60 protein-coding genes and 2 tRNA genes (1 of these 62 cut by a window edge) are annotated in these 56,581 nt (G+C 52.3%); 28 read left to right on the top strand and 34 right to left on the bottom strand.

Annotation, left to right across the window (positions count from 1 at the left end):
* The 3 genes in view from PMIT1303_RS05545 to yidD are tightly spaced (at most 28 nt apart) and all read right to left on the bottom strand, a layout consistent with a single transcriptional unit that may run on beyond the window.
* Positions 1-1,209, bottom strand: partial view of a UDP-N-acetylmuramoyl-L-alanyl-D-glutamate--2,6-diaminopimelate ligase gene (locus PMIT1303_RS05545; RefSeq protein ID WP_063397858.1) — the 5' portion only. Its footprint begins 315 nt before the window's first position; the window shows 1,209 of its 1,524 coding nt (coding positions 1-1,209); it begins with the start codon at positions 1,207-1,209; its stop codon lies off the left edge, out of view.
* Positions 1,210-1,237: 28 nt separating this feature from the next.
* Entirely contained in the window at positions 1,238-1,549 is a 312-nt protein-coding gene (locus tag PMIT1303_RS05540; RefSeq protein WP_011826725.1) for a glutaredoxin family protein, read from the bottom strand.
* Positions 1,549-1,815 carry a membrane protein insertion efficiency factor YidD gene (gene yidD, locus PMIT1303_RS05535; protein WP_011129607.1) on the bottom strand — a complete coding sequence of 89 codons (267 nt, stop codon included), beginning with the start codon at positions 1,813-1,815 and terminating at the stop codon, positions 1,549-1,551. Before yidD ends, PMIT1303_RS05540 begins: the two co-directional genes overlap by 1 nt.
* 79 nt (positions 1,816-1,894) lie before the next feature.
* Here yidD and rpsD point away from each other — a divergent pair, with 79 nt between their 5' ends.
* The 4 genes from rpsD to cysK all read left to right on the top strand — a co-directional run bounded on the left by rpsD (position 1,895) and on the right by cysK (position 6,314).
* Positions 1,895-2,503, top strand: a complete 609-nt coding sequence (rpsD, locus tag PMIT1303_RS05530) for a 30S ribosomal protein S4 (RefSeq protein ID WP_011129606.1) — start codon at positions 1,895-1,897, stop codon at positions 2,501-2,503.
* Between the two features lie 92 nt (positions 2,504-2,595).
* The gene (locus tag PMIT1303_RS05525) at positions 2,596-3,762 is read left to right on the top strand and encodes a PLP-dependent aspartate aminotransferase family protein (protein WP_063397857.1); all 1,167 of its coding nucleotides are present in this window, start codon (positions 2,596-2,598) and stop codon (positions 3,760-3,762) included.
* Entirely contained in the window at positions 3,762-5,231 is a 1,470-nt protein-coding gene (locus PMIT1303_RS05520) for a PLP-dependent transferase (protein WP_063397856.1), read from the top strand. The genes PMIT1303_RS05525 and PMIT1303_RS05520 overlap by 1 nt, the downstream gene beginning before the upstream one ends.
* A 96-nt stretch (positions 5,232-5,327) precedes the next feature.
* Positions 5,328-6,314: a cysteine synthase A gene (gene cysK / locus PMIT1303_RS05515; protein WP_011129603.1), complete on the top strand. Its 987-nt coding sequence runs from the start codon at positions 5,328-5,330 to the stop codon at positions 6,312-6,314.
* A gap of 21 nt (positions 6,315-6,335) precedes the next feature.
* On the opposite strand, the gene queA is transcribed toward cysK, so the two are convergent.
* The 5 genes from queA to PMIT1303_RS05490 form a co-directional block, all read right to left on the bottom strand.
* On the bottom strand, positions 6,336-7,451 hold the full coding sequence (gene queA / locus PMIT1303_RS05510) for a tRNA preQ1(34) S-adenosylmethionine ribosyltransferase-isomerase QueA (protein WP_063397855.1): 1,116 nt from the start codon (positions 7,449-7,451) through the stop codon (positions 6,336-6,338).
* A 555-nt stretch (positions 7,452-8,006) separates the two neighbouring features.
* Positions 8,007-8,480, bottom strand: a complete 474-nt coding sequence (locus PMIT1303_RS05505; RefSeq protein ID WP_063397854.1) for a hypothetical protein — start codon at positions 8,478-8,480, stop codon at positions 8,007-8,009.
* Between the two features lie 90 nt (positions 8,481-8,570).
* The gene (locus PMIT1303_RS13300) at positions 8,571-9,017 is read right to left on the bottom strand and encodes a hypothetical protein (protein ID WP_156486912.1); all 447 of its coding nucleotides are present in this window, start codon (positions 9,015-9,017) and stop codon (positions 8,571-8,573) included.
* Positions 9,018-9,781: 764 nt separating this feature from the next.
* Positions 9,782-10,012, bottom strand: a complete 231-nt coding sequence (locus tag PMIT1303_RS05495) for a hypothetical protein (protein ID WP_063397852.1) — start codon at positions 10,010-10,012, stop codon at positions 9,782-9,784.
* 639 nt (positions 10,013-10,651) lie between these two features.
* Entirely contained in the window at positions 10,652-12,499 is a 1,848-nt protein-coding gene (locus PMIT1303_RS05490; RefSeq protein WP_063397851.1) for an APC family permease, read from the bottom strand.
* A 142-nt stretch (positions 12,500-12,641) separates the two neighbouring features.
* Between PMIT1303_RS05490 and PMIT1303_RS05485 the strand changes: the two genes are divergently transcribed.
* A complete protein-coding gene (locus PMIT1303_RS05485; RefSeq protein WP_063397850.1) occupies positions 12,642-14,642 on the top strand; it encodes a hypothetical protein in 2,001 nt (666 codons plus the stop codon).
* Between the two features lie 69 nt (positions 14,643-14,711).
* On the opposite strand, the gene PMIT1303_RS05480 is transcribed toward PMIT1303_RS05485, so the two are convergent.
* Positions 14,712-16,031, bottom strand: coding sequence for a dihydrolipoamide acetyltransferase family protein (locus PMIT1303_RS05480; protein WP_063397849.1), 1,320 nt, complete (start codon positions 16,029-16,031; stop codon positions 14,712-14,714).
* Positions 16,032-16,248: 217 nt separating this feature from the next.
* On the opposite strand from PMIT1303_RS05480, the gene PMIT1303_RS05475 reads away from it, so the two are divergent.
* Both PMIT1303_RS05475 and PMIT1303_RS05470 read left to right on the top strand, forming a co-directional pair.
* Positions 16,249-16,632: a hypothetical protein gene (locus PMIT1303_RS05475; protein WP_231901349.1), complete on the top strand. Its 384-nt coding sequence runs from the start codon at positions 16,249-16,251 to the stop codon at positions 16,630-16,632.
* An 860-nt stretch (positions 16,633-17,492) separates the two neighbouring features.
* Positions 17,493-18,515 carry a hypothetical protein gene (locus PMIT1303_RS05470; RefSeq protein ID WP_231901348.1) on the top strand — a complete coding sequence of 341 codons (1,023 nt, stop codon included), beginning with the start codon at positions 17,493-17,495 and terminating at the stop codon, positions 18,513-18,515.
* A 13-nt stretch (positions 18,516-18,528) separates the two neighbouring features.
* Here the strand turns inward: PMIT1303_RS05470 and PMIT1303_RS05465 are convergent, their stop codons facing one another.
* The 4 genes from PMIT1303_RS05465 to lipB all read right to left on the bottom strand — a co-directional run bounded on the left by PMIT1303_RS05465 (position 18,529) and on the right by lipB (position 23,913).
* On the bottom strand, positions 18,529-19,698 hold the full coding sequence (locus PMIT1303_RS05465) for an ABC transporter substrate-binding protein (protein WP_197459775.1): 1,170 nt from the start codon (positions 19,696-19,698) through the stop codon (positions 18,529-18,531).
* Positions 19,699-20,647: 949 nt separating this feature from the next.
* The gene (locus tag PMIT1303_RS05460; RefSeq protein ID WP_063397846.1) at positions 20,648-21,091 is read right to left on the bottom strand and encodes a YlqD family protein; all 444 of its coding nucleotides are present in this window, start codon (positions 21,089-21,091) and stop codon (positions 20,648-20,650) included.
* A gap of 69 nt (positions 21,092-21,160) precedes the next feature.
* The gene (locus tag PMIT1303_RS05455; protein WP_369818710.1) at positions 21,161-23,026 is read right to left on the bottom strand and encodes an AMP-binding protein; all 1,866 of its coding nucleotides are present in this window, start codon (positions 23,024-23,026) and stop codon (positions 21,161-21,163) included.
* 155 nt (positions 23,027-23,181) lie between these two features.
* Positions 23,182-23,913 (bottom strand): lipoyl(octanoyl) transferase LipB, encoded by a 732-nt coding sequence (gene lipB, locus PMIT1303_RS05450; protein ID WP_063397844.1) that lies wholly within the window; start codon positions 23,911-23,913, stop codon positions 23,182-23,184.
* Positions 23,914-23,925: 12 nt separating this feature from the next.
* On the opposite strand from lipB, the gene hpf reads away from it, so the two are divergent.
* Genes hpf through PMIT1303_RS05425 form a run of 5 tightly spaced genes read left to right on the top strand, consistent with a single transcriptional unit; the run spans position 23,926 to position 28,623 of the window.
* A complete protein-coding gene (gene hpf, locus PMIT1303_RS05445) occupies positions 23,926-24,513 on the top strand; it encodes a ribosome hibernation-promoting factor, HPF/YfiA family (protein ID WP_011826750.1) in 588 nt (195 codons plus the stop codon).
* Positions 24,514-24,528: 15 nt separating this feature from the next.
* On the top strand, positions 24,529-25,212 hold the full coding sequence (deoC, locus tag PMIT1303_RS05440; RefSeq protein ID WP_063397843.1) for a deoxyribose-phosphate aldolase: 684 nt from the start codon (positions 24,529-24,531) through the stop codon (positions 25,210-25,212).
* Positions 25,209-26,012, top strand: coding sequence for a DNA repair protein RecO (gene recO / locus PMIT1303_RS05435; protein ID WP_063397842.1), 804 nt, complete (start codon positions 25,209-25,211; stop codon positions 26,010-26,012). Before deoC ends, recO begins: the two co-directional genes overlap by 4 nt.
* Positions 25,999-27,414, top strand: coding sequence for an MFS transporter (locus tag PMIT1303_RS05430; protein ID WP_063397841.1), 1,416 nt, complete (start codon positions 25,999-26,001; stop codon positions 27,412-27,414). Before recO ends, PMIT1303_RS05430 begins: the two co-directional genes overlap by 14 nt.
* A gap of 30 nt (positions 27,415-27,444) precedes the next feature.
* Entirely contained in the window at positions 27,445-28,623 is a 1,179-nt protein-coding gene (locus PMIT1303_RS05425; protein WP_063397905.1) for a glycosyltransferase family 4 protein, read from the top strand.
* A 1-nt stretch (position 28,624) separates the two neighbouring features.
* Here PMIT1303_RS05425 and proC read toward each other — a convergent pair whose 3' ends face one another.
* From proC to PMIT1303_RS05375, 10 genes are all read right to left on the bottom strand, one after another.
* Positions 28,625-29,449, bottom strand: a complete 825-nt coding sequence (gene proC / locus PMIT1303_RS05420) for a pyrroline-5-carboxylate reductase (RefSeq protein ID WP_231901347.1) — start codon at positions 29,447-29,449, stop codon at positions 28,625-28,627.
* 7 nt (positions 29,450-29,456) lie between these two features.
* On the bottom strand, positions 29,457-30,041 hold the full coding sequence (locus PMIT1303_RS05415) for a cell division protein SepF (protein WP_063397839.1): 585 nt from the start codon (positions 30,039-30,041) through the stop codon (positions 29,457-29,459).
* A 127-nt stretch (positions 30,042-30,168) separates the two neighbouring features.
* Positions 30,169-30,846: a YggS family pyridoxal phosphate-dependent enzyme gene (locus tag PMIT1303_RS05410; RefSeq protein WP_063397904.1), complete on the bottom strand. Its 678-nt coding sequence runs from the start codon at positions 30,844-30,846 to the stop codon at positions 30,169-30,171.
* A 7-nt stretch (positions 30,847-30,853) separates the two neighbouring features.
* Positions 30,854-31,120, bottom strand: a complete 267-nt coding sequence (locus tag PMIT1303_RS05405; RefSeq protein ID WP_011129584.1) for a PipX family protein — start codon at positions 31,118-31,120, stop codon at positions 30,854-30,856.
* A gap of 17 nt (positions 31,121-31,137) precedes the next feature.
* Positions 31,138-32,052, bottom strand: coding sequence for an energy-coupling factor transporter transmembrane protein EcfT (locus PMIT1303_RS05400; protein WP_063397838.1), 915 nt, complete (start codon positions 32,050-32,052; stop codon positions 31,138-31,140).
* A 3-nt stretch (positions 32,053-32,055) separates the two neighbouring features.
* A complete protein-coding gene (gene der, locus PMIT1303_RS05395; protein ID WP_063397903.1) occupies positions 32,056-33,423 on the bottom strand; it encodes a ribosome biogenesis GTPase Der in 1,368 nt (455 codons plus the stop codon).
* Positions 33,424-33,503: 80 nt separating this feature from the next.
* The gene (locus PMIT1303_RS05390; RefSeq protein ID WP_156486909.1) at positions 33,504-33,974 is read right to left on the bottom strand and encodes a DUF1823 family protein; all 471 of its coding nucleotides are present in this window, start codon (positions 33,972-33,974) and stop codon (positions 33,504-33,506) included.
* A gap of 95 nt (positions 33,975-34,069) precedes the next feature.
* Entirely contained in the window at positions 34,070-36,244 is a 2,175-nt protein-coding gene (locus tag PMIT1303_RS13055) for a leucine-rich repeat protein (protein WP_255359758.1), read from the bottom strand.
* Positions 36,245-36,297: 53 nt separating this feature from the next.
* Positions 36,298-36,504, bottom strand: a complete 207-nt coding sequence (locus tag PMIT1303_RS05380) for a hypothetical protein (protein WP_063397836.1) — start codon at positions 36,502-36,504, stop codon at positions 36,298-36,300.
* 136 nt (positions 36,505-36,640) lie between these two features.
* Complete coding sequence (locus PMIT1303_RS05375; RefSeq protein ID WP_063397835.1) at positions 36,641-36,961, bottom strand: hypothetical protein; 321 nt, start codon at positions 36,959-36,961, stop codon at positions 36,641-36,643.
* 403 nt (positions 36,962-37,364) lie between these two features.
* Here PMIT1303_RS05375 and PMIT1303_RS05370 point away from each other — a divergent pair, with 403 nt between their 5' ends.
* Entirely contained in the window at positions 37,365-37,595 is a 231-nt protein-coding gene (locus PMIT1303_RS05370) for a Nif11-like leader peptide family natural product precursor (protein WP_063397834.1), read from the top strand.
* Positions 37,596-37,899: 304 nt separating this feature from the next.
* Here the strand turns inward: PMIT1303_RS05370 and PMIT1303_RS05365 are convergent, their stop codons facing one another.
* Entirely contained in the window at positions 37,900-38,304 is a 405-nt protein-coding gene (locus PMIT1303_RS05365) for a DUF1824 family protein (RefSeq protein ID WP_063397833.1), read from the bottom strand.
* 302 nt (positions 38,305-38,606) lie between these two features.
* Here PMIT1303_RS05365 and dusB point away from each other — a divergent pair, with 302 nt between their 5' ends.
* Positions 38,607-39,617, top strand: a complete 1,011-nt coding sequence (gene dusB / locus PMIT1303_RS05360) for a tRNA dihydrouridine synthase DusB (protein WP_063397832.1) — start codon at positions 38,607-38,609, stop codon at positions 39,615-39,617.
* A gap of 120 nt (positions 39,618-39,737) precedes the next feature.
* Here dusB and PMIT1303_RS05355 read toward each other — a convergent pair whose 3' ends face one another.
* Both PMIT1303_RS05355 and cobI read right to left on the bottom strand, forming a co-directional pair.
* Positions 39,738-40,388 carry a DUF4079 domain-containing protein gene (locus PMIT1303_RS05355; RefSeq protein WP_063397831.1) on the bottom strand — a complete coding sequence of 217 codons (651 nt, stop codon included), beginning with the start codon at positions 40,386-40,388 and terminating at the stop codon, positions 39,738-39,740.
* Positions 40,388-41,152 (bottom strand): precorrin-2 C(20)-methyltransferase, encoded by a 765-nt coding sequence (gene cobI, locus PMIT1303_RS05350; RefSeq protein ID WP_063397830.1) that lies wholly within the window; start codon positions 41,150-41,152, stop codon positions 40,388-40,390. Before cobI ends, PMIT1303_RS05355 begins: the two co-directional genes overlap by 1 nt.
* Positions 41,153-41,214: 62 nt before the next feature.
* Here cobI and PMIT1303_RS05345 point away from each other — a divergent pair, with 62 nt between their 5' ends.
* Entirely contained in the window at positions 41,215-41,772 is a 558-nt protein-coding gene (locus PMIT1303_RS05345; protein WP_063397829.1) for an acireductone dioxygenase, read from the top strand.
* A 14-nt stretch (positions 41,773-41,786) separates the two neighbouring features.
* Here the strand turns inward: PMIT1303_RS05345 and PMIT1303_RS05340 are convergent, their stop codons facing one another.
* Both PMIT1303_RS05340 and aroQ read right to left on the bottom strand, forming a co-directional pair.
* A complete protein-coding gene (locus PMIT1303_RS05340; RefSeq protein ID WP_063397828.1) occupies positions 41,787-42,401 on the bottom strand; it encodes a tRNA-(ms[2]io[6]A)-hydroxylase in 615 nt (204 codons plus the stop codon).
* Complete coding sequence (aroQ, locus tag PMIT1303_RS05335) at positions 42,398-42,847, bottom strand: type II 3-dehydroquinate dehydratase (RefSeq protein ID WP_036910749.1); 450 nt, start codon at positions 42,845-42,847, stop codon at positions 42,398-42,400. The genes PMIT1303_RS05340 and aroQ overlap by 4 nt, the downstream gene beginning before the upstream one ends.
* Positions 42,848-42,871: 24 nt before the next feature.
* Here aroQ and PMIT1303_RS14220 point away from each other — a divergent pair, with 24 nt between their 5' ends.
* From PMIT1303_RS14220 to PMIT1303_RS05325, 3 genes are all read left to right on the top strand, one after another.
* Positions 42,872-42,994: a hypothetical protein gene (locus PMIT1303_RS14220; protein ID WP_255327626.1), complete on the top strand. Its 123-nt coding sequence runs from the start codon at positions 42,872-42,874 to the stop codon at positions 42,992-42,994.
* Positions 42,957-43,038: transfer RNA gene (locus PMIT1303_RS05330), tRNA-Tyr, on the top strand. The genes PMIT1303_RS14220 and PMIT1303_RS05330 overlap by 38 nt, the downstream gene beginning before the upstream one ends.
* A 10-nt stretch (positions 43,039-43,048) precedes the next feature.
* Positions 43,049-43,120 (top strand) — tRNA-Thr (locus PMIT1303_RS05325).
* A 169-nt stretch (positions 43,121-43,289) separates the two neighbouring features.
* Here PMIT1303_RS05325 and PMIT1303_RS05320 read toward each other — a convergent pair.
* The 3 genes from PMIT1303_RS05320 to PMIT1303_RS05310 form a co-directional block, all read right to left on the bottom strand.
* A complete protein-coding gene (locus PMIT1303_RS05320) occupies positions 43,290-43,649 on the bottom strand; it encodes a DUF1651 domain-containing protein (RefSeq protein ID WP_369818708.1) in 360 nt (119 codons plus the stop codon).
* A complete protein-coding gene (locus PMIT1303_RS13975) occupies positions 43,609-43,941 on the bottom strand; it encodes a hypothetical protein (protein WP_231901346.1) in 333 nt (110 codons plus the stop codon). The genes PMIT1303_RS05320 and PMIT1303_RS13975 overlap by 41 nt, the downstream gene beginning before the upstream one ends.
* Before the next feature lie 130 nt (positions 43,942-44,071).
* Positions 44,072-44,299, bottom strand: coding sequence for a hypothetical protein (locus tag PMIT1303_RS05310; RefSeq protein ID WP_011826774.1), 228 nt, complete (start codon positions 44,297-44,299; stop codon positions 44,072-44,074).
* Between the two features lie 325 nt (positions 44,300-44,624).
* On the opposite strand from PMIT1303_RS05310, the gene PMIT1303_RS05305 reads away from it, so the two are divergent.
* From PMIT1303_RS05305 to PMIT1303_RS05295, 3 genes are all read left to right on the top strand, one after another.
* The gene (locus PMIT1303_RS05305) at positions 44,625-44,912 is read left to right on the top strand and encodes a hypothetical protein (RefSeq protein WP_156486908.1); all 288 of its coding nucleotides are present in this window, start codon (positions 44,625-44,627) and stop codon (positions 44,910-44,912) included.
* Complete coding sequence (locus PMIT1303_RS05300; protein ID WP_063397826.1) at positions 44,891-45,205, top strand: hypothetical protein; 315 nt, start codon at positions 44,891-44,893, stop codon at positions 45,203-45,205. Before PMIT1303_RS05305 ends, PMIT1303_RS05300 begins: the two co-directional genes overlap by 22 nt.
* Before the next feature lie 102 nt (positions 45,206-45,307).
* Positions 45,308-46,702, top strand: coding sequence for a sodium:alanine symporter family protein (locus PMIT1303_RS05295; protein ID WP_063397900.1), 1,395 nt, complete (start codon positions 45,308-45,310; stop codon positions 46,700-46,702).
* A gap of 18 nt (positions 46,703-46,720) precedes the next feature.
* On the opposite strand, the gene PMIT1303_RS05290 is transcribed toward PMIT1303_RS05295, so the two are convergent.
* Positions 46,721-48,172 carry a glycoside hydrolase family 13 protein gene (locus PMIT1303_RS05290; protein ID WP_074159204.1) on the bottom strand — a complete coding sequence of 484 codons (1,452 nt, stop codon included), beginning with the start codon at positions 48,170-48,172 and terminating at the stop codon, positions 46,721-46,723.
* 40 nt (positions 48,173-48,212) lie between these two features.
* On the opposite strand from PMIT1303_RS05290, the gene PMIT1303_RS13295 reads away from it, so the two are divergent.
* The 3 genes from PMIT1303_RS13295 (at position 48,213) to PMIT1303_RS05280 (ending at position 51,292) form a co-directional block, all read left to right on the top strand.
* Entirely contained in the window at positions 48,213-48,353 is a 141-nt protein-coding gene (locus PMIT1303_RS13295) for a hypothetical protein (protein ID WP_197459774.1), read from the top strand.
* 25 nt (positions 48,354-48,378) lie between these two features.
* Positions 48,379-49,758 carry an aldehyde dehydrogenase family protein gene (locus PMIT1303_RS05285; protein WP_063397825.1) on the top strand — a complete coding sequence of 460 codons (1,380 nt, stop codon included), beginning with the start codon at positions 48,379-48,381 and terminating at the stop codon, positions 49,756-49,758.
* Between the two features lie 100 nt (positions 49,759-49,858).
* A complete protein-coding gene (locus PMIT1303_RS05280) occupies positions 49,859-51,292 on the top strand; it encodes a LysM peptidoglycan-binding domain-containing protein (protein ID WP_063397824.1) in 1,434 nt (477 codons plus the stop codon).
* An 18-nt stretch (positions 51,293-51,310) separates the two neighbouring features.
* On the opposite strand, the gene PMIT1303_RS05275 is transcribed toward PMIT1303_RS05280, so the two are convergent.
* Together PMIT1303_RS05275 and PMIT1303_RS05270 are read right to left on the bottom strand one after the other, a co-directional pair.
* The gene (locus tag PMIT1303_RS05275; protein WP_063397823.1) at positions 51,311-52,804 is read right to left on the bottom strand and encodes an ATP-dependent DNA helicase RecQ; all 1,494 of its coding nucleotides are present in this window, start codon (positions 52,802-52,804) and stop codon (positions 51,311-51,313) included.
* Positions 52,805-52,866: 62 nt separating this feature from the next.
* A complete protein-coding gene (locus PMIT1303_RS05270) occupies positions 52,867-53,907 on the bottom strand; it encodes a hypothetical protein (RefSeq protein ID WP_011129567.1) in 1,041 nt (346 codons plus the stop codon).
* 130 nt (positions 53,908-54,037) lie between these two features.
* On the opposite strand from PMIT1303_RS05270, the gene PMIT1303_RS05265 reads away from it, so the two are divergent.
* Genes PMIT1303_RS05265 through mtnC form a run of 4 tightly spaced genes read left to right on the top strand, consistent with a single transcriptional unit; the run spans position 54,038 to position 56,495 of the window.
* The gene (locus PMIT1303_RS05265; protein ID WP_011129566.1) at positions 54,038-54,244 is read left to right on the top strand and encodes a photosystem I reaction center subunit IV; all 207 of its coding nucleotides are present in this window, start codon (positions 54,038-54,040) and stop codon (positions 54,242-54,244) included.
* Positions 54,245-54,249: 5 nt separating this feature from the next.
* The gene (locus PMIT1303_RS05260) at positions 54,250-55,125 is read left to right on the top strand and encodes a DNA-formamidopyrimidine glycosylase (RefSeq protein ID WP_063397822.1); all 876 of its coding nucleotides are present in this window, start codon (positions 54,250-54,252) and stop codon (positions 55,123-55,125) included.
* Positions 55,126-55,137: 12 nt separating this feature from the next.
* A complete protein-coding gene (gene mtnB / locus PMIT1303_RS05255) occupies positions 55,138-55,761 on the top strand; it encodes a methylthioribulose 1-phosphate dehydratase (RefSeq protein ID WP_063397821.1) in 624 nt (207 codons plus the stop codon).
* A complete protein-coding gene (mtnC, locus tag PMIT1303_RS05250) occupies positions 55,758-56,495 on the top strand; it encodes an acireductone synthase (protein ID WP_063397820.1) in 738 nt (245 codons plus the stop codon). The genes mtnB and mtnC overlap by 4 nt, the downstream gene beginning before the upstream one ends.
* The last annotated feature ends 86 nt before the right edge of the window (positions 56,496-56,581 follow it).

The raw sequence follows: 56,581 nt of genomic DNA, 5'->3' as shown, positions 1-56,581 counted from the left end.
GCCACGGTCTCGGTCTCCTCCACAACCAAACACGCAACACAAGTTTTTACTGGTGAACGGCCTGGAAGCCGTCAAGGCATTCTCCAAACCATCAGGGGTGTGGGCGTAATCCACCAACACAGTGGGCACTTGACTGGCATCAGCTGCAGGGATCAACACGCGCTCCATCCGCCCAGGTACGCCGCGGAAGTCTGCGATCGCTTTCAACAACAACGGCAAGGGCAAGCCCTGTTGCAACAACACCCCAACCGCCTGAAGCAGGTTCATCAAGTTGAAGCGACCCAGTAATGGAGAGTCAAACCAGCCCTCACCACAAGGGCTGATCAGGCGACCTTGAACCCCAGCGGAGCTCATCGTCAGCTCCGTCATTGTCAGTTCAGCGTCAGCTCGCTGCAAAACACCCTCGGCAAGAGAACTGCGCCAACAGGTATCGCCGAGACGCTGCGCCAATCTTGCGCCCCAGGGGCCATCAATATTCACCACCGCCTTGGCTGATCCAAATTCCAGCAACGGTGGTGCAAACAGCTGCGCCTTGGCCTCGAAGTAAGCCTCCATCGAAGAGTGATAGTCAAGATGATCTTGAGTGAGGTTGGTAAACACGGCACCAGCAAAACGACATCCCGCCACCCTTTGTTGTTCAAGGGCATGAGAGCTCACCTCCATCGCTCCCAACTCAGCACCGGCCTCAACCGCTTGCGCTAACTGAGCCTGAAGGCGATCAGCAAAGGCCGTGGTATGCGTTGCGGGAACGCTGTAGTTAGGCCAGCGATTCACGAGGGTGCCAAACAAGGCAGTTGATCTGCCCACAGCCACACTGAGATGCTCAATCAGATGGGTGGTGGTGGTTTTGCCATTCGTCCCCGTTACCCCGATCAGAGCAAGTCTCGAGGAGGGCTGCTGCCAAAAGGCCGCTGCCAGCTGTCCAACCCATGCTGCAACCGGCTCGGGTACCACCACTACCGCATCTGTAGGCCCAGGCGGCTGCAAGGCTGCTGCTGCCGGACCAATCACCGCCGCCTCTGCACCAGCGGCCAAAGCCTGACGCCAAAAGCTGCCGCCATCAACCTGTTCACCAGGTAAGCCCAGGAATAAACAGCCTCGAGCAACCGCACGGGAATCACAGCTAACCATTGCAAGACAGGGATTCCCCAATCCCTCCGGCACAGGTAGTCCTACAGCCCGCAACAATGAATGGAGCATCTGGGTCATTCCAGGCCCGCCCATGAATGGAGCCGTTCTAGTCCGATCCAAGCGCCTTGGTGCAGGCCTGTTGCAACCAGCGGAACAGTCCTTCCCCCCCAAGCCGCGGCGACACCCGCGGCAGCTCTAGCGAAAACTGTTGCTCCAGTTCAACCAACACCAAAACAGGAACCTGCAAGTCGTAATGGTCGCGGATACTGGCGGGTGTCGCACCATCATCGATATCGATCACACACAGCGTTAAAGGTGGCTGGAGTTGATCCAAAGCCAGCTCACGCAGGCGTTGTTCAAGCCCCTCACAGAGACAACAACCATTGCGGCTGTAAAGCAACAACCTCAAGGCCTGCATTAATCAGGCACCGGGTCGCAACCACAGGGGGTAAAAGGATGGCAACGAGACAGGCGCCGCAGGGTGAGCCAACCACCTCGCCATGGTCCATGACGCTGGATCGCTTCAAGCCCGTATGCACTGCAACTTGGGATGAAGCGGCAATGGGGCCCAAGTAAAGGGGAAAGCCAGGTTCGATAAAAGCCAATCAAGGCAAGCAGCACTGAACCAATGGCTCGATTGAGCAGTGCAAAGATGCCGCCGGATAGAGTATTGGATTCGCGCATAGCGAGCCGAAGGCTGGGCCTTGAGGTCCAGCATGACGTATCGGGAGCGCGAACTATTCTATCCAACCTGCCTTAACCCATGTCTCGATACCGCGGCCCTCGACTGAGGATCACGCGGCGCTTGGGAGATCTACCAGGTCTCACCCGGAAGGCCGCTAAGCGGTCCCATCCCCCCGGTCAGCACGGCCAAGCCCGTCGCAAGCGCTCCGAATACGCGATCCGCCTCGAAGAAAAACAGAAGCTACGCTTCAACTACGGAATTTCCGAACGGCAGCTTGTGCGCTACGTGAAGAAAGCCCGTGCCCAAGATGGCTCTACAGGAACCAACCTGCTCAAGCTGTTGGAAAACAGACTCGATAACGTCTGCTTCCGCCTCGGTTTTGGGCCCACAGTTCCAGGTGCTCGTCAACTGGTGAACCATGGCCATGTGACCGTGAACGGCCGTGTTCTCGACATTGCTAGTTACCAATGCAAAGCCGGTGATGTGGTTGCCATTAGAGAGCGCAAAGGCAGCAAAAAGCTGGCCGAAGCGAACCTAGAGTTCCCCGGATTGGCAAATGTTCCGCCACACATCGAGCTCGATAAAGCAAAAATGAGCGCCAAGATCATTAGCAAGTGCGAACGTGAATGGGTCGCACTTGAGATCAACGAACTGCTGGTGGTGGAGTACTACTCCAGAAAGGTTTGAATCAAAATCAGCCAAGCGTTCTTCAACAGGCCCCTGCTTTGCAGGGGTTTTTTGTTGCTGTTGCCTACCCTGCACAAAGCCCTCTCTAGATCGTGGCCCCAGCTCAAAGCGATCAACAGCAGGTTGCAGGGATCAGTACCCGCGCCATCCACCACGGCGAGAGCTTTGCAGCAGAGACCGGCGCCGTGATGCCACCGATCTTTACCAGTTCAACCTTTGCCCACGGCAATCCTCAAGGCTTCGACTACACCCGTTCAGGCAATCCCAATTTCCGCATCCTCGAATCAGTGTTGGCAGCCGTGGAAAGCTGTCAATTCGCCACTGTCTTCGCTTCAGGGGTGAGCGCCATCACAGCCATCGCCTCAACACTGCAAGCCGGAGATCTGGTGCTCTGTGAGGAAAATCTTTACGGCTGCACCGTGCGCTTATTCGAGCAGGTTTTTAGTCGTTTTGGTGTACAAACAGCCTGGCTGGATTTCACCAATCCATCAGCTCTTGATGCCATTGCAGTTCAAAAACCCGCAATGATCTGGCTGGAAAGTCCAACCAATCCCCTGCTCAAAGTGATCGATCTAGCAGCCGTGTGTGATGCCGCTGCAGCAGAAAAAATCCCAGTCGTCGTCGACAACACGTTTGCCACAGCCCTACTACAACGACCACTGCAGCTAGGCGCCACCCTCTCACTGACCAGCACCACCAAATACATCAACGGCCATTCCGATGCCCTTGGCGGTGTGGTCTGCAGCGACGACCCGCACTGGCAGCAAAAGATGGTGTTCGCACAAAAGGCCTTGGGATTACAACCCTCCCCATTTGACGCCTGGTTGATTACTCGCGGCATCAAAACCCTGCCACTCAGGCTCGAACGCCAAATCGCTAATGCTGCCGCCATCGCCGATCAACTGGCCAGCCATCCGCGCATGCACTGGGTGCGCTATCCATTCCGTTCAGACCACCCCCAGCAGGCTGTAGCCCGCAAGCAGATGAGTGGTGGTGGTGCAATTGTCACGGCCAGTCTCAACGCTGACCAAAGCCAGACTTACGCCTTCTGCAAAAGCCTGAGCTATTTCACCATGGCCGAAAGCCTGGGCGGTGTTGAAAGCCTCGTTTGTCATCCCGCCACCATGACCCATGCCTCAGTCGATCCAGATGTCAAGCGAAAACTTGGCATCGATGATGGTCTGGTGCGCTTCTCCGTGGGCTGCGAAGACCTCGCTGATCTCAGCGCCGACTTAAATCAGGCCCTCAAACAGCTGTAGTGAGCCCACGCGACCTACTGCAGGATCCCTGCTGGCACGCTGATGACCTCGGCAAAGCTCTACCAGATAGTCCCCATGCTGTTTCGGTAGCCCTACCCCGCTGGCAAGACGTGGTCGCCTATGAGGAGAAAGACCCTGCTTGTCTCAAGGCCCTACAGGCCATCTACCCCCGCTTCGGCTTCCATCCACTGGTAGCAGAGATCGCCCAAAAAGCACGAGAAGAGCATGGCTGTGCAGATGGCAGTGCCTGGCCCTATCCCACTGCTGCAGCCGCTGAACGAGCCAGGTTTCATTGCCAGCGCAGTGAGCCGATGGCAAAAACAACCATCAAAACCATACTGGGCCTGCCATGTTTGCTCACCGACGCAAAAGGCTGCAGCGCTGCCAAGGCCTTCTGGCAACACAGCGGCCTTGGTGCATCCTCACGTCAGGCTGCTAGCGCACTTGGGCACGAACCATTCCCCTCACTGCAAGCCAGCGCGGACGCCCAGACGTTGCTAAGACGACGACTCGCAGAGATCTATGGCTGCGACCCAGAGCTCGTGCAGCTGCATCCCTCCGGGATGGCTGCTCTCACCAAAGCCCTGCAAGCGATTACGGCTCTACGCCCAGGCAAACCCTGCTTGCAGCTTGGCTTCCCCTATGTGGATGTGCTCAAGCTGCCTGAGGTGGTGTTTGAAGGTTGCGACCTTCTACTGACAACAGAGCTGAACCGATTGGCCCTGGAGTTCGATCGCAGACAACCAGCCGCTGTGATCGTTGAGCTACCCAGCAACCCCATGCTGCAGTGTGTCGACCTGCCAGCGGTAGCCCGCCTAGCACAGGCTCGTGGTATCCCCGTGATCGCTGATGACACCATCGGCTCACCACTCAATCTTGATGCCCTGCCCCATGCAGACCTGGTGTTTAGCTCCCTCACCAAAAGCTTCGCCGGCCGTGGTGACATCCTGGCGGGTTCTCTCGTCGTAAGCCCCAACTCCCGCTGGCGAGAGGAGCTGTCCGGAGAGCTCTCGACTGCCCTTGCTCCCCTCGGGGATGCTGATGCCATCGCCCTAGAACAAGCCAGCCGAGATGTGGCCCAGCGGCTGCCGCAGCTCAACAACGCCTGTCAATATTTGGCAGGCAAACTGGCAAGCCATCCTGCCGTTACTCGCGTCCACCATCCAGGCCAATGCGCCAACTTCCAAGCCCTGATGCGCCCTGGCGCCGGCCACGGCTGCCTGCTCTCGTTTGAGCTATGGGGGGGGATAGAGCAAGCCAAGCGGGTGTATGACGCCCTGCAGGTCTGCAAAGGTCCAAGCCTCGGCACAAGCTTCACGCTGGTGTGCCCTTATGTACTGCTCGCCCATTACAACGAACTGAGCTGGGCAGAATCCTGTGGAGTACCCAGCCATCTGCTGCGCGTATCCGTAGGGCTTGAAGATCCCGATAATCTTTGGCGCCGCTTTGAGATGGCCTTCAAGGCCTAACCGTAAGCAACCCATCACATGGTCGTCACAACAGATCATCGTCCTCACCAATAGAGCCAAATTCCAGCTAATGATGTGGTCGATTCATATGCACGCATGTCCCGCATTTACGAAGACAACAGCCAGGCAATCGGCAACACTCCACTGGTCAAACTGCACGCCGTCAGCAAAAACGCCAAGGCAACTGTTCTCGCAAAGATTGAAGGCCGCAATCCCGCCTACAGCGTGAAATGCCGCATTGGCGCCAACATGATCTGGGATGCCGAAAAGCGCGGTTTACTGAGCAAAGAGCGCACGATCATTGAGCCCACCTCTGGTAACACCGGCATCGCTCTGGCCTACACAGCAGCAGCCCGCGGCTACAAACTGATCCTCACCATGCCCGAATCAATGTCGCTAGAACGGCGGCGGGTGATGGCAGTGCTTGGTGCAGAACTCATTCTCACAGAAGCCGCCAAGGGAATGCCAGGCGCCATTGCCAAGGCAAAAGAGATCGCCGAAAGCGATCCCCAGAAATACTTCATGCCCGGTCAGTTTGAGAATCCGGCCAATCCCGACATCCACAGCAAAACAACCGGTCCAGAAATCTGGAACGACTGTGATGGCGCCATTGATGTGCTCGTGTCTGGCGTAGGCACCGGCGGCACGATCACAGGTGTCTCCCGTTACATCAAGCAGGAGAAAGGCAAAGCCATCATTTCTGTAGCCGTCGAACCAACCCATAGCCCGGTCATCAGCCAAACCCTCAACGGGGAAGAGGTCAAACCTGGTCCTCACAAAATCCAGGGCATTGGAGCCGGCTTCATTCCCAAAAACCTCGATCTTTCTTTAGTGGATCGTGTGGAGCAGGTCAGCAATGATGAATCCATCGCCATGGCCCTGCGCTTGGCAAATGAAGAAGGTCTACTGGTGGGCATCTCCAGTGGTGCGGCAGTTGCAGCGGCTATTCGTCTGGCAGAACAACCCGAATTTGCGGGCAAAACCATCGTGGTAGTGCTGCCAGACATGGCCGAGCGTTATCTCTCCTCAGTGATGTTTGAGAGTGTGCCCACAGGCATCATTCAGGCCCCTGTAGCTGCCTAAATCGCATCCAGCTAGAACTAATCAAGAGGGGCGGGCCGCTGGCAACACCGCCCCTGGATCAATCCACATCGCATCGCCATAAGAGAAAAAGCGATATTGGTGCTCAATGGCCTCGGCATAGAGCGCCAGCAGTCGTTCACGACCAACCATGGCACTCACCAAAAGCAATAGAGAGCTTTTGGGCAAATGGAAGTTGGTGAGCAGTCCATCCACCACGGCAAAGCGGTAACCCGGCTGAATCACCAAATCCACTGATCCACAAAACGACTGCAGGAATCCGCCACCTGCCAAAGCAGCACCTTCAAGGGCCCTGACACTGGTGGTTCCCACAGCAATCACCCGGCCTGCTCGTGCGCGACAAGCCATCACCGCCTCAACAACTTCGTCGCGCACCTCCACCCACTCGCTGTGAAGCTGCAAATGCCTCAGATCCTCAGTTTCAACAGGTCGAAAGGTGCCTAAGCCCACATGCAAGGTGACACTGGTCAGCATCACTCCCCGCTGCTTGAGAGCCTCCAATAACTCATCACTGAGATGAAGCCCCGCCGTTGGCGCCGCAACGGCGCCGGGGCGAGATGCATAACGGGTCTGATAACGCTCGCTATCACTTGGATCATGACGTTGGATATAAGGCGGCAATGGCACTTCGCCGTAGCGCTCAAGCAGCAACTCAAGCTGCTCGGCATTGGCGTAATGGCTCGGGAACTGCACAACCCGTCCGCCACTAGCGCTGTCTTTGCTAATCACCTGCAAAGCAATGGACTCCTCTCCTAGAGCCTCGAGCCAAAGCTGATCACCTGGGCGCAAACGTTTAGCAGGCCGGCCCAAACACAGCCAGCGACCCTCACCACGCGGCTCAAGCACCAACAACTCAGCCAATCCACCAGCTGATCGCCGCACCCGCAGCCGAGCCTTAAGAACGCGAGTGTCATTGATGACAAGCAGATCACCAGCGCGCAATTCATCCTGCCAATCCCAAACCTCGGCATGTCGAGCGATGGGAGGCTTCATCCCCAATGGCTGCACAATCAAAAGCCGCGCCGCATGCCTTGGCTCCACCGGCAGCTGAGCTATGCGCTCAGGAGCAAGCGGATAGTCATAAGAACTGAGCAGAGAATCTCTTGGGTCTAGAACCATTCGTGAAGTCTTGCTTTATGAGTGACGTTCAAAAAACCGTTCAAAAAGTTCTGGGTTCACAAACCACCAATTTTTTGGTCCGCTGGTCATTCATATCCATTTTAATGCTCTAGCAGGGAAGAGCATCCACCAGAGCAGAGCGTCAGTTCAGCAGCCCTTACAAAAGAGGTCAGAGCAAACCAAAGCAAATCTCCTGGAAATCACTACAGGTTTTCAATCTTCTCTGCTGAGGGCGCTCAGCATCATCCTCATCGCACATTGCGGCACCATGCACTTGATTCTGTTCAGATTAAAGTGAATAGGGCCAAAACTATTGATTTAAAGCTCGAAGCTTTCTCTCACAAAAATCATGCAAAAGCCTGCTTCTGTTGCGATTAAGTAAAAACCTGTATGACCCAAGATGCAATTCATGGGTGTATTCAACTATTCCTGGAGGATTACATCTGAATATCAATTCAAAATCATGATCTTGATGGAACTGATCTCTACCTATCACTCTTAGAAGAAACAATATCTTGTCATCTCTTGCATCAGATCGCTTGTAGAAACAAACCGTCAAGTTGAATACTGTGCACTCGACTCTTTCCCATCTACGCTCACTATTGATAGGTAATACAACTGTGGGCGGCAATACAGGGTTAAAAAGGTTGTATAGGAATGGGAATTAAAAGGATCAATTTCAAGTGCCATATTCAAGCCATTACGTGTATCTAAAAAACTTTCAAGGCTTGGATTTTGCCGAAGCAGAAATATTTCATGTTTGGCAAGTCCACGCTTAGTGTAGGCATTGACATACTGCTGATTAATCTCTATTTCCTTGTTATAATCAGCAATTGCTCCTTGGCAATCTTTTAGATCACTCTTGGTATTGCCGCGCTTAAGATAATCATCAACACTTTGAGCATGTGCTGCCTGGGCTGAAAACACAACATCTACCGCCATTACCGTAGCAAGCGATCCCTGTAGCAATGGCTGCCCTAGTGGCAGCAGAGATAGAACAGCAGCAAGGGCAATATTTCGGCGAGACATCAGTTGAACGCTTCTGATTTCAGAGTGGTCAGCAGATCTTATGAGACCTGGCGGCGAAAGTCCTTGACTTGAAGTCTTAAGAGATTTAATTCAGGGATCTATTTCTGGAACCCATCCTTCATGAGTGCATACACCATAACCATAACTGTATCCCTGCACATTAATCATATTTGGGATAATGGAATGAGCGCATGCATATCGATCCCCGACCTTGATAATTCCAGGAGAAATGTTCTTTACCTTAATTCCAGTATCTAGATAGCACCCACTCTCAAGACGAAAAGTGCATATGGCACCACGAGCATTTGTAAACTCAAAGTATCTTCCACTTGAATCATATGTACCAGAGTCAGAGAATGGGGGTCTCCTAAATGTATATACCTCAAGTGATTTTAAATTTGCATCCTTGAAAGATGCTTCACCATCACCCCTTGCAAGCAAATCACTGCATGAAATTAGTAGTAGTCCAAGTGCTACCAAGAATAATGCGATAGCACCATTACGACTTTGAGTCATCAAAGGTTGCTCCACTGACATCACAGACTAGGTATCGCAGTCAGATCCACCATTAGGGCAGCACCTTCAAGGCATTAAGAAGGGCACCCGCGTTGGATGCCCTCAAATCCAGGACAGGTTTTCAGGGTTTCTACGTCCTCGGACTCCTGATTGAGGTCTAACGAGGGAGATTGACAGGGGCATGAGTAGGAATACTGTTTCTGCTTGTATACCGAGTCGTTAGATATAAGGCATCAAGAAAATGGGCCCAGAAGCCATACCCTTATGAGAATGACAATCCCAATGAATCAACCGATCCTTCAGTAGCAGATGAAAGCGTGAGACACATACCACTACTAGTAATGCTTCTGGTCGGTTCACCTCTCATGGCAGAACCAGAAACCCCATCAAATGAGTTGCGTTGTCGCAAATGGGCAGATCAAAAGGTCCCTCATTCCAAAATCCAATGCCGAGACCGTATGGGTAAGGTCACCGAGGGGGTCTGCATTAGTTGCACTTGGGTTCAGGCATATGAGAAATGTCTTCATTGGGGAGTTGAGAAATGAAGGTGTTGATCCAATATCAAGATCAATTCGCTAATTGTCACTCTTAACAGACCAAAAACAATGAATAAGATATTTACAAAACTGCCAAGAACAAAGCAATGAGCAAAAGCCTCTTCGCCTACTCAATCGAAATAGAAACGTCTTGGAGTTGATTGACTCCCAACTGATTAAAGAAGCCGCGACAGCGATCCCTCTGCCGTTGATCAAGAGGTCTCTGAGCAAAGGATCACTAAGGCCAACCTAAACACTTCTAGAAGCCCATGCAAGATTGCAGAGCCTTTCTCTAAATAGAAATCCATCTGCCTTTTCGTTGAAGGCAGCAAGAAACATATCGACAAAAGTGAGAATTACTTCAATGAGAATCAATTGCAACGCCTGAGCAATTGCTCCTGCTAATCCATTATTCTTTAATAGCAGACAATTAAAAATGACCAGAGACATGAATTTCTTCACTGCTTGCTTCCTTTTCATTCTCGCGACATCCTTCCCTCAATCAATTAAATCACAGACAATCAAGGGTATCACCAATGACTATGATTCTTACTCTCCATGGAGTCCTGGGGATACTGGGGTTTATGTTGACAAGGATGGCTATGTCTTTGATCCCTGCATGTCAAGATTTCCAGAAGATTGCGAAAAGGAACCCTATAAGAATCTTGGCAAGTGGCAACGGATAAGTGATGAAGTCATGCAAACTCCAAAGGGAACTTATTTCTGCAGGAATGAAGCTCTTAAGAGAGGCACATCAACCAATGAGCTATTCAGTTGCACAAAAGAGGGATGGGTTAAGAAGATTTGTACGCAAGGGAGATGTGTAATGGGTGGAATGGGAGATCTTTAATGCTTACTTGAGTTTGTTGCTCTACTTCAACTCTAGTCTGACATTTAGAAAACCTCAGTCGCCCATCCAACCTCTAGTTCCTTTCTCATGATCCATGGATGACACATGCAATTGTGGTGCCTTCATTTGAGCCTCAGGCCTACTGCGGGAGTGAATAGATAACAGCAATGCGAGGATGTTTTCCCAAAAGCCCCTTTACTGCCTCTCTAAAGCTGAAAGGCCAAAGTGTGTGTAGAAAGGTTGTCAACCCATACGACGTTACTGATCAACTATCCCGCCAGGTAATAACGAACCACGCAAAAGACTCGGCTGTAGTCGCCAGACAGGGCCTTAAACAAATAGACAGCCCGCTGATTGAGAAGCGTCTGATCCAGCCAATCGCGAGTGATCACCAGAGCCATTACCACAGTGGTCGTGCGCTCCGGATGAAGCTCTTCCTGCTCCACGACATAATCACAAAAAGGATCAATCACCGAACTAAAGCGACTCTCCAAAAGGCGGAGCTCGAGTTCACCCGGATGATCGCCAACAAGTCTGTCCCAGGCGGTACGAATTGCGTCTGGATCATCATCGTCGCCGAGCACAAAGACAGCCGTCACGGAATCAGCAATGGAACATCCATAACGCAACGCTTCCATGGAGGCACGCCACAAACCCGGGATCCAAACGATGCAATGATTACCCAAAGGAGGTTGGCGAGGCTCCACCTGCAATGGGCCAAAGTCAGGCTCCAAAGCGAGCGATGCATAAGCCTTTCGATAGCGGCGTCGAATCTGCGCCAGACCCCATACCAATGCAGGGATGGCAATCACCACAGTCCAGGCACCCTCCTGGAATTTGCTCACCACGATCACCACAAGCACCACAAAAGTGGTGACTGCACCAAGAGCATTCATCAACAGTCGACCCTGCCAACCATTCCCCCGCAACCGCCACCAACGACGAACCAATCCCAGCTGAGACAGGGTGAAGGCAGTGAAGACCCCCAGGGCATAAAGGTTCACGGCAACAGTGGTATCGCCTTTGCAGATCACGATGATCAGCGCCGTGACCAGCAAAAGAACGCCAATACCGTTCTGGTAGACCAAGCGATCACCAATCCAGCTCAACTGCCTTGGCAGGCAATGATCTTCTGCCAACATCGCCGCTAAACGAGGGAAACCTGCAAAGGCGGTGTTGGCCGCCAAAACAAGGATCAAGAGCGTGGAAAGCTGCAGAGCCCAAAGCAGAACACTGCCCGAACCAAAAGCCCGCGAACCGATTTGAGCCAACACAGTGACCCGATCATTCGGAGCGATGCCATACATGTAACCCAGTCCACTAACCGCCAAAAACATGGCGGCTAGCAACACACCCATCACCAACAACGTGCGTCTGGCATTGACCACCGCAGGTTCCTGAAAAACCTTCACGCCATTGGCAATGGACTCAATACCAGTCATCGCTGAACAACCTGAACTGAAGGCCCGCAGGATCAAAAACCACCCCAACGGCTGAACGGCTTGAACAGCTGGAGGCATATCCGGCACGAAGCCATGCTCAAAAATCAGATCCTTCAAACCGGCAAGGATCAACAAAGCCACCATCGCCACAAAGGCATAGGTGGGCAAAGAAAAAAGACGTCCGGTCTCTTTGAGGCCGCGCAGATTGGCCCAGCCGATCAACGCCAACAAAAGCAATGCAAGCGAGACCTCGTGATCGAGCATCGATGGCACTAAGGAGGAGAGAGCCTGAGTGCCTGCCATCAGGCTCACCCCCGCGGTAAGGGTGTAATCGATCAGCAATGCCGCAGCTGCGATCAAACCAACGTTGCGGCCAAGGTTGTCGCGTGCCACGACGTAGGAGCCGCCCCCTTTCGGATAAGCCTCAATCGCCTGGCGGTAGGAGAGCACAACGATGGCAACCAGAGCAATAATCGCCAGGGTGATCGGCACAGAAAGGCCAAGGGCACCGCTGCCGCCAAGAATCAGAACACCAAGTGCAGCTTCAGTGGCATAAGCCACTGACGACAAGGCGTCCGACGAGAGGATCGGCAGAGCCTGAACACTGGGCAGCCGCTCATCGTCAACCTTATTGCGGAGGAGTGGATGCCCAAGAAGTTTCTGGAAAAAGCTCAAGTCGTCTTGGAATCGTTTTCTTCAGGATGCACAAAAGGAAGCAAACGGCACTTTCACAGGTCTATGACGTAACACCGAGACCTGAAGAGCTTGCACTACTTACGTACTACAACTAGAAGAACCAACAGAACGGTCTGAAGCGATGAAACCCATTTCCTTTCCCATCCTTGGAGGTGCATTGCTGGGCTCGCTGTCGGTCTTGCTTGCCTCCTGCGATGTCTCCAGAATCACGGGTAATGCGTCAAGCTTCTCAGGGAGAGTTTCCGTATCAGGAAAGCCCGTCAGTGAAGCCAAGGTTTTGCTCTGGCAGTCTTCCGCCAAGGATGGAGCGAAGAAAATCGTTGAGACCAAAACCTCTAAAGATGGGGCGTTCAAATTGTCCATACCCCGCAATAAGGATAAGGTCACTTATTTAATTTCCGAAGGAGGAAGTGTCGATGGGCAAGATGCTGGCAACTTGAAAATGCTCACTGTTCTTGACTCCAATTCCAACAAGTCTGTCGTCATCAACGAACTGACATCCGTGGGATCAGTGTGGCCCAATGCTCAACTTATCAACGAAAATAAAATCATTGGTAGCAAAACAGCTTTAGCCATTGGTTCGGGACATGTAAGCCACCTAGTCAATACAAGCACTGGCAAATATGGCGAAACACTTCTGAATGGCTTAAACCTACCCAACTCCGAGACGATGGTTCGTCTCAACGTCCTTTCCAACCTATTGGCCCTTTGTGGCAATAGCAATACAGCCGATGGCTGTAATCAGTTCCTCAATCTAACCAATTCAGATAACAGCCTCAACGCACTGATTTCTATCGCCAAACAGCCGTGGGCAAAAGCCAGTGAGCTCTACAAACTGTTCACTCAACAATATCCACTCAACAAAGCAGCACAAATTCGAGAAGGCGCAACCCTTCCCTACCTGTTATTTGAACCGGAGAGTTTTTCACTCTCGATCCGTCTAGAGGGTGGCGGCGCAATGGCACTCGGGAAAATGATGTTTGACGACAACGCCAATATGTGGAGTGGTGCCAACTGGATGCCTGGTTCCCAATCTGGTGTCATCAACTCCATTGGAGGAGGGCTCACAAGGTTCAACGCCAGCGGAGAAGCGCTCTCCCCATCACCTCAGGGATATAACGAACAAGGGCTGAATGGCGTGGGCTGGGGAACAGGAGTCTCGAAAAATTATGCCTGGGTAGGCACTTTTAACAACAAGATCGGGGTCTTTGATCTTGAAGATGGCAAACCACTTGGACCGGCGACTGTTGATGGCGAGATCGGCCAACTGCAAGCAGTAACAACCGCCGCGAATGGAGATGTGTGGATTGCAGATAACACCAAGGATCACATGATTCGTTTCCCCGATGGTGACTATAAGAATGGCGAGCGATTAACAATCAAAGGATTACAAGCTCCTTTCGGTATTGCTGTTGACCAGCAAAATAGAGTCTGGGTAACCAGCAGCTACAACAATAAACTCACCATCTTCCCTGGAGAAAACCCTGAGGCAGTGAAAACAATTGATATCGCTTTAGGAGCAAGAGGTGTGGCAATCGATTCCAAAGGCAATGCTTGGGTCGCCCAGCAGACTGATTCAGCAACGCTAGTTTTACCTCCTGGGGTTAGCAAGGCGCCTCCACGCCCAACAACAATCATGCAGGAATTCATGCAAGGGCTTGAATATGCAAAAGCAAATCCGCAGCAAACAAGCTCTGGAATGGTTGCACTGATCTCACCTGATTTGAAGATGATTAAATCAGACATTGCAAAAGGAGATGTCTATATTCCCTGGGGCGTAAGCATCGATGGCAATGACAATGTATGGGTTGCAAATCTTTTTGGTAGCAGTTTGATGCATATCTGTGGAACCAATACATCTAATTGCCCTGAAGGGAAAACGACAGGAGATGTGATTCATGATTATCAGAGTGGTGTTATTCAAATGAACACCGATGTAATTGTCGATGATGCCGGCAATATCTGGAGTGCGAACAACTGGTACGACGAAAACGCCGTCATCAACAAGAGCTATTTAGGTCGAACGTCGACGTTTGCTGGTGGTCAAGGATTCGTGGTGACCTACGGAGTCGCCGGTCCAGTCAAGAACCCTCTACTTGGTGTGGTTAGGCGTCCTGAATGAAATCAAGGCCGCTCGCTATCACTTTTTGGCGAGCGGCAAAAGATTGTCAAACCTGGATCTGAATCCTGTTTAGAGCGCCAAACTCTCTACCCGCGTCTCAATCAGCCCTGCCAGATCCTTAAGGAAGGCCGCCCCATCGGCGCCATAAATCACGCGATGGTCGGCAGTGAGGTTCACCTGCATCTGGCGCTTGACCGCAATCGAGCCATCCTTTCCTGCCACCACAGAAGGCCGCGATGCCGCTACCGCCAAAATTGCGCCAGTGCCAGGGGGCAAGATTGCATCAAAGCGATCCACACCAAACATGCCCAGATTGGAGAGTGTGAAAGTACCAGTGCTGTATTCCTCGGGTTGCAGCTGCTTGCTGCGTGAACGCTTCACAAGATCGGCCCACTGCCGAGACATTTCATAGAGATCAGTGCGATCAGCATTCTGCAAAACCGGTGTAATCAGACCGCCATCGTTCATCGCCACTGCAATAGCAACATTCACCTGCTCTGGATACACCATCCCAGCAGTGCTGTAGGCAGCATTCACCTGGGGATGACGCACCAGCGTCAAGGCCACGGCTTTGGCCAGAAGGGCTGTCATCGTGACACCCTTAGGCTTCACCTGTTTGTAAAAAGCATCCAGCTGATCAGTCGTGATCGTGTAGCCAACCCTGAAGCAAGGGAAGGCCAAACTGGCCTCCATATTGCGGTTGACCGCTTGTTGAAGGTTGTTGAAGGCTGCGGTTTCTCCCGGGGCCCCAAAGCTCTGACCTGCAGGAGATGACACTGCGTGAGCAACGCCTGCAGAAGTTGCATGCGTCGTTGCGAAAGAAGCGTTTCCTTCAGCAACCTGAGGCACACTGATCGGCTGACCTGCAGCCAGCTGCACGTCTTCAGCCTGGATACGGCCATGGGGTCCGCTACCCCTCAACTTGGCAAGATCAACACCCATCTGCGCCGCAAGTTTTTTAGCCCGCGGTGAAGCAACGATGCGTTTGTCACTGTCTACTGCTTGGCTGGCAACAGGCGGCGGCGCAGCAACAGGGGGACTCTCCACGACGGGCGCTGGAGTAGATGCTGGGGCAGGGTCATCGACAACTTTTGCAGCAGTCTTGAGAGGGGCAGGATCAGACGCTGGCGCAGCAGGAGCATTGGCCTGAACAGCCGCGATTTCGGCCTCACTTTCAACGATCAAACCAATCGTTTCGCCCACTGGAGCCGAACGACCAGCAGGCATCAAGACCGCGGCCAAGTAGCCATCTTGAAATGACTCAACATCCATATCCGCTTTATCTGACTCCACCACAAGCACCGACTCACCACGCCCAACCTTGTCGCCAGGTTGCTTAAGCCACTCAATGATCTTGCCCTCCGTCATCGTTGAGCTCAGAGCAGGCATGAAAATGTCGTGAGTTGCGATAGTCCTGTCCTCGACTTGAATTTTGAGGGGTTTTCAAACCTCGTTGCAACGTTCCTAAAGCAAATATCAGGAGTTGGCTGAGGTTGATCAATCAAAATTTTAAGGCGAAGAATCCCTCGCGGCAGCCACGCCTATACAAAAGAGCCGCTATGTATAGGCAAGCCTGTTAAATTTGCCCATACATAGTCAGTCGATCGTGAGAGCAGGACAATTCTCGGCAAACTTTCATCCCGATTTGCTGAATGCCTTCAGATCACGCTGTAAGCAAAAGGGTGAGAAATACACAAAGGTACTGGAACAATTGGCAACGTTATATCTGCAATCAGATGGATCGATCCTTTTTAATCATGCTGTCTTAGAGCCTGAAGCCAAAAGTCATGGCACAACTGAAAGCATCAAGGCGCAAAACCCTCTACTTGAACTAGAGAAAAAAATCAAGAAACTGGAAGAGCAGGGCGAGAAAACTGATTACGCTATCGGTGATGCATTCGACAGAATCATGGATTGTGAACGAGTATTGGGGATAGGCAAATACTCAAAAAGCTATCCAAGTATGAACACATTATTCTCCAAAAGCTGACTTATTCAGAAAGGCTGAAGGGATTCCTAGCATTATATTAATGCTTAAGCGCCAACACTGGGGATCAAAATGTTTATCGATTAAACGAACAATCCAAAGACCAATCAAATAGATGTTACAGAACAAACAAGCCATTGCTGAAAATTTCAGTCAAATTCCCATGAGTGCCATGAAGTAAATGAAGAGAATTGTGTTCCTTAATCACCGAAGGTGTACTGCATGAGTTGGCCTGCTGGAGATATCCAACAATCAAAAAAGCCGTACATGAAAGAATACATCTATAAACTAAGAACTACCTATTGATTGAAAGGTATTTAAAAATGCCCGAGAGTCCACTACTAAGCAAGCTTGCTCTCAGTTGAAAAGCAAATCAAATCTAACAATCATCATCTCAAGCCAATCACAAAGAAGCCATGCAATCAGATGTTCAATTGGTGGTCACATGAGAGCTGTCATAAATCTACTTTTCATGCTACTCGTTATATTTCCAAAAGCTCTAAGACCTGTTTGTGCAGTTAGATTGGAAATAAAAAAAGTCGTCAATGCACAGCATTATAGAAATGCTAGAGTGTAAAGGTGAGCATCGTAAGAGTCTAGCTTGCTAAGCTCAAAAACAATTGGTCATTCTTGCGAAAGCTTAAATGCTGATAAGACTGATTCGCCACTTAACCAGAAGACACCCCTGGACACTTCGCTTATGGGAGAACAAATACAGCTGGAACTCAGTTCTCATCTCAGGCTTCCTCGTTGCCGCAATATTAGTTACTTTATTTTTAAATTCAGAAGAACAAGCCGTATCCACTCGTGAGGTACTCAGGCTTACAAGTTCTCCACATATCCTCAACTTATCAAAACCATCCTTGAATCGCGGCAAACCTCTTAGTGGTTTAGAAGTGATTAATGACGCTGAATTACTGGCCAAAACCAAATATCAAATCAACGCAGGGGTATACGTAGTTAATAATTATGATATCGATTTAACAACTCCGGGCTTCTCAAGCAAGGGCTATATCTTTATGAATTGGAATAAGGCACTACAACAATATTTAGAATCGGAGGATATGTCAATCTTAAATATAATCAAATTCAAAAATGATATCAACCCAGAGATTACTGATATCGCCCCCAAAGGAGATGCAGGTCCGACAAGACTTGAAGATGGAAACTACGGCCAAACTTTTGCTTACACAGGAGAATTCTATATCGATAACTTTAATATTTCACGCTACCCTTTTGACGCCCTAAGCTTGCCAATAGTACTTGAGACTGACGACCCAGACGGAAGGCTTACTTATGATAGCTTACGCCTAATCCCTGACATAAGAGACAGTGGAATCGGAGGATATTCGAATGTAATAGGCTGGCATTTAGATGGATGGTCAATTGGAGAATACCGTCATCATTTAGCCACGAGCTTCGGAAGTGACAACAAAAGTAGCGCGGAATATAGCCAATTAATTTTTGATGTTACCTATGGGAAATCACCCTGGTCATCCTTCTGGAAATTAATACAGCCATTGCTAGTTGTTATGGCATCAATTATTTTAATTACTCGTGTCAAATCAGAATACAACCTGGAAATCCCCCTAGCCGTGCTACTAACTCTTGTTTTTATGCAGGAAGGTTATCGTTCTGGACTACCTGAACTTCCTTATTTAACTTACTTAGATCAGATCTTTGTACTCTGCTATATCGCTTCACTTCTTAGCTTTGCACTTGTTCTATATACTCAAGATTGCAGAGTTAGAATGAAGGAATCAAGCCAGGAGACTAGTCTAAGGATTGCAAAAAGGCTCACATTACTAGAAAAAAGCTGGCCTCCAGTCTCTCTATTAGTGCTATTAATAGCCATGGCGATTTGTTGGATCGCCATCAATAACTAAATCTAGCTGTTGATCATGGTTGCCATGGATCGGTGCCAAGAAATACCAAGTCTACTTCTACACCCCCAGAAATAAGACCATCATTTTCCTCCAGCAATGCTTCTCTCAGGCTTGATCTATTGATAACAGGTGAAGCTTTTCGTAAGGCCGATACAAGCTTCCTCGCGATCAGATAGCCTTCCAAACTCACAAAATCAAATTCAGCATCTGAATCAACATGTCGGAGATCATGTTGATAGTCTCGTACTATGGGATTGCGAAGGTCCCATGGGAAAGGAACGACTTGTGTAACGCCTATCCCAAATGAAGTATGACGGGGCAACTCTTTGATTAATGATTTAGTACCTGTGAATGAAATTGTCATAACTTGGGGGTAGCTTCCTTGTGAATTTAGATTTTGGATAAGACTGGCGACTGTCTGGTAAGTTGAAATCGCAATAAGAGCATCGGGATTATGAGCTTTAATTTCTTTTGCTGCATTACCCGTATCTTTTGAATTTCTTACGAGAGGAACACTTATCACTGGCGATAGCATATGAGGGTCAGCCAATTCCTCTATAAGACTATTTAATACATCTTTGCCATAGGAATCATTTTGATATCCTATTGCTATACGAACAAATCCATCATGAACCAAATAATCAACAATCCTTTTCGCTTCATCCGCATAACTAGCGCGATGATGAATTGTGTAGGCATTATTTCCTCCACGCAATACACTTGCTCCAGTGAGTGGTGAGATAATATCAATTCCAGTAGACTTAGCTAGTGGGAGTGAAGCTTTTGTCGTTGGTGTTCCGATATAACCAAATAATCCAAGAAGTTGCGAATAACTAATAAATTGACTAGTATTATTATAAGCATTATCTGGTTCATAGCCATCGTCTAATCTCCATATCATGATCGGGCGACCATCTATACCACCTTGATCATTGACCTTTTTAAGATAAAGGTCAATGCCTTTTATAAAATTCCTGCCCAGCTCACGGGCAGGGCCACTAAGAACAAGTGATTGGGCAAAGATCAAAGGTGTAGGATCCATTCTAAGCAACTTATGGATATTGCTATTTGAGACTTCTCCGTTTAAGACGCTGTCTATCTCTGATGCACGGTCTTCTTTTAATTGATATTTTCTAGACAATCGCCAGCTGCGGCCTTCTTCGAGGCTATTTGTTCTATTCATCACCCATGGAACTGAAGCAAATACGCAGCATAAAAATAGCAAGTAAAGAATAGTCGCCTTCCGATTTTTCAGGAGCATCAATTTCCTGGCAAGACCAAGCCCACTCAATATAAGCTCTCCTATTTAAGAAAAGAGGCTTGATTAAGACAAGCAAGAAAGAACCTCTAAAGCCAATACTTAAGCGGCAGTGACCTATCCTAAAAGGAAGCTTGGAATTTGATCATAAGGTACATTTAAAATACGGACGTTCAAAAAAGACCCCTATCATGCATCTGCTGGGCTCGAGGAGTACAAAATGCTTAATTCTGCAAGCCAAATAACATAACTGCGTCGCAAATATGCCTGTTATTAGCCGTATAGTTACAAACTTTTCCAAGCTTGTTTATTTTAAACCTTGAAGACAAGTATCTTCTTGGTTAATCTCCTCTTATCGCCATCACAGTTGTTCGCTTAGCAACAAAATTAGCGGACTCTATATGCCCTGCCAAGAACAAGCAAGCTGTCAATCTCTATAAACCAAAACGAGCTTATTTTCACAACAAATCCAATAGTGTTGCGAGCATTGACCAAAGAAATAAGGCATTAAAATCCAGCAAAGAGTCAAGTGCAACGCGTTTATCAACATACACTTAGCAAAAACAACATCTAACTAGCATCAGACATGCTCGGAGGCATCAATAATTTTATCAGACTTTTAATCCTTAGATCAATATATTGCCTATGCGCATAAGCAATTAAGACACGCCTCACAATTCAGAGGCAATTCCTTGAAGTAGCTCTTAGGCATTAAATCATCAAAATTCAGACAAGACGTATCCAAAATCCAATCCAATCCAATCCAATCCAATCCAATCCAAAGACCTATGACCTAGGGCAAAGGGGGGTTTAGTTAACTCCAAAGTTTGTATCTAACATTATTTTCAACACTTAAGCCCAGTCTCAAAGGAGGTTAGGCCCCCTCTATCTCCACCACAACACCGTCGCGTACAACCACAGACACCTGCATCTTCTTCACCAGGTTGTCACCCACGCTCAGGTCACAAAAGCTTTCAATCTGACCCTGCTCAACAATCTGCTCCATCTCTAGTTCGCGCACCTGCGCCTGCTGCTGAAGCAGGTTGCGCTTCTGTTCCTCCAACTCACTGCGCTTGCCAGCCACCTGTTGCTGCACCTGGGCCACCTGCTCCTGCACGCGTGGGTCGAGGGGATTGGCACTCTGGCGACGCACCTCATCAACCACCTGCTGACCTTCCTGCTCCAACTGGGCCAACTGCTGATCGGTGGTTGCAATGGCGTTGCTGAGCTCACGCTCAGCCTCCTCCTTCCAATCTGGTGTAACTACCGCGCGAACAGTAATCGAGCGCTTAATCGACAGGGTCGTGCCTTCGGACATGAAAGTGATGAGTAAGGGCTAAGGGTCTCAGCCTGTGACCATGAGGTCAACTGCCGGCTGAAAACGAAATCAACAGCGACCATAAAGGGCTGCAATCAATGCCCCATCTCGGAGCGTGATCCGATCGCGCCGTTGCTTGAGAGTCTGAGTCAGCAAACCGTTCTCGATCGTGAACGCCTCGACCAGAGCGACACCCGCCAAGCGTTCATCCGCCCGAGACCCTGAGCGCTGAGCCAGCAATCGATTGAGTTCGCCGCGCAGCAAGCGCCGCAACGCCTCATCCCCAGGAGATCCACTCAGGCCAGTCTGCATCGACAATCCCTGATCCTCTGCCCAAGCCAGCATTTCCTCCTCCCTTGGCACCACCAGTGCAGCCAGCTGCCGCTCGTCCTGGCCCACAAGCATCACCTGTTCCAGCAGTGGACTCGCCACCAATGCCGCCTCCAACGGACCAGGCTCGATGTTCTCGCCACTACTGAGCACAATCGTGTCTTTAGCGCGACCAGTCAGCACCAAGGAGCCATCGGGCAACAGCATTCCCAAATCACCGGTATCGAACCAACCCTGCCCATCAAGCACCTTGGCTGTGGCCTCTGGTTTCCTCAAGTAACCAGCCATCACTTGAGGCCCCCGCACCAACACACGGCCACGTTGACGGAACATCAAAGCCGCGCCGCTTTCAGGGTCCACGATCCGAAACTCAGTATCAGGAAGAGGCGGTCCTGAACTGCCACGAATGTTGCGCCAAGGCCTTCGGCAACTGACGACTGGGCTTGTCTCAGTGAGGCCGTAGCCCACCAGCAGCTCCAGTCCAACCGCCTCAAAGAAGGCATCCACATGGGGTGCAATCGCTCCACCACCATTAATGGGAAAACGTAGCCGCCCCCCACAGAGCTGATTCAGCACCTTGGGCCAGAGCAGAGCACCCGCCAGACCATGCAAAGGCCAGCGCAGCGTTGCCTCCAGCAAAGCCAGCGTGCGGGTGGTCAACGGCACCGGCTCCAGCAGCAGATTACGAGACCTACGCCAAGCCTTTCGTTGCGAGCCACTGTTGGCAAGAGCCATCCGCAGCAAGCGTTGTCGTCCTGTTGGCATACCCTTCACCGCGTCATCAAAGCCCGCCTGAATCGCCTCCCAAAGCCGCGGCACCGTCGCCATCACGATCGGTCTAACCCGCGGCAGATCCCGCTTCAATTGCTTGATCGTGGTGTAGCTCTGGGTACATGCACACGAAAAAAAGTAATACTCAGCGCTGCGTTCGTAGGCATGCCAAATCGGCAACACACTCAACACCGGCGCACCCGGAGAGGGGAAAGCTACACAAGCCAAGCACCTCATCTGATGGAGGAGGTTGGCGTGGCTAAGGGGCACACCCTTTGGCTGCCCTGTTGTTCCAGAGGTGTAGAGAATCGTGGCCGTCACAGTTGCCGCTGAGCCGGAATCGCGTCCCTTCAAGGGATCTGGTGCAGGCTGACCCGCTCCTGCAGCAAGCAGTTCCTGCCACCCCATCACTCCATCAGCGGGCTCACCTTCAAGCTGTAAAACCAAGCGCAAAGGCCTGCGCTGCTCATCGGTAAGGGCAAGCTTGTGCCACAACTCAGCGTTCTGTACCACCAAGGCAACAGCGCTTGAATCCGCGAGGATGTAGCGCAGCTCTTCCAATGGAGCAGTCGCTCCTCGCACCGCATTAGCAGCACCAGTGCGCATCAAACCTTGATCCGCAATCAACCAGCGGGGGCTGTTTTCAGCAAAAAACGCCACCACATCTCCAGCGCCGATGCCGAGATGGCTGAACGCAGCAGCAGCTAAAGCGATCTGCTCAGCAAGCTCTCCATAGCGAAAGCGTTCAGGATGAGTCGCATGAGGAGCATCAACCGCCAGGATTTGGCCATGCTTGTGCGCCAACCAAAGCCAGATCTGATCAACGCGGCCCATCTGGGCGACATGACCCTGATGCGCTAATCCATCTTCTTCATGTGGAGAAGGGCGCCAAACCGCCTTGGCTAGAGAACCCTCATGGTTGTCGTCTTTCAATCTGCTACCTGCTGCTACCTCATCTGACATCTTCAATGCAAACAGCGCTAAGAGCGCTAAGCATCGGACGCAAATGCCCCTGGCTTGGCCAGAGACTCTGGGATCTGCCAAACCAAACCGAAACGGTCACTCAGGCTCTGACGCATCAGAGGCTGCACCTCCGCCACCGTGAGCCCAGGGATCCATTGATTCAGCCGACCCACCGGGTGACCCACCAGGCCGCAGGGGACAATGGCGGAAAAGCTCTCAAGATCACAATCCACGTTGAGAGCCAATCCATGTTGAGTAATCCAGCGACGACATCCCACGCCAATCGCAGCCACCTTGCGACCTTCCAGCCATAGCCCGGTGAGTCCCTGCAAGCGCTCACCTGCTAATCCCAAAACAGCCAAAACATCAATCAATACCTGCTCAAGCTGACGCAGATACCAATGCAGATCGGTTTGATAGCGCCGAAGATCCAACACGGGATAAACCACCAACTGCCCAGGCAAATGGTGGGTCACCTCACCACCCCGATCAATGCGATGCAACGCAGCAGGCGGATTGTTGACATCAAAGTGCAGATTGGCCTCGCTTGCACCGCGACCGAGGGTGTAGCAAGCCTGATGCTGCAACAGCCAAACTGCCTGCGGAGCAAGGGGTTTGGCAAACAACTGTTGCTGCCACTGCTGCTGCCAAAGCCAAGCCATCTCGAAGGGCACTGGCTCACTGCACTCAAACAGAAAAGTCGATCGGGATTGTGCCGATGTAGAGGTAGTACCTAACTTGCCGATATCAATCGGCACCGGAGGGATGCCATGAAGCTGCTGATCCATGGACGCAATCTTGAACTAACACCTGCCCTACGCGAATACACACAATCAAAACTGGAGCGGGCGATTCAACACTTTGAAGACATGGTGAAGGAAGCTGATGTGCACCTTTCAGTCGCCCGAAACCCGAGCGTGCCTCAACAGACTGCTGAGGTCACCGTTTTTGCTAACGGCACCGTGATCCGCGCTCAAGAACGCAGTGAAAACCTTTACGCCAGCATTGATCTGGTAGCCAGCAAGCTCTGCCGTCAACTACGCCGCTACAAGGAACGCCACAGCGATCACCATCACAGCCCCGGGCATCGAGCCTCGTCAACGCCAACCACTGAAGCGGTAATCGATGAAGCCCCGATCGACGGTTCACTACTCGATGGCAAGGAGGCCCACCTCCCCAGCCCAGGCGTTAGGCGCAAATACTTCGCCATGCCGCCAATGAGCGTCGAACAAGCTCGGCATCAACTAGATCTGATCGACCATGACTTCTACCTGTTCCGCGAACAAGAAAGTGGCCAATTGCAGGTGATCTACCGACGTAACCATGGCGGCTACGGGGTTATACAGGCTCGAGATTAAGCATGAGCAATCTTGATGCCTGGACCCTCCCAGCAGCGTGAATTACCGGATCTAGCACCACTGATCAATCAGGCACTGCTCGATCCCCACCTTGATCAAGAGGTCCTGCAGCAGACCTGTGATGAAGCACGTCACTTCGGCTTTGCAGGTGTTTGCACCAACCTCAATCGCCTGCAGGCGGCGCGCGAACGACTCGGTCCTCCAGGTCCAACGCGGCTGATTGCCGTGATCGCTTTTCCCTTCGGTGCCATACCAAGCACGCTCAAACAAGCCGAAGCGGAATGGGCCGCCGATCATGGAGCTGAAGAGTTCGATGTGGTTCCAGACTTCTGGGCCCTAAGCCAAGGCAAAGCAGAACTCTTTGCCGAAGAACTCGCCGAGATCTGTGCACTAGGGCTGCCTGTACACGTCATCCTCAACATGGCCCGCCTGCCGGCGGATAGCCTGAGCTTGGCAGTCGACGCCGCCATCGATGCTGACGTCAGCGGGCTGCAAAGTGGGAATGGTTTCGGCCCAGCAGTAACGGCAGCTGATATTCGTCTGCTAGCAAACCTGGCTCGTGGTCGTTGCGGAATCAAAGCGGCCGGGGGGTTGCACACTCTCGAGCAAGCCCTCGACATGGTGGAAGCAGGCGCAACCCGTCTTGGTACAAGCCAAGGCCCAGCTCTGATGCAGGCACTCCGCCGTGGCCAAACGTGAGTGGAGAACGACGCCTCAACGGCCTCTCTTTGAAGGTGGGACCGCTCGGGGAACATGATCGACTTCTCACTCTGCTCAGCGATCAAGAAGGAGTGACTCGCCTTGCCGTACCTGGGGCGCGACGACCACGCAGCAGCCTTGCGGCAGCAGTGCCACTCAGCTTGCTGGAGCTGCAAGTCGCAGGACGCCGAGGCCTAGCAAGGGTGCGGCAACTCAAGGTATTGCGCAGCTTTAACAGTGTGGGGGAACAGCTAGAGACACTGGCAGCAGCCCAGGCCCTTGCAGAACTCAGCCTGATGTTGGTAGCAGGCAACGATCCTCTACCTGGACTGCTCAACACACTGCTGATGCATCTCGAACGACTCGAGGCCCTCAGCCAAGCCCAGCCAGCGCAGCCAAACACAACCCTGGCCTGCAGCGTGCAGGCGTGCGTGCATTTGCTTGCTCTAGGTGGCTATGGCCTGCCAGTACAGGAATGCTGTCGCAACGGCACAGCGCTGGAGCCACCCCTGGGCCAATGGGAATGGCGCTGCAGTTTGATGCCAGAAGAGGGTTTTGCAATCGGCGCCCTACCCGGCGCAGCACTGCAACTGAATGCCTCAGAGCTAGCCCTATTGCAGCGGCTGCTTCGCCCTGACCTGCCCATGCGACGCGATGGCGAGTTGATGGGTCCGCCAGAGGTGTGGCTGCGCTTGCTCGCTGTAGTGGAGTGCTGGATCCGCACCCATCTGCCACATCACATGCGAGCTCTAGGGATGTTGCGCGAGGCCATCATCAGCTCAGGCGATGGGCGAACATAACCTCGGCACCACAAGCATCTTGAGCGGTCCAACTCTAAACAGCCCCGAACCGGCCCTACCGACCGGCTCGAATCCAGAAGGACGCCGCGGATTGGCAGCGGTGATCAAGCTGGATGGCTTTCGCCGGCTGTGGATCGGTCAGATCTTCTCCCAACTGGCCGACAAGTTCTACATCGTTTTGATGGTGTACCTGATTGCCCAGTACTGGGTGAGCAGTACCCCTCAAAGCAATGAGGCGCTTGCAGAGGTGGCAGCGGCGATTCGGATGGATTTCGAAACCCGCGCCCAAAAGATCACCCTGCTTGCCACAGGCATTTATGTAGCCAACACCATTCCAGCAATGTTGCTGGGAACCGTGGCGGGTGTCTGGGCTGATCGCTGGCCGAAACGTCGCGTGATGGTGGCCTCCAACGCGCTGCGTGCTCTGCTGGTGCTCTTGGCACCAGTTTGTCTCTTGCCAGGTCCCCATTGGCTGGGTCTCAGCTGGGGGTACTGGGCACTGCTGGTGATGACCTTTCTGGAGTCAGTTCTCACCCAATTCTTCGCGCCAGCCGAGCAAGCAACCATCCCTCAACTGGTGCCAAAGGAACATCTCCTGGCTGCCAATTCCCTGTATCAAGCAACCAGCATGGGCGCCACGATTGTGGGCTTTGCCCTTGGTGATCCAATCCTGCGTCTCCTCAAACAAGCCTTCCTCTCCCTAGGACTGAATGGAGGGGAATTTCTGCTCCTACCGTTCTGCTACGGCATGGCAGCGATCAGCCTGAGCACGATCCAGATGCAGGAGCAACCTCGCGACAGCTCCACAGAAAGCGTCTGGAAGGAAATCGGCGATGGTCTGCAGGTGCTTCGTCAACAGCCTGCAGTTCGAGGGGCCATGCTCCACCTTGTTGTGATCTATAGCCTGCTAGCCGCCATGTACGTGCTGGCCATCACCTTGGCAGGTTCGATCAAAGGTTTGGGGCCAACTGGTTTCGGCATGATCTTGGCGATGAGTGGGATTGGGATGGCCCTGGGGGCTGTGATGATGGCCCAAACCGGCCACCGCTTCAACCGCCGCAACTTGTGTGCAACCGGCCTGGGCACAATCGCCTGCACCCTTGTGCTGCTTGGGGGAGTCCTTGGTTCTCTCGGGCCAACTCTTTTGCTATGCGGCTTGCTGGGCGTGGGAGCAGCCCTTGTAGCGATTCCAGCCCAGACCACCATTCAAGAAGACACGCCAGAAGCACAGCGCGGCAAGGTGTTTGGTCTACAAAACAACCTCATCAACATCACCCTGAGTCTGCCTCTTGTGCTGGCTGGCGCTCTGGTCAGCAGCTATGGGCTCGTGCCAGTGCTGTGGTTGCTTGCTGCACTTGCCCTAGTAGCAGCTTTATTAGAGCGCCCTTGGCAGCGCTGCTAGCTTTCACATTCGGCAGGAGGATTGCAGCAGGTGGCTCACATTGCCTGGCTAGGCAAAAAAACACCGTTCTGCGGCAACGTCACCTACGGTCTCAACACGACTGAGGCCCTAAGACAACGCGGCCATCAGACCAGTTTTATTCACTTCGACAATCCAGGCGGCCTTAGCAACGGCGAGAGCGCACTGTTGGCCAATGACCCAGAAGTGAGCCTGCCATACCTGGTGAAGTCACAGGTTTACACCATTCCCTTCCCAGGAGCGCAGCGAGAACTCAGGGAATCATTAGAAAGACTGCAACCCGATCTCGTTCACGCCAGCCTCACCCTTTCCCCCCTCGACTTCCGGCTGCCAGAACTCTGCGAGCAAATCGGTGTGCCATTGGTGGCAACCTTCCACCCACCATTTGATAGCGGCATGCGCCACCTCACGGCTGGCACACAACAGCTCACGTATCAGCTCTACGCCCCTGCCCTGGCTCGCTATGACAAGGTGATCGTCTTCTCCGAGCTGCAAGCTGAGGTTCTTACCAAACTTGGAGTACAGGAACAACGACTCGCCGTGATCCCCAATGGCGTCGATCCTGAATGTTGGGCACCAACAAGTCCCCAATGCAGCAACCCAATGCAGCAAGAGGTGCTTGGACGTGTGGGAAATGAACGAATTTTCCTCTACATGGGACGCATCGCAGCAGAAAAAAATGTGGAGGCACTGCTGCGCGCTTGGCGGCTGGTAGAGACCAAGGGCTGCCGACTGGTCATCGTTGGCGATGGCCCTCTGCGTTCGACCCTGCAAAACAACTCAACCCCAACAAAAGAAAACGACGTGCTCTGGTGGGGCTATGAGTCAGATCTCAATACCAAGGTGGCCCTACTGCAATGCGCTGAAGTCTTCCTCCTGCCAAGCCTGGTCGAAGGTCTGTCTCTGGCACTGCTAGAGGCCATGGCAACAGGTACAGCCTGCGTGGCTACTGACGCCGGGGCTGATGGGGAAGTGTTGGATAGCGGTGCGGGCATCGTCTTAAGCACACAGGGTGTCACCAGCCAATTACGCACCCTGCTGCCGGTGCTCCGCGATCAACCCGTACTAACAGCCGAACTGGGCCGCCGCGCCCGTATGCGCGTGTTGGAGCGATACACCATCACCCGCAACATCGATGACCTGGAAACGCTCTACCGCGGCTTATTAGGGGCGACAAAGATGGCGGCCTAACTCAAGCCAGTTCACGGCTACGTTGAGCAGCTGCAACAACCGCCTCAATCAAAGCAGAACGAACCCCGGCCCGCTCAAGCTTGCGCAGTGCGGCAATCGTGGTGCCACCCGGAGAGGTCACCATGTCCTTAAGTTCCGCAGGATGCAGTTTCTGCTCCTTAAGCAAGGCTGCTGTGCCAGCAAGGGTGCGATGAGCAAGATGATGGGCCAAGGATCTCGGCAGGCCTGCCGCTACCGCACCATCAGCCATCGCCTCAGCCACCAGTGCCACATAGGCAGGACCGGATGACGTCAACGCCAAAAAAGCATCCAGCTGCGACTCCGGCAATTCCAGCACCTCGCTCACCGGCAAAAACAATCGCTCAACCGCTAGGCGTTGCTCTGCCGTGACTCCCTCTCCCCACGACAATCCAGTGAGCCCAGCTCCTACCAAAGCAGGGGTATTTGGAACGGCACGCACACAGGCATGAGCGGGAAAAGCCTGCTGCAAACGAGCCAAGCTCACGCCAGCAAGCACAGAAATCAACAGCTGCGGTCTATCTGCAGTTTGCTTAAGACGAGCTGCTGAAGCTGCTATCTGATCAAGCTGCTGCGGTTTCACCGCTAGCAATTGAATGGGCGCCATCCATGCCTCTGCCGCAGTGGGATCATCTGCCGCTTTCAAACGCAGACCGATTGGCAGCTGGTCTGCGAGACGTTCGACACTTGCGCCACTGCCAACTAGCGCAACAACCTGCTGCGGAGCAAGCTCTCCCTGCTTCAACAGCGGCAAAACAAGAGCCTGAGCCATTCGACCCAGGCCGATTACCCCCAAAGAGCAGGGCATGGAGTGATTAGAGGCCACCAGCGCTGGTGACCTCCCAGGCCGGAACAGGTGCCGCACCAGTTTGTTGGGACGATGACGGTACTGAATCGTGATCCTGACTCACCATCGATGGTGCAGAAGCCTCGTCATAACTGGTATTGGAAACCGTGACACAACTAGGAGCAAAGAGAAAAATGCTCTCTCCTACCCGCTCTTGGTGACCATCAATGGCAAAGGTGCCACCAGCAACAAAATCCACCGCACGCTGCGCCTGATCAGGTTCCATCATCGTGAGATTGAGGATCACAGTCTTGCGTTCTCGCAGGGCCTGAATGGCACGAGGCATTTCATCAAAACTCCTTGGTTCCATCAGGTTCACCTCAGCAGAAGTCGAACCAACCCCTGGCATACCAATCACATTGGAACCGGAGAACCCCCCACCGAGATCAAAAGGGCTGGAGTCTGATGGCGTCGCCAAAGCACCGCCACTGGCATGATCACTTCTGTGATCAACCTCCATATGGTCATCGGTGTCGTAATCGAGGTCGTCGTAATCGCTGTCGAGATAGTCATCACCAGCGACGACAGCACGAAGACGGGAAATAAGCGACACCGTTGGGATCCTCTCGCGATGATGTGAACGTAAATCGGCTTAAAACCGACTGAAGGTAAGTTCCCCTTAGAGGAAGACTGCTTAACCTGACACCTAAATAGCGCTCTAAGTAGGCCGGGGCAAGGGTTTAGACAGCATTAATGTCATCTACGGAAGAAGACTTAGCCATTGAACGCGCGCCAAAGAGAATTGACCCCAGCCGTAACCAGGTAGCCCCTGCATGCATAGCTTCAAGCCAATCACCGCTCATTCCCATCGAGCAATCAGGCAAACCAAGCTGATCTGCAAGTTCACGGCACTGCCGAAAAAGCTCCTGGCGTTGCTCGAGTGAAAGCTCTATAGGAGCCATTGTCATCAGACCAATCAACTGCAAATGAGACAACTGGATCAGATCGGGCCAGGCCTGCTTGAGCTGCTCTTGAGAGAAACCACCCTTAGAGGGATCATCCCGAAATTTGACCTGCAACATCACCTGCGGGCAGCACTGCTCTTCAGCAGCAATTCTTGCAATGCGTTCTGCCAAAGCCAGAGAATCCACGGAATGGATCACGGCAAAGGATCTCACCACTCCCCGCACCTTGTTCGCCTGTAGACGTCCAATGAAATGCCAACGCAGACCTTTGAAATCAGCCAAGGCCTCCATCTTGGGCAAAGCCTCCTGCAAGCGACTCTCGCCAAAATCCTGCTGACCAAGCTCGGCAAGTTGACGGATCAAAGTTGCGGGATGCCCCTTACTCACAGCCAAAAGATGAACTCCATCAGCAAGCCGATCAACCAGATCGTGCCAACGAGCAGACAACGTCACATCAACCTCAGATAAAGGTCTGAGCAAACAACTGCTGCCAACTCTCGTACTCAGGGGAGCGATCACGCCGACAATGGGTCAGATGAAGTTCGGCGTAATGGCGCGCGTCTTGATAGGGAATCACCTCAAACTGCGCCCCTCGAGGTTGCAGCGTGACGAGAAAAAACATCCGCTGGGCATAGAGCGTGGCGTAAACGTCTCGACCATCGCCGGCGGGGGCCACGAGATAGAGCATTCCGAACGTGGGGTGATTGAGATAGCGCTCGGCGCTCACCTGCAACAGTTCATCATCTACAAAGCACCGTACTTCCCACGCAAGCCAAGCACAAACAGCAGCAACATTGCCGAAGCGATGTTGAGCCAAAGGGACGCTCCAGTCAATAACACCTGAGGGCGGAACTGATCGGGCGGCAACCAAAGACCGCCACGAGCAAGCAAAGCGTCTGCTCCTTGCTCAGCTCGCAAGAGGATGTTGGCCAAGAGGCGTTCGCCCACTGAAAGGATCAAACCCAAAGAGGCCTTGAAACCCAACTGCCGCAAGTTCACGGCTCGGCTAGCTAGAGACCGTAATAGGTTCTGCAACTCCTCCTGCACCAGGGGTAGAAAGCGCAAGGCAAGCAGTAACTGAAAGCTAAGCCGATCGACAGGCACACCAATCAAGGCCAGCGGTGCCAGGCACCAGCTCAGAGCCCAAACCAAATCCTCCGGCTGGGTGGTGAGCAACATCAAGTTGACGCTATGCACCACAGTGAAGATGAGAGTGGCTGTGTTTAATCCCAACTCAGCAGAACGACGATTAACCACAAAGGGCCCCAATGCCAAAGGACCAAGGCGCAGGGGACCAAGCCGCAGCAACTCCCAAGACAGGCTGGTCACACTCGCCCCCGGCAGTTCCTGCGGCGAGCGCACAGCAAGGGTGGCAGCGGTTTCCCCCGTCGGCAACATCATGGCGAACAGCCCCACAAGAGCACCCAGAAACAGCAACAGCAGCAACGATCGCCACCAGATCCGCACCGGCAGACCACTGGCCAAGGTGATCAAGAGAAGCGCAACAACCAAACCAATACGCCACAACGAGCCAGCCAGTACTGGCGTGAGCAGGAACATCAACACCCAAGCCAGCTTCAAACGGGGATCGAGACGACGCAACCAACCGGAGTTGCCAGCCACGTACTGCCCGATCGGAAGCTGACGCAACCAGTCCATGACTTATCCCGAACGGTTCTGCTGACGAGCCAGGTCGCGTTCGGCAGCCCGTTGCTGCTTACCACGCCAAAAAAGCTTCAAGGGAGTGCCATCAAAACCAAGCCCTTCTCGTAACTGTCGTTCCACATAGCGGCGGTAGGTATCTCCAAACAACTTTGGGTCATTGACAAACAAGGTGAAACTAGGCGGCCTGCTCGCCACTTGAGTGCCGTAATAAAGGCGTCCCTGGCGACCACCACGGGACGTTGGTGGACTGCGCCAACTCAAGGCTTCCTTCAACACCTCATTCACCACCGAGGTGCTCACCCGACGACGGTGCTGCTCAACCGCCAAGGCTGCCAAAGCAAAGATACTTTCCACCCGCTGCCCAGTGAGTGCAGAGGTGAACAACATCGTGGCCCAATCGAGAAAGTAAAGCTTGGCGCGCAGCTCTTTTTCAACCATCGGCATGGTGTGACTATCTTTCTCAACCGCATCCCATTTGTTCACCACCAGCACGCATGCGCGGCCATCATCTTCAATCCTGCCGGCCAGGCGCTGATCCTGCTCTGTGACCCCATCAAGGGCATCAATCACCAACACACACACATCGCTGCGTTCAATCGCCTTAAAACTCCGGTTGATGCCAAAAAACTCAGGGCCGTAATTCACACTGCGCCGACGGCGTATGCCAGCTGTATCGATCAGTCTCCAAGGATGGCCTTCACGTTCAAGACGTGTATCGATGGTGTCGCGGGTGGTGCCACGAATCGGGCTAACAATCGCGCGTGGCTCACCACAAATGGCATTGAGCAGGCTTGATTTACCCACATTGGGCCTGCCAATGATGGCCATCTGAATCGGTTCATCCTCTTCTGCCTCCTCATGCTTTGGCGGCAGAAGAGAGAGCACACGATCGAGCAGATCACCTGTGCCAGCACCATGGATTGCAGAAATCGGGAAAGGCTCTCCCAGGCCAAGACGCCAAAACTCGGCCGCCATCGCCAAACCCTGATCTGGCGATTCGCACTTATTTACTGCCACCAGAGTGGGGCATGGTTGCGTGCGTAACCATTCAGCGATCGACTCATCTGCAGCCGTAACACCCTGCTGGCCATCAACAATCACCAGTGCTATAGAGGCTTCCGCCAGAGCCAAGTTGGCCTGTTCGCGAATCTCGGGCAAAAACTCACTGTCGTCATCGAAGACCAAGCCACCGGTGTCGACCACCTTGAACTCACGATCTCCCCAAAAACCATCCTGATAGGTGCGATCGCGGGTGACGCCAGGCTTGTCATCAACAATCGCCTCGCGACTGCGACAAAGTCGATTCACCAGCGTGGACTTGCCGACGTTGGGGCGACCGATGATGGCGACAATCGGACGCGCCACTTGGCTGAATCCTTGCAATCATTCTCGACCCTACAGAGGCATCAAACCGAGACGGGGTGATGCAGCTCTGCAATCAGGGTTCACTCAACAATCGGATCGCCAGGATGCCCTTTAACGGGGTCAAGCGGAGGGTCAAGAGGTTGCGGCAAGGGTCCTTCGGCGGGAAGAGCATCTCCCCGTTGCGCCAACCAGGCCAGCAACCAATTCACAGCCGCGGCACGACGGGTGCGACGAGGGTAGAGCTGATCAATGCGATAGCCAGCGAAATCAAGCTGCTGCTTTAACAGCTGTTTGTGTTCTTTTGCGATCGAGCGGGTGAGCTGTACAGCTGCCGGCCGCTGCGCAATCACAGGCGGGGCAGTGGGGAAGGCATCACGCCAGGGCTGCGGTGTTTGGGGCCCGGCAGACCAAAGGGAAGTTGAATCAGCACTGGGTTGATAGCCAAGCCGCTCCCAGATCAATTCGGCAACAAACCGATCGCTCAGACGATCTTCGAGAATCTGGATTAATAGAGCCCGACTAAGAGGCCAAGTTAGAGACGGATTGTGCAAAGAAATTTCAGAGCAATTCAAGACTTAAATGAGAAGCAAAGCCAATTTCACCGGTCACAATCATTGTATGTGGAACCAGGCCAAGGTTTCTTCTATCAGATGTAGTCAATCACATCAGCAGCGAGAAACTCACCCTTATCAACATCAAGCAGGGTGGTGTGAATACCATCTGCTGTGAGCAATAGATCATCACCAACTTGCGTCAAGGAAAGCTCAACTCCATCTGCTACACAGATGCGATCGTTGTCAGCGAATGAAAAGCCGATAATCTCATCATCACCACGACTCAGCTTGTAGGTATCAGCGCCTCGATCACCTTTGAGAATGTCATCACCGAAACCACCATATAGCTTGTCATTACCATTTCCTCCAGTAACTTGATCATCTCCAGCGCCCCCTAACAAAACATCATCACCACTAGCACCAAAGATCACTTCATCTGCAGATGTTCCAGTTAAGGAATCATCAGCATCAGAACCAATCATTCTTGGATCTCTCAAGCTCTCAGGAAGAACACCTAAGAAAGACTTGGTATAAAGCTCAATGTCATTACCATCACCACCTTGACAAGTCACGAAGAGCTCAAGGGTGCCTCCATTATCACTTTTAAATCTGCCTACTGAATCGCCTTCATTGAGGCCATCATATTCACCAGATAAATCACCATCGACTTTCATGATCACGAATGAATCACCAGCAGATAGTGTGAAACCATCAATCAATGAAACATTTAGTGTTCCAGCCAGTTCCATATCGCCAGTAATTTCAATCCAGTCGTGTTCGGTAGCGGTACGATCGCCATCACCGTGATATGTTCCACCTAGTTCTATTTCGTTAATGCTGCCATCCTTTTGAAACAGGTTGCCGTCGATGAGATAACCACCGGAGGAACTGCCTGGGCTCAGCGCCCCGCCTTTGTCATTAATTATATCTCCTTCATGAGTCCCAGTGCCACTCAGAACACCTCCTTTTAAGTTTGTAAATGTTCCCTTAGTAGTGTCAATGTTGCCGTCGTTAACAAAGGCGCTGTAATTGTAAACTTTCCCCGTATTGATGAACTCTTTGTTATTATTAAGAGTGCCTGCAGTAACGCCCACTTCGTCTTCATAAGACCCATTGTTAAATATACCTGCATTCTCTATTCTACCGTTATTATTTAATGCTTTTTCCCCGCCAACATTAGCAATCGTCCCAATAGACCCATCCGTTTCCACAGAGTTAGAGATCACGCCCCAATTGTCAATAGACCCAGAGTTAGAGATCGTTCCAGTATTAGAGATCTCGCCGCCAGGATTGTTAATTATCACACCACTACTAATTAGCGTGGAATTTTCATTATTAGCCAAAATAGCCGAAGCCTTTTCTGCATATGAAGACACAGTTATCGTGCCTTTGTTGTCCAATGTGCCAGGATTATTTTTATAATCATCATTGCCATTAGTGAATTGGCCGCCCAAAAGTGTGATTAGATAATTGTTAGTAATTTGACCAATATTTTTTAGCGCTAGTGGGATTTTAATCTCGCCATTATTTACATAGAAGTCCACGCTATTATAAGAATCAGGATTTGTAGAAAAGCTGTTGTTAGGTGGATTTGATATTGGAGTAATCTGTGTTCCTCGGAACAGTTTTCCGTAATACTCTATACTTTCATCAAAAGACCCGGGAGCAAGATTGACACTTAATGGAACAACAACACGCTCTAATTTATTCTTACAAAATGTACCTACACTAATCGAGTCAATGCTGCCAGGAATGACAACACTCGTCAATTGGTTGTCAAAAAATGCCCCATTACCAAGCGAGGTGACGCTATCTGGAATTACAACACTCGTCAATTGGTTGTCAGTAAATGCACCTACACCAATCGAAGTGACGCTATCTGGAATTACAACACTAGAGACAGGACAAGAAGCAAATGCCGCTTCCCCAATCGAGGTGACGCTATCTGGAATTACAACACTCGTGAAATTATTGCCCTGAAATACTTGTTTTGCAATCGAGGTAATGCTGGAAGGAATAACAATATTCGACAAATTACAATTAGCAAATGCACCTACACCAATCGAGGTAATGCTGGTTGGAATGTTAACTCCAGTCAGAGAATACCCGCGTTCGGCAGACGAAAATGCGTTAGGGGCAATAGATGTGTATTCACTGGGGATGAAAACATTAAGGCCTTGCTTTTTGATAAGTGCTGTGGCTATTGCCGTGGTGAGTACTGTCACTTGGATGCTAGGGGTTTTAGTACATTGGTAGCAAAGGCAAATGATTTACGCCACTACCCAGAGAGCCAATGATTGGTACCTGACGCGCAGACTTTTTAGGTGCCGCTGTTGATCAGCGTGCTGCTCTCAAAGTTGTACAGTCTGCCGCCGTCGTTGTTGTTCAGCATCACACCCTCGTTTTTTATATGCCCGATGTCTTGAAAGACTATAGAGTTATAATCACCATCTTCAGGAAATAGATAATGCAAGGTACCATCAGCGTTTTCTGCGGGGTTTGGATTTGGAGAGATCTGCTGGCCCATAGACCCAATAAAAAGGTGGACGCATGATACCATTTTTTCATACTATTACATATAGTCTTTGATTACTTTCAACGAGCTCATGACGATGAATGAATGATCTAATCAATCAAATCAAGATAATCTTCTACCGCTTTATTTATTTTCTGGCTTGAGTGGATAGATCTGTTACCTCATCTTCTCTGCAGTGGAAGTGATGGTCTTCGATGTATTTCATGCTGGTGTTGATATTAGCTGCATGAACTGGAACTGGCACACCGGCTTTCAAGCGCATGCTGATCTGAGCAGGCGAAAGCTCTAGCAGCTGAGGTTCATTCTTGCCTGAATGAATGTTGATGCGCCTTTGGTTGTTGCTGTCATCGTCTACCCAGTCATCGAGACATGCCACGACTAAAACCTCACAAAGGCTATCAATAAGGATATAAACATCAAAATTGTGGGCTGGGGCAACCACAGCCATGCGTCACATCATCGCCTTAACAACATCAAAACCAAACAGCCAAGATCCTTATTGCCTGTAATCAAAGCGAGCGATGCTTGCTAAGGAGTGCGCTGGCGTATCTTAAACAGGATGAAACCACCATAAAGCAACATCAAGGTTGCCATCCCACCAACGACAAGCAGGGTAGAAGCATTCAGAGAATCAAGCATAAATTTTATTTTAGGTTTACTGTCAAGAGTAATCGAGATTGAGAGGCAAGCCATCGGCAAAATCGGGAAAAGCTAGGCAAGCAATAAGGGCTCATTAACCCAATCAATCGCTCGCCACAGCCAACATCAGTAAAGCCAAATACTCCACGATTGGCACTTGATCAATTTAAATTCATCGATACGATGATGCAGCTTAACTACCAAAAGACGGTATGTCTGAAGCACATCTCAAAGCATTCATGACCATGCTGCGTGCGTGCCCATCTTTAGAGCAGAAGCTAAAAACCGAAGGAACGGATGTATTGATGCTTGCCAAAGCGGCTGGTTATACGGTCACGATGGAAGATTTAGAAAAAGGCATCTTTGAATACTCAGGCACAGAGCTTTCACATGATGAGCGTGGATATTTCAGCAGTGGCTATAGAAAAGAAATGAACGGATGAATACCAAATCAAATTTTAGCAGCAGCAAAGAGAAAAGGGCAGTAATCACAAATACAGCGTTCAGGAACGAGTTTGCTTGACTTTAAAGAAGATAAAAGCAATTAATAAGACAAAGCCCAGCAGCGTACCCGCCAATAGATAGTAAAAATACGAAACGGGGACATCGAAAAAGAAGGGAAGAGGCATTACAAAAAACGTTTAGGCAAATTATAAAGGCTCATTTCTCTAATTTGCTAGTCGTGCAATCGTGCATCCCTTCTGTTGATCAAAAATCGAAGGAATTTAATTCAACATCAGAACAAGTTCAATCCTTGATTTTAAAAAAGTCCAATGGGAAAGGGCCTAGGGTATCTGCTTCTTTTTCTTCATTGTTATGTTGGCAACTGAGCAAGACACCTTCACCTAAGCCATGCTCGATGCGTACATGGATATCACCGGTCTTTTGATTGGCCTTCAGAAAGACAGGCCCTTCGCCAGCAGGCTTATCAACGACATTCATGGCAGCCCAATTAAAACGAGATTCCATCTCTCTTAAAACAAAAATTGCCAAGCTAGAAGAAGGGGCCATGATTCCCACTGTGAACCAATCAGCATCGTCCATAGAGGCACAAAGCTGATCAAGCAAATGCTTCGATTGTGTCGCATCAAGATCAGGAGCCGAACGGAGACCATCGAGATCCTTTAATGACTTAATCACCAGCTCAGACATGTCACAAAGGCTACATATTCTTGTAATAATTATAGCATAGCCCCGCCATCAAGGATGTGGAGACATGATGGTCTTTGACAAGCAAAAATGACTTCCCAAAAAGCCAAAGTTATACTTGCAATCCAATTTTTCTCCCACGATAGCAAGCGAAAGCTTCTCCAACAAACTCATTCTCACACCTCATTTAGCCCACCATCAATGATACGAAAACCAAAAATTCTTATTTTTAGAGAACGCTCCCTTGAATGAAGAGAGGCCATTCTCTCTAGGATATTGATCCGATCACTCTGATCATCAACATTGTGCCTGAACTCAGCCTGCCCGGCAGGGGAAAAACAAGGGCACTGCGCTGCAGAGTGCTGCAATCGCCCCTTGCAGGCGTGAGTGATCAGATCTTCCGATGCCTGGTTCGGCGCTGGGCGCCAGATGCATTGTTATTCACAGAAATGGTCAATGCCACCAGCCTGGAGCTGGGCCACGGCCTACAGAAAATCGACGAACTCGCCAATGAAGCCGGGCCCATTGGCGTGCAATTGTTCGATCACCGCCCAGAAGCAATGGCCGATGCTGCACAGCGAGCAGAGGCTGCTGGTGCCTTCCTGATCGACATCAACATGGGCTGTCCTGTGCGCAAGATTGCACGCAAAGGCGGTGGCTCTGGTCTGATCCGTGACCCACAACTGGCGGCAAAAATCGTGAGCACTGTTGCTGCAGCGGTCAAAATCCCAGTCACCGTGAAGACAAGGCTGGGCTGGTGTGGCAGCGATGCAAAACCAATTGAATGGTGCCAATCACTCGAGCAGGCCGGCGCCCAGATGTTGACATTGCATGCTCGAACTCGAGAGCAAGGCTTCAAAGGCTCAGCTGATTGGCACGCCATCGCTGCCGTCAAAAGCGCACTGCAAATCCCCGTGATTGCCAATGGCGATGTCAAGAGCGACATGGATGCCAAGCGCTGCCTGGCGATCACTGGAGCCGATGGCGTGATGGTGGGCAGAGGCTCGCTGGGAGCGCCATGGCTTGTGGGTCAAATCGATGCAGCACTATCGGGCCGCCCAGTGCCTGCAACGCCTGGAGCGGCAGAGCGACTCACCATTGCTCGCGAACAACTTGAAGCGCTGGTCCAAGCAAAGGGGGAACATGGCCTCTTGATTGCCCGTAAACACATGGGATGGACTTGTAGCGGCTTCCCCGGCGCATCAAAACTGCGCCATGCCCTGATGCGTGCACCAACGCCAACGGATGCCATATCACTGTTAGAGCAAGCCAGCGCAGAACTCATAACGGCATGGCCAGAAGCGACCAACTCCTAATCCAGCCTCAAGTTGCGATCAAGCCGCTACCAAGCCACATCCAATCACCCAGCCAATATCACGAATCAATCGCCGTCATCAACTTAACGGCTCATCATCCAGTTGCGATCAATGGCCTGCTCAAGCTGCTAAGAGATTACGTGTACCTGTAATCGCCTGCACTGCAAGCAATACAGCTACCAACACGTTGGCGTAGACATGCAGTCGTCGCATCGAGAGATGACGAGCAATCTCAGGTTTGGCTGCCACCGATGCAAGTAACAACCCGCTCAGTAACACACCGCTCCAGTAGTGGGAGCGCCAAAAGTCTGCATCGAAAGGGTTGTCTGTGAGGCGATTGATCTCCGGTTGTGCTCCCAGCAGCAGCAATGCCAACCAGCAAGCGAGGCCCAACAGCGCACGCGCAGCAGGGCGCCTCACCTTGAGGAGACGGAGGTAGATCACCACAGTGCCCAACTCTGCAAAGGCCAAGGCCACGAGTCGGCCAACCCCAGCCAAACCCCCGGGCGCCGCCTCGAACCAAGCGGCCAAATAGCTATGAAAAAAGGCGATTAACACTGCCACCAACACCCCTCCGGCAACCCAGCGGCCATGCTCGGCATGTTCCACAGGCACCGAGGCAGGCAGCGGATTGATCTGCAAGCGCCGCTCGCGAGCCAAAGTGCCAAGCCGAATCGTGGCACCCACCACTGGATAGACAAACAAAATGATCAGCACGGGGTGCAATAAGCCCAGCCATTGCATGGGGGTCAAAGAGAGAGCACTCGACATCAGGGCATCACCTCCGGCCAGCCTTGTCGCACCAACAACAACGAAAAATAGGGCCTAGCTGTTGCGGGCACCTCGCTGGCCTGCAACACCTGCTGATCGGGCCAGCCCAAATGCTGGGCAAACAGTGCTGATTGCAATAAATTCCGCTCTTCGAGCATGGGCCTCACCCAGGCCCAGCGGTGCGCCAACTTGAGCAACGCCAGCACACGCCCCTTACCAGCCGCATCCTCTAGTAGAACCTCGAGCTCGCTGGATTGATCTGGGGTCGGCAAAAGCAAAAGTTGTTCCTGCTGCATCGCCAAGGGCCAGGCACCTGCAGCAGCGGCGGCTGCAACGGCCGTGACCCCTGGGATAAGCCGAACCTGGCAATCAGGATGATGCTTCTTTAGAGCCAGCAAGATGTAAGAGCTTGTGGCAAACAGGGAAACATCCCCCTGACAAAGCACCACCACTCGCTCTCCTTCAGCCACGGCAGCTGCGAGTTGATCACTGGCCTCTCGCCAAGCCTGCTGGCGTGGTTCAGCTGCAGCCACCATGGGAAAAAGCAATGGCAATTGGCGTTGCTCAGCACGAATCCATCGCGAGGCAATGCTCGCCGCCATCCCTTCACCCCCTTGCCGTGCCACGGGATAGGCCACAACAGTGGCCGCTTCAATCGCCTCAATGGCAGCCAGTGTCAACAGGGCAGGATCACCAGGGCCCACCCCGACCAAGGTGAGAGCTGTAGTTGAAACAGCAGGGCTCGACAAAGCCGAACGAAACATTCAGCCGTCGTTCTAAGACGCCACGATCAAGATGGCTGCAAAGACCCCTTAAACCTCTGGGAATGAGTCGCCTCAGCATCCACCCCGAAGGCAGCACCAACGCCACAAGCCCGGCGGAACCCTTATTGGAGAGCGATGATCCTGCAGTGATCAAAGCCGAGCTGGCCAAACGGGGCATTGCATTCCAGCGTTGGCCAGCCAAAGTCAAGCTCAATCAGAACTCAAGCGAAGCCGACATCCTGACGGCCTACGCCGTCGAGATCGCCCGAATGCAGGCTGATGGCCGTTACCCCACGGTGGATGCAATCCGAATCACGCCAGACCACCCCGATCGTGAAGCGCTGCGCCAAAAATTCTTAGCCGAACACACCCATGCCGAAGACGAGGTTCGCTTCTTTGTAGAAGGCCGTGGTTTGTTCTGCTTGCACATCGGCGCTGAAGTGCTGCAAGTGCTGTGCGAACAAAACGACTGCATCAACGTGCCTGCCGGAACTCGCCATTGGTTCGATATGGGCAGCAAGCCACAGTTTTGTGCTGTGCGCTTCTTCGATAACCCAGAAGGCTGGATTGCAAGCTTCACAGGGGATGCCATCTCCGAGAGATTCGCCAAGCTGCCATGAGGCTGAAGTTGGCTTCAGCTATGCATGCGCGGCTGAGGATGCAAGTTGGCGAGGATCCCTGCCTCCACCGCTGCCAACTCCTGCAAACGAGCAATGATCAGCTCACGCTGAAATCGCTGCTCACAGAGCCTCCAATAGAGGCCGAAATGACGCGCCTCACTCGCCAGGAGATCTGCATAGAGCTGACGCAACTCCAGATCAGCTAGGTGGGTGGCAAGCAACGACATGCGTTCATGGCTACGGGCTTCGATCAGGCCTGCTACCAGAAAGCTATCAAGCATGCGCTGCGGTTCATCCCTACGGATCTGTTTGGCCAACACTGCGCCATAAGGGGGTGCAGCCAGAGGCTCCAGATACCGCCCTCTGGCCTTAAGCAACGTGAGCACACGCTCAAAATGCTCCAGCTCCTCTCTTGCCAAGGGGCTGAGAACTTCTCCGAGCCCAGGCTCACACAAGTAGCGGAACATCAATTGCACGACGGCACCCGCCGCCTTGCGCTCGCAATGAGCGTGATCAATCAGCAGCTCGAGCGGATGAGCAATCGCCTGCTCCAACCAAGCATCACTGGTGGGAGCCGCCAGCCATTTGATCGTGGCGTTTGATGTCTTAGCAGCAGCAAGAGCACTCATAGGGCCTGCTGCTGCTGACGCAAATGAGCCAGCAGCCCTTCCAAAGCAAGGCGATAGCTCAATGCCCCAAAACCGCTCACCACACCCACAGCGCGATCAGCGAGATAAGAGTGATGCCGGAAGCCCTCACGGGCATGGGTATTGCTGAGATGCAACTCCACGTATGGAATCGCTGCTCCGAGCAGAGCATCCCGTAAAGCAATCGAGGTGTGGGTATAGGCCCCAGCATTGATCAGGATTCCTTGCACCTGGCCGATGGCTTGATGGATGCGATCCACCAAAGCACCTTCAAAGTTGCTCTGGAAACACTCAAGCTGAACCGCTTCTGCCTCCGCCTGAGCGAGCAGGTCTGCCTCAATCGCTTTCAACGTCATGACTCCATAAACACCAGGCTCTCGTTGACCCAGAAGGTTGAGATTGGGGCCGTTGAGCAGCAGCAGTCGCATGGCCCTGAAGCATGAAGGGGGTGAATGGATCGTATCGATCCCCACAAGACCTTCCCAGACATTCAGCCACAAAGGTGCGATCTGCTGGTAATGTCAGCAGGTGTGGTTCGGGTCGGTGCCCGAGTGGTTAATGGGGGCGGACTGTAAATCCGCTGGCTCTGCCTACGTTGGTTCAAATCCAACCCGGCCCACCTTCCACATGCCCTTGTAGCTCAGTGGTAGAGCACTCCCTTGGTAAGGGAGAGGTCCCGGGTTCAAATCCCGGCGAGGGCATTGAACCCGAGACCTACGGAAATCCAAGGGCAGTCAAGAAGCCTCAAAAGTCTCTTTTGTTGTGCCGAGGCAGGCGATTGAGAGAAATAAAACCCATCTCCTGTTGTCAAGATCTTTCAACCAGGTAGCAGGTTTTTAGGTCGAGATGTTCAGGTTTGTTCTTGATGTCTCAAGGGTCTAAGCCAAGCCCCCATTGCGGTTCCACACGGTGCCATCCATCTGCCCTCAACTTGTTCCAGATTTCAACGGCATCACGCTTCGGTAAATGCCTCCTGCTTTTGAGCAAGGCAGGAGACCCGTCAGGCATTGCTCGCCCTTTATCCATAAACACAAACAGATCGCTCCGCCAAGACTTTTGATCGCGATGGAAGCGAAGGGACCAGTGCTTGTTTGGATCAATCAACCAACCTTCTGGCTCACATGCTGAACTGCCACCCATAGCGCCCCCTCGGTAGTAAACATGTATTACTTCAGGAATAGGGAGTGCGTCAAGCCCTCTTCGCCAACTCCTTGTAGGCCCAATAGCCACCCGCGGCAATGATCGCCAAAGGCACAAGGGCTCTAAGAACCGAGAGAGCAACAAAGAGAAGCAGAGAGAACGCACCGAATTTCTTGACGATTGCCTTTGTTTCGTCGCTCATCGCATCCCAACGCTCGATCAAAGACATGGTGGCTGGACTGCATGCTGATCTGCTTTCTACCCAATACCTCTTGCGATGCAACCTCAAGGGCAGCAATCCACAGGCGAGCCCAGCCTTGCTAGTTCGCTCAAAAGGCTCTTGATAATCAACCAAGTCAAGTAAAAGCACTGTCTGGTTCACCCCAATGACATCCCAAAAGCCTTGGGTTATTGCTAGGGAAAGCCACTAGATCTCTTCTTGCACAAATGGGATACGGGCACGATGGAGACCCGTTGTGGCTCAGGGGGCCTTCCAACAGGCCCCCGCAAAATCAAGTTGGCTGCACTTGATAAACCTTTGAGCGGCCATTGCACTTCCTCACACCCCAGGAAATAGGAGCCTTCGACTTCGTGATTTCTTGTTCAACACAGATGTTTTGATTATTTGCCCAGTGCGCGACAGGCGCCAAACTGAAGGCAATAAAAGCAAGAGACAAAGCAGCTATTAGCAGAGCAGCTGCCGTAACCACAGGAAGCACAACGCTTTTCAGTGTCTCCATTTCATTGGCTCCTGGGAAGTCAATGCCAGCTTAAGAAAGCGAGGAGCTCTTTTTTAAAGCGCTGCCAACCCTATGGAACGTGATCAATATGCAAGCGTTGTCACATTATTCCATTGTTCAATGGTTCCTTTTTTTCATTATTTCATTGCTCAAACTCATCTGAGCGGACGGTCATAGAAGAAGCAAACAAGACGAGAGGAGCCCCCGATCACAACAGCTACCAGAGGACGCACCTAGCGAAGCCTTGACTGACTTTCAAGAGCAAAGTTGGCGCAAGACGTCACATCTGCCAAACATTGAATCCATCAGCTACAAGCAACATTTCATGCGCAGCCATGACGCATTCACGCCTCTAGCGATCAGCCCCTTCTCGATCCCCGTCTCCTCAATAAATGTCGACATTAATTTAGATATCGCAACCAAGCAAGTAGGCATTGATCATTTCTTTGAAAATTCAATCACACCACTACGCCGATCTAGAAAGGCTGGAAGTAGCAACAACGTCTACTGCAATGCCACTAGACAGTCCTGCAACGACAACAACACCTTCAGCAGCATCGTCCATCGCAGCAACCTCTACAGAGTTAAGCCTTGCTGGCTCAAGCTCTGCTGACAAGTCGCTCTATTGAAAATAACTCTGCTGCAAGCAGTCTTGAGCAAGATTCAGACAGCAGCGACAGTTATGACTCCATTGCCGGTACAAGCTGCTTCGACATCGCCGCAACCGATAGCGGGAACAGTGTGTATCAACCGTCAAGCACTGCTCTGTCCTTCAATAGGGATGAGGAAGGATCTAAGACGCTCTTAAAGCTGAAGCGACAAACAGAAAGAACCTGGGATGGACCACAACTAAATACTGTGCTCACCACCACCCTCCAAAGCAAGACGAAAAGGACCAACCTTTAAACAACGCTTTCTACTGCTGATGTAACAACCTCAAAGGCAGCCTGATACGAACATTGCCGTCAGCAGGAGCCTCTGACACCATCTTTGAGAGCCTTTGCAAAAATGGATGTGTTTCCAGCGTCGCTCTTGACGAATTTATCCTTACAACTCGGACAGTTCCCAAGCGGGCTGGAAGACGCCGTCGAGGCCATCAATAATCCGATCAACGGCTTTGCCTGGGGTTGGCCCACAGTCATCCTGATTGCAGGCACCGGCATCTTGCTGATGGTTGGGCTGGGCTTTATGCCCTTACTGCGCATCCCCTATGGCGTGCGCATGCTGCTTCGCAATCCAACCTCCTCTAGCGAGGGCGAAATCAGTCCATTCCAGGCACTGATGACCTCGATGGCGGCCACGATCGGCACGGGCAACATCGCCGGTGTCGCTGTTGCGATCGCCATGGGCGGCCCTGGGGCGGTGTTCTGGATGTGGCTCATTGCCATTTTTGGTATTGCCACCAAGTACGCCGAAGCCTTACTTGCAATTCACTTCCGCGAAGTGGACCCCCTCGGCAATCATGTCGGTGGTCCGATGTACTACATCCGCAATGGCCTAGGTCCAAACTGGGCCTGGCTGGGCGGATTCTTTGCCCTGTTTGGAATGCTGGCGGGCTTTGGCATTGGCAATGGCGTGCAATCGTTTGAGGTCTCCAGTGCCTTAGCCACGATCGGCATCCCTCGGCTTTTAACGGGTGTCGTGCTTGGAGTGCTTGTCTTTGGAGTCATTATTGGCGGCATCAAACGAATCGCCCAGGCTGCATCCGCCATCGTTCCTTTGATGTCGTTGTTTTATGTGATTGCTTGCCTGGTCATCATTCTCAGCAACATCAGCGAAGTGCCAGCAGCGTTCTCAACGATCTTCTCCAATGCCTTCACAGGAGAAGCCGCTGCCAGCGGCACGTTGACCCAAGTGATCCTGATGGGCTTCAAGCGCGGCATCTTCTCCAATGAGGCTGGTCTCGGTAGTGCGCCTATCGCTCACGCTGCCGCCAACACCAATGACCCAGTCCGTCAGGGCACTATCGCCATGCTTGGAACCTTCATCGATACGTTGATCATCTGCACAATGACGGCTCTGGTGATCATCACCACCGGTGCCTATTTGGGTGGTGAGTCAGGCTCTGATCTGTCAATCGCTGCCTTCAACAGTGGCCTTGCAGGCTCAGGTTGGGTCGTGACTGCTGGCCTCGTGGTGTTTGCCCTAACAACAGTTCTTGGCTGGGGCTTTTACAGCGAACGCTGCACTGAATATCTCTTTGGGGTGCAAGCCATTCTTCCCTTCCGCCTGGTGTGGGTCGCTGTAGTTGTCATTGGCGCTGTTGCAGGCAATCGCGGCGTGGTGTGGGACGTCGCTGACACACTTAATGGTCTGATGGCGATTCCTAACTTGATCGCACTGGTGCTGCTCTCAGGCACTGTCTTCCGCCTCTCCAAAAACTACCGATTTGAAGAGGGCTAAACGTAGAGGTGATCTTGATCAGTGAAACACCACTGCTGATTGAGGGCCTAATCCCCAGCCATTGCATTCAAATGCTCCTTCCAGCCATAGAGGATCTGTCGATGAGCCTTTCGTCGGCAACCATGACCTTCGACTGCGATTGACCCACACCTGAATCGACGTCTCCCTTTGCGTTGTGGTTGGCTCTGGCTGCATCCACCAAGCATGAAGTGCATCAGCTCCAAGCGGTTGCCATTGCAAACCGCCATCAGCCAACGCTGGGCAACGTTGGCGCAGATCACTCAACGACTGAATGAAATCGCGCAGGTCTGCAGGCCAAGGCGTATGCCAAGGGAACCCTTCGCGGCAACCGGGTTCAGGGCCACCCTGCAAACCCGCCTCTGTGCCGTAGTAGATGCAAGGCGCCCCTGGTTGCAAAAACAGCAACAGCAAGGCCAACTTCAACGCCGCAAGATCACCCTGAAGTGTGTGCAGAGCTCTCGGCACATCGTGGCTATCAAGCAGGTTCAACTGGCTGCGGTTCACTTCAGGTCGATACCAACCCAGCGTTGTTGCCAATAGCTCAACAAAAGCCTCCCCACTCAGAGGGTCAAGGGGATAGGCAGGATTGCGATACCGACGGCGTAATCGCTTACCAGCAACCCAGCAAAGGCTGCTCCAACCCATCCGATAATTCATCACCCCATCAAAGTGCTGCCCCTGTAGCCACGGTCTCGCATCACCCCAGATCTCAGCCAAGATCCAAGCGTCTGGATTCACTGCCTTAACCATTTGCCGAAACTCCAGCCAAAACTCAGCAGGCACCTCATCAGCAACGTCAAGTCGCCAACCATCGATTCCCTGCTCGAGCCAATAGCGGGCCACAGCAATCAAATACTCACGCACAGGGGCATGGGCATGATTGAACTTTGGCAAGGCTGGATCGTTCCACCAGCAGCTGTAACCACAATCCTGCCCACGCCGTGGATAGGGATGAAGCGGCCATTGCCGCACCTCAAACCAATCGCGATAGGGCGAAGCCTCACCATTTTCCAAAAGATGATGAAAAGCCCAGAACCCGCGACCACAATGATTAAACACGCCATCCAAAATGATGCGCATCCCGCGGCGATGCACCGCCTCAATCAAAGCCTCTAGCGCTGCATTGCCACCGAGAAGCGGATCCACCTGCAAGTAGTCATAAGCGTGATAGCGATGGTTAGCGGCAGAGCTAAAGACGGGTGTCAAGTAAAGGCAACTGATACCAAGCGCCTGGAGATGATCAAGGCCCTCGATCACCCCGTAGAGATCTCCCCCCTGAAAACCCTGCTCAGAAGGGTCACTTCCCCAGCAGCGCAAAGCCAAATGCTGATGAGCTAAGACACGGCCACTACAACGAAAACGATCAGGGAAGATCTGATACACCACCGCCTGGGCAACCCAGCGGGGAGTGTTGGACAGCCCATCGATCTGCTGCATGCCCCATTGCATATCAAGATCCCACCGCTAGCACTTGAACAAGAGAACAGCCATGGATGATCAGCTCCTAAGCCTGGCTCACGCTCAGAGCACCAGTAGCTCCAGGGCCGCCGTCTTCAACCCCGCAGGTCAACTGATCGCCAACGCTTGTGCCCATCCGCCAACAGCGCCGGCACCACTGCTAGACACCTAGACACTAGTAACAATGGTGTCAGACCTTGCTCCCTGAGAATTTTCTGCTGAGTGAACTGCGCAAGCCAGTCATTTCGGGCCTCACAAGACCAGAAGCCTGGCGCAGACGGCAACTCAAGCAAATTGAGGTCCTCATCGAAAAGCACCAAGACGAGGTGCTTGATGCCCTGGCAACGGATCTAGGCAAACCACCAACCGAGGCATTGTTTGAGCTGATCGCGCTGCGTGGAGAGCTCAAACTGGCTCAAGGGCAGCTCAGCCGCTGGATGCAACCCAGGCACGTACGAGTGCCTTTAGCCCATCAGCCAGGTCAAGCCGAGGTGATCCTCGACCCCCTGGGTTGCGTTCTGATCATCGGCCCCTGGAATTACCCCTTCTCTCTAACCCTCCAACCACTGATTAGTGCTCTGGCAGCAGGCAATACAGCAGTGCTCAAACCTTCCGAGCATGCCCCTGCCACCTCTCGACTGATCGCCCATTTGATCCCTCAACATTTCTCCAGCGAGGTCGTACAGGTGATCGAGGGGGATGGGGCCATTGCAGCGGCACTGATCAAGCAACCCTTTGATCACATCTTCTTTACAGGCAGCGGCGCCATCGGCCAGAAAGTGATGGCTGCTGCCGCCGAACATCTCACTCCGGTGACCCTGGAGCTAGGAGGGAAAAGCCCAGCCATCGTGATTGATGGCGCCGATCTCTTGGTCACGGCTAGGCGATTGGTATGGGGGAAGGGCCTCAATGCTGGTCAAACCTGCATCGCCCCAGACCATCTACTTATCCAAGAACAACTCAAACAGCCTCTACTGCAGGCGATGAAAGGAGCCATTACTGAGCTCTATGGAGGCGCTCCGCTGCGATCACCCCACCTCGCAAAAATCATCAACGATCGTCATTTCCAGCGACTACAACACTTGCTTGATCAAGCAAAGCAGCGCGGCAAGGTGCTCTCAGGCGGACAAATTGACCCCGATCAAAGACGCATCGCTCCCACTCTGATTGACGTAGACAAGCGCGACGATCCGCTGATGGAGGAAGAGCTCTTCGGCCCACTGCTGCCTGTTATCAGCGTAGCCAACCTTGATCAAGCTCTCGCTGAGGTCCGACAACAACCAAAGCCCCTGGCCCTCTATCTCTTTGGCGGAACACATGCCGACCAACAACAGCTCCTCAACACAACCAGCTCAGGCGGAGTTTGTTTCAACGATGTGGTGATGCATGTAGGCATTCCTGAGCTGCCCTTTGGTGGAGTCGGGGCCAGTGGCATGGGGCGTTATCACGGCCTGGCTGGTTTCGAAACCTTTTCCCATCAAAAGTCTGTCTTACGTCGCCCCTTCTGGCTAGATCTCAAATTGCGCTACCCCCCCTACAAGGCCAATCTGACGTTGCTCAAAAAGGTGCTGGGATAATCAAGCCGCTTTTTGCAAGGGCATCATTTCGGGATGCTTGAAAAGGGCTAGCGCATCTGCGGAGGCAGCTTATCTTTCACCAAGCTGTAGAGAGAGATTGATGCGCCGGATCATTGTTAGCGCTCTAGCCCTGACAACACTTCTACCGCTGCCATCCTGGGGTGCCAGCGTCACAGTGAGACCCGGTGACACCCTTTCGGAAATCGCAGCGCGATATCAGGTATCCCTTCGGGCCTTGATGCGGCTGAACGGCCTAGCCAATGCAGACAACCTCTTCATCGGCCAGACCCTCAAACTGCCAGGTAGCGCATCAGGCACAGTCACGGCTGGAGCAAGCCGTCACACGGTACGAAGTGGCGAGACCCTCAGCACCATTGCTGTTCGCTACCGAGTGCGCCAGCAGGATCTCATCGCCCTCAATGGTCTGAGCAATGCCAACAATTTATATATCGGCCAAACGTTGAAATTACCGGGAGGTGCTTCCGGGGCAATCAGAGTTGGCGCCAGTCGTCACACGGTACGCAGTGGCGAAACCCTCAGCATCATTGCTGCCCGCTACCGAGTTCGCCAACAGGATCTCGTCGCTCTCAATGGCCTTGCCAATGCAGATACCTTATTCATCGGCCAGACCCTCAAACTGCCAGGCAGCTCATCAGGCACAGTCAGAGCTGGCGCCAATCGCCACACGGTACGCAGTGGCGAAACCCTCAGCACCATTGCGGCCCGCTACCGAGTTCGCCAACAGGATCTCGTGGCCCTCAATGGCCTTGCCAATGCCAACTATGTCGAACGTGGCCAAACTCTGAAACTGCCCCAAGGGGCTGTCGTTCCCAAACCCAAAGCAGCAGCAAAGCGCAAACCTGTAGCCATTCAGGCAAATCCAAATGCCACCTCCCACACCGTGGCTCGAGGGCAAACATTGAACCAAATCGCTGGGGCTTATCAAATCCCTGTAGCAACCCTGATCAAGATCAATGGCATCAACAATCCCAACAAGTTATTAGTCGGCAGCAAACTCGCACTACGGGTCAAACCATCAACAACAACCAAGCCAAAATCCACCACTGCAGTTGCCATCAAACCGACTACAACAACCACCGTTAAACCAACTGTTAAATCCACCACCAAGCCTGCTTTAAAACCACAACCCAAGCCAAAATCCACCACGGCAGTTGCCATCAAACCGACTGCAAAAACCACCGTTAAACCAACCGTTAAGTCCACGAGCAAGCCTGCTGCAAAACCACAACCCAAGCCCAAATCCACCCAGCAAGTTGCTGCCAAGCCTTCGCAAACGCAATGGCGCACTTACGGTTCACTTCAAGTGGACTGGGCCAATTGGAAGTTCATGGGAGGAAGCTACGTGGCCCCAACCCTCAACAAAGATGGCAAAGCCCTTTATCTGGCTGTGAACTGCCCAGCGCGCAAGATCAATACCACCGGCACGAATGGATCTTGGAAAACTTGGGGTGCTCCACAGCAGCGCTTTGAGCATGATCTTGTCAAGGATCTCTGCAAAGCCAAAGGCGGCTAAATGCATCGAGGGCTGCACTCAGGCCGCATAGTGCAGCGGCCAGGGTTGGCGTAAAAAGCGCCGACCGCTCTCACGTAAATAGAGCCGCTGGACGCCATCATTGCTCTCCGTAATCAGCTCTTCCTGCACCAACCTGCGAGCCAACCAACCCCAACGCTCTTGCTTGCGGCCTGTAGTGGACGAAAGGCTTTCACTGAGACTGCGAAGATTCATGCCCTTGCGATCTTCGAGCACCTCAAGCACAGCAAAGGCTTGCTCAGACCAATCACGGCGGCGGGCAGTCTGCTGACAGCGATCGCAGCGACCACAAGGCGGCACCAATTCACCAACGGCAAGCAAGAGCCCTTGTTCCAAGCAAAACTCCCCTTCTGCTACCGCCTCGATACGCCGCAACTGTTGCTGCGCTAGCTCCAACCGCATCTGAATCTCCTGCGTAGCGTTCTCATCAGCACAACGGCGAGCGGAAGCATGCATCGCCCAACCAAGGCTGGTGCGATCACCAGGAGAAAACAACACCAAGCAATCGGCCGGCAGTCCATCACGCCCGGCCCGGCCAGACTCCTGCAAATAGCCCTCCGGCGTTGCAGGCAGATTCAAATGCAGAACCAATCCCACATCGCTGCGATCTACACCCATGCCAAAGGCCACCGTGGCCACCAGCACAGGCTGGTCTTGATCTAGGAAGTCAGCCAGCGCCTGCTGGCGCACCTCCGGGGCAAGCCCGGCGTGATAAGCAGTAGCCGCAACATCCTCCGCCTGCAACCGCTCTGCCCATTGCTCCACAGAGCGACGCGTTCGGGCATAGATCAAACTCGCCCCTCTTGATTTCCCTAACGCCTCAAGCACATCAGGCAAGGGATCTCTCGATCGCCTCCGCATGGCGTAGTGCAGATTATTGCGCCGGGCCGAGCAAACCTGCACCAACGGCCGACGAAGAGCCAAGAGGCGGATGATGTCGGCACGCACCCTTGGAGCCGCAGTAGCACTGAGAGCAACCACAGGCACACCTGGGCAGAGACGGCGCACCTGCCCCAGGCGACGGTAATCAGGCCGGAAATCATGGCCCCAAGCACTGATGCAATGGGCCTCATCAACAGCTAGTGCCACCAACTTTCCCTGCGCAGCTGTGTCCTCGATCAATTGCCGCGTGGCCTCACCCTGCAACCTCTCGGGAGCCAGATAAAGCAAACGCAAGCGCTCTTCTCGCAGGCGAACCAGCGCATCGCGACGGCGCGACGGATCCAGGCCAGCATGCAAACAAGCGGCGGCAATCCCCCGCCGTTGCAGCTGCATGACCTGATCCTCCATCAAAGCCACCAAGGGAGAGATCACCACCACCAGACCATCACGCAACAGCGCTGGCAGCTGATAACAAAGCGATTTACCACCACCGGTGGGCAGCACCGCCAGAACATCCTGACCCGCAAGAATCGCTTCCACCACAGGACGTTGACCAGGCCTGAAACCATCCCAGCCATAGTGATGGTGCAGTGCCTCGATCAGTGGATCCACTTCACACCACCAATAGCGCCCTCAAGATAACGAGAGCCAAGCCTGATGGCACGATCTCGAACTCAAGGCAGCGGCGGCGGCTCTAGCTGGTCAGGAGCCTCCTCCACCAGCTGCAAGCGAACCCGTTTCCCTCCCGCCAACTCCCCAAGCGACACCCTCAAGGTTGCCCCGCTAAGGCTCTGCAAAGCACCCAAAACATCGCGGAGATAAGGGGTACTGCTGCCACTTTCCACCCAAAGGCGTTCCTGTAACCCCCCCAATCGTCGCCAGGCCGTATGCAGCTTCAGAACGGAGGCTTCTAAAGACTGAGCCTGAGAGACAGCATCTGCAAGCAAACCCAAGGCATCAAGACGCTGAGCCTCATGCATGGCCTTCTCCAGGTTGAGTTCACCTTGCTGGAAAGCCCTCACCGCCTCGCTGGCCTCTGTGGTCTTACTGATCCAGCGTGCTGTGCTGGTTACATCCTTAATGCAATCCAGTTCAGGTTCCTCCCGCAAAGCTCGCCTGAGGTCTTCCTGCTGAAGCTCCGGCAGTTTTGCCAGCTCCCTTACCAGAGGAGCCACAACCTTGGGAGGCAAAAGATTCTCCTGCGTGCGCTGGCGGATCTCCTCCGGCAACAGGGGGCTTGTGGCAGACGTGAACTCATCCGTCAGTCGGCGAACCTGCTTGCGAGTGATCTCTTGACCTTCATTCGCTGCCTCGGAAATCATCATCTGCACTTCTGGAACAGCCTGCGTCGTTTCCATGAAGGCCCTTTTAGAGAATTGATTCACGCTGCTCTCCTCCAGCATTCCTTCTGCCAGCAAGTTCTCAGCCGAATCAGCCAGCTGAATCAGGGCATAAGCACGGGTCTTACTGATCTCCCGTTCACGCAACCACTGCAAAAAGCCAGCACCACGCCCCTCACCACCCCGCTTCTCACGATCCCGAACTGCCCTAAGGATTCGCCCCCGCCAAATCTCTGTTTGCAAATCAAAGCGATCGCACAAGGCCCAGGCTTGCTCGAGTCGAGCAAGAAACTCCATAGTGCTGATGTCGTCCTGCTCCGGATCGGGCAGATCCAGCTCAATAGCAGGAGGATCAAGAGCAACGGACGAACTCACCAAAACACACCTGACTTAAGGCTGGATGCTGCCATGGCCTACACCCCAAGGGGCGACATTCTGTGACGCATGAGTCAACTCACACACTCACGGAGATAGTCTTGTGGGTGAATTCAATACCTGCGCAGCGATGGCGATCTCAAAAGGCGACAAAGTTCGCATCAGGCGCGAGGAGAGCTACTGGCACAATGAAGTGGGCACAGTGGCCTCTGTCGACACCACCGGCAAATATGGGGTCCTGGTTCGCTTCGAGAAAACGAACTACTTCGGCATGCAAGGTACCGATAACGGCAACCTCACCAACAGCTTTGCTGAATCAGAACTCGATCGCGCCTAAGGCGTTTGCCGGAATTACCTGAAGTTGAGACGGTCCGCCGCGGATTGGCAGACCGTCTTATTGATTTTCAGATCGACCAGATTGAGGTTTGCCGAGAACGAGCAATAGCAAGCCCTGGAGGTTCTGTCCTATTCATCAAGATGCTCTGCGGCATGCACGTGGGCTCATGGTTAAGACGCGGCAAGTACTTGATGGCGTCTTTACATCATGATTTTGCCCAGCCATCAGCTGATTCAGAACCAGATCCTGATGGTGGATGGTGGGGCGTTCACCTGCGCATGACAGGGCAATTTCAATGGCATGAGGCCATCAGTTCACCCTGCCCGCATACACGCGTACGCATCTGGAATAAAAAAGGTGAGGAACTTCGCTTCGTTGACACCCGCAGCTTCGGACAAATGTGGTGGGTTCCACCTGGCAACGCCCCGGAAACAATCATCACAGGGCTGCAAAAACTTGGGCCAGAGCCATTCAGCAGCGCCTTCAATTCCTCTTACCTAAGCAAACGCTTGAAGGGTTCGAAACGACCAATCAAGTCAGCACTTTTGGATCAATCCATAGTGGCAGGGGCAGGCAACATCTATACCGATGAAAGCCTTTTTGCCGCGAGAATCCGTCCCCACACTCCATCAGGTCAATTAAAGAAGGTTGAACTTGAACGCTTATGCGACTGCCTCACGGAAGTCCTCAGAGTGAGCATCGGTGCTGGAGGAACAACCTTCAGCGACTTCAGAGATCTGGAAGGCATTAACGGCAACTACGGTGGTCAAGCCTGGGTGTATCGCAGAGGAGGCCAAGCCTGCCGGATATGCAGCACGCCAATCCGCCGTGAAAGCCTCTGCGGTCGTGGCACCCACTGGTGCCCCAATTGCCAAAGATGAATCCTGGCAAAAATGTTCGATTCACAGCAACAGCGGCAATCTCTAAGCGACACCATTCGCGATTTCCATCAACGCGGTTGGTGTGATGGGACTGGAGGTAATTTCAGCCTAGTGCTACAAAAAACGCCATTGAGATTATTGATGGCACCTAGCGGCATTGAGAAAAGAAATATCGAGGCAGACGAACTCATTGAAGTCAACAGCTCGGGTAACGTGATTAAAGGGGAAGGTAGAGCTAGTGCTGAAACAGATATGCATTTAAAAATCATCGAGCAGACCAACGCCAAGGCCGTACTGCACACACACTCAATGACAGCAACATGGCTATCGAACTACTATAAAAATACTGGGAAAATAACAATTGAGGGCTGGGAAATGCTGAAAGGGCTGAAAGGGATTAACAGCCATTCCACATCAATCACTCTGCCAATCCTATTGAACAACCAAAACCTAGCCAAATTAAGCCAAGCAGCAGGCAAACTGGTCAATGATGCACCCTATGGACTACTGGTCGCAGGGCACGGTTTATACGCTTGGGGGGAGAGCCTAAACGAAGCAAGACGTCATGTAGAAATCTTGGAGTTCCTACTAGAGCTCTGCTGGCGTGAACAACTTATAGCCAGACAAAAATCGTGATCACTCACATCTTGCTGGATATTGAAGGCACCACATGCCCCACAAGTTTTGTCAGCGATACTCTCTATCCTTACGCTTATACCCATCTAGAAGGATTTTTATATGAACACAGAGAAAACAATGAGATTCAATCTCTCATAGATGAAGCTTGGCGCGAATGGCAAGCTGATACGGATGCGAGCAGCAAAGATCTTCTAAGCAAAGCACTAATGGAGAACAGCAGCGAAATCGTGAACATCTGCAGTTACCTTCACCATCTAATAACAATTGATCGCAAGTCTAGTGCTTTAAAAGATCTACAAGGCAGGATCTGGCGAGAGGGTTACGAGAAAGGGGATCTCTGCTCTTCGCTCTACCCAGAAACTATCGAGGCACTCAGCAAACTAAAACAACAAGATTATGTACTTGCTGTATATTCATCAGGCAGCATATCAGCTCAAAAGCTCCTCTACAGACACACGGCTGACGGAGATCAAACAGAACTATTTAGCCACTGGTTTGATACTCGTACTGGCAACAAAAAAGAGAGCAAAAGTTATAGTGATATCTCCATAGCCATGAACATTCCCGTAAAAAAGGTGCTTTTTGTCAGTGATAGCTACGCAGAATGTAATGCCGCAGAAAAAGCAGGCATGAGTGTTTTATTCAGTCTTAGGGAAGGCAATCCAGAGCAAGATCCACATGATCACAAAGCAATCAAAGAGCTCTGGTGTCTATTTGATTATCTTCTTTAAAAATCACACTGACTTGCACATCAAAAAAGCCACCCGCAGGGGTGGCTTTTTCTTGGTAAATCAACAACTCTTTCGCAAGATTGATG

The sequence above is a fragment of the Prochlorococcus sp. MIT 1303 genome (assembly GCF_001631965.1).
GTDB classification, from domain to species: Bacteria; Cyanobacteriota; Cyanobacteriia; order PCC-6307; family Cyanobiaceae; genus Prochlorococcus; species Prochlorococcus marinus_D.
This window is presented reverse-complemented; position numbering and strand designations above follow the sequence as displayed.

What these genes read in the sequence shown, in the direction of transcription:
- PMIT1303_RS05540 (WP_011826725.1), bottom strand. Translation starts at nt 1,549, where the DNA reads ATGCAGGCCTTGAGGTTGTTGCTTTACAGCCGCAATGGTTGTTGTCTC.
- yidD (WP_011129607.1), bottom strand. Translation starts at nt 1,815, where the DNA reads ATGCGCGAATCCAATACTCTATCCGGCGGCATCTTTGCACTGCTCAAT.
- rpsD (WP_011129606.1), top strand. Translation starts at nt 1,895, where the DNA reads ATGTCTCGATACCGCGGCCCTCGACTGAGGATCACGCGGCGCTTGGGA.
- cysK (WP_011129603.1), top strand. Translation starts at nt 5,328, where the DNA reads ATGTCCCGCATTTACGAAGACAACAGCCAGGCAATCGGCAACACTCCA.
- queA (WP_063397855.1), bottom strand. Translation starts at nt 7,451, where the DNA reads ATGGTTCTAGACCCAAGAGATTCTCTGCTCAGTTCTTATGACTATCCG.
- PMIT1303_RS05505 (WP_063397854.1), bottom strand. Translation starts at nt 8,480, where the DNA reads ATGTCTCGCCGAAATATTGCCCTTGCTGCTGTTCTATCTCTGCTGCCA.
- PMIT1303_RS13300 (WP_156486912.1), bottom strand. Translation starts at nt 9,017, where the DNA reads ATGTCAGTGGAGCAACCTTTGATGACTCAAAGTCGTAATGGTGCTATC.
- PMIT1303_RS05495 (WP_063397852.1), bottom strand. Translation starts at nt 10,012, where the DNA reads ATGAAAAGGAAGCAAGCAGTGAAGAAATTCATGTCTCTGGTCATTTTT.
- PMIT1303_RS05485 (WP_063397850.1), top strand. Translation starts at nt 12,642, where the DNA reads ATGAAACCCATTTCCTTTCCCATCCTTGGAGGTGCATTGCTGGGCTCG.
- PMIT1303_RS05480 (WP_063397849.1), bottom strand. Translation starts at nt 16,031, where the DNA reads ATGCCTGCTCTGAGCTCAACGATGACGGAGGGCAAGATCATTGAGTGG.
- PMIT1303_RS05465 (WP_197459775.1), bottom strand. Translation starts at nt 19,698, where the DNA reads ATGAATAGAACAAATAGCCTCGAAGAAGGCCGCAGCTGGCGATTGTCT.
- PMIT1303_RS05460 (WP_063397846.1), bottom strand. Translation starts at nt 21,091, where the DNA reads ATGTCCGAAGGCACGACCCTGTCGATTAAGCGCTCGATTACTGTTCGC.
- PMIT1303_RS05455 (WP_369818710.1), bottom strand. Translation starts at nt 23,026, where the DNA reads ATGGGCCGCGTTGATCAGATCTGGCTTTGGTTGGCGCACAAGCATGGC.
- hpf (WP_011826750.1), top strand. Translation starts at nt 23,926, where the DNA reads ATGAAGCTGCTGATCCATGGACGCAATCTTGAACTAACACCTGCCCTA.
- deoC (WP_063397843.1), top strand. Translation starts at nt 24,529, where the DNA reads ATGCCTGGACCCTCCCAGCAGCGTGAATTACCGGATCTAGCACCACTG.
- PMIT1303_RS05430 (WP_063397841.1), top strand. Translation starts at nt 25,999, where the DNA reads ATGGGCGAACATAACCTCGGCACCACAAGCATCTTGAGCGGTCCAACT.
- proC (WP_231901347.1), bottom strand. Translation starts at nt 29,449, where the DNA reads ATGCCCTGCTCTTTGGGGGTAATCGGCCTGGGTCGAATGGCTCAGGCT.
- PMIT1303_RS05400 (WP_063397838.1), bottom strand. Translation starts at nt 32,052, where the DNA reads ATGGACTGGTTGCGTCAGCTTCCGATCGGGCAGTACGTGGCTGGCAAC.
- PMIT1303_RS05380 (WP_063397836.1), bottom strand. Translation starts at nt 36,504, where the DNA reads ATGGGCCAGCAGATCTCTCCAAATCCAAACCCCGCAGAAAACGCTGAT.
- PMIT1303_RS05375 (WP_063397835.1), bottom strand. Translation starts at nt 36,961, where the DNA reads ATGGCTGTGGTTGCCCCAGCCCACAATTTTGATGTTTATATCCTTATT.
- PMIT1303_RS05370 (WP_063397834.1), top strand. Translation starts at nt 37,365, where the DNA reads ATGTCTGAAGCACATCTCAAAGCATTCATGACCATGCTGCGTGCGTGC.
- PMIT1303_RS05365 (WP_063397833.1), bottom strand. Translation starts at nt 38,304, where the DNA reads ATGTCTGAGCTGGTGATTAAGTCATTAAAGGATCTCGATGGTCTCCGT.
- PMIT1303_RS05355 (WP_063397831.1), bottom strand. Translation starts at nt 40,388, where the DNA reads ATGTCGAGTGCTCTCTCTTTGACCCCCATGCAATGGCTGGGCTTATTG.
- cobI (WP_063397830.1), bottom strand. Translation starts at nt 41,152, where the DNA reads ATGTTTCGTTCGGCTTTGTCGAGCCCTGCTGTTTCAACTACAGCTCTC.
- PMIT1303_RS05345 (WP_063397829.1), top strand. Translation starts at nt 41,215, where the DNA reads ATGAGTCGCCTCAGCATCCACCCCGAAGGCAGCACCAACGCCACAAGC.
- PMIT1303_RS05340 (WP_063397828.1), bottom strand. Translation starts at nt 42,401, where the DNA reads ATGAGTGCTCTTGCTGCTGCTAAGACATCAAACGCCACGATCAAATGG.
- aroQ (WP_036910749.1), bottom strand. Translation starts at nt 42,847, where the DNA reads ATGCGACTGCTGCTGCTCAACGGCCCCAATCTCAACCTTCTGGGTCAA.
- PMIT1303_RS14220 (WP_255327626.1), top strand. Translation starts at nt 42,872, where the DNA reads ATGGATCGTATCGATCCCCACAAGACCTTCCCAGACATTCAGCCACAA.
- PMIT1303_RS05310 (WP_011826774.1), bottom strand. Translation starts at nt 44,299, where the DNA reads ATGGAGACACTGAAAAGCGTTGTGCTTCCTGTGGTTACGGCAGCTGCT.
- PMIT1303_RS05305 (WP_156486908.1), top strand. Translation starts at nt 44,625, where the DNA reads ATGCGCAGCCATGACGCATTCACGCCTCTAGCGATCAGCCCCTTCTCG.
- PMIT1303_RS05295 (WP_063397900.1), top strand. Translation starts at nt 45,308, where the DNA reads ATGGATGTGTTTCCAGCGTCGCTCTTGACGAATTTATCCTTACAACTC.
- PMIT1303_RS05290 (WP_074159204.1), bottom strand. Translation starts at nt 48,172, where the DNA reads ATGCAATGGGGCATGCAGCAGATCGATGGGCTGTCCAACACTCCCCGC.
- PMIT1303_RS13295 (WP_197459774.1), top strand. Translation starts at nt 48,213, where the DNA reads ATGGATGATCAGCTCCTAAGCCTGGCTCACGCTCAGAGCACCAGTAGC.
- PMIT1303_RS05280 (WP_063397824.1), top strand. Translation starts at nt 49,859, where the DNA reads ATGCGCCGGATCATTGTTAGCGCTCTAGCCCTGACAACACTTCTACCG.
- PMIT1303_RS05265 (WP_011129566.1), top strand. Translation starts at nt 54,038, where the DNA reads ATGGCGATCTCAAAAGGCGACAAAGTTCGCATCAGGCGCGAGGAGAGC.
- mtnB (WP_063397821.1), top strand. Translation starts at nt 55,138, where the DNA reads ATGTTCGATTCACAGCAACAGCGGCAATCTCTAAGCGACACCATTCGC.